At 36.8% G+C, this 55957-nt stretch carries 68 protein-coding genes and 3 pseudogenes (2 of these 71 cut by a window edge); 37 read left to right on the top strand and 34 right to left on the bottom strand.

All coding sequences use genetic code 11. From position 1 onward, the window contains the following. A protein-coding gene (serS, locus tag MLC44_RS10725; protein WP_151899735.1) for a serine--tRNA ligase crosses the window boundary here: on the bottom strand, positions 1 to 508 show its 5' portion. It extends 743 nt beyond the left edge of the window; 508 of the gene's 1251 nt are visible here — the first part of the coding sequence; the start codon lies at positions 506 to 508; its stop codon lies off the left edge, out of view. 8 nt (positions 509 to 516) lie between these two features. Beyond that, the gene (locus tag MLC44_RS10720; protein ID WP_346389848.1) at positions 517 to 1428 is read right to left on the bottom strand and encodes a methylenetetrahydrofolate reductase; all 912 of its coding nucleotides are present in this window, start codon (positions 1426 to 1428) and stop codon (positions 517 to 519) included. A gap of 27 nt (positions 1429 to 1455) precedes the next feature. Between MLC44_RS10720 and serB the strand changes: the two genes are divergently transcribed. The 3 genes from serB (at position 1456) to MLC44_RS10705 (ending at position 2810) form a co-directional block, all read left to right on the top strand. Then, on the top strand, positions 1456 to 2112 hold the full coding sequence (gene serB, locus MLC44_RS10715; RefSeq protein ID WP_346389924.1) for a phosphoserine phosphatase SerB: 657 nt from the start codon (positions 1456 to 1458) through the stop codon (positions 2110 to 2112). Further along, positions 2106 to 2405 carry a hypothetical protein gene (locus MLC44_RS10710; RefSeq protein WP_151899738.1) on the top strand — a complete coding sequence of 100 codons (300 nt, stop codon included), beginning with the start codon at positions 2106 to 2108 and terminating at the stop codon, positions 2403 to 2405. Before serB ends, MLC44_RS10710 begins: the two co-directional genes overlap by 7 nt. 66 nt (positions 2406 to 2471) lie before the next feature. Next, the gene (locus MLC44_RS10705) at positions 2472 to 2810 is read left to right on the top strand and encodes a cytochrome C (RefSeq protein WP_151899739.1); all 339 of its coding nucleotides are present in this window, start codon (positions 2472 to 2474) and stop codon (positions 2808 to 2810) included. Here MLC44_RS10705 and MLC44_RS10700 read toward each other — a convergent pair. The 6 genes from MLC44_RS10700 to rpsF form a co-directional block, all read right to left on the bottom strand. Further along, positions 2807 to 3271, bottom strand: coding sequence for a hypothetical protein (locus MLC44_RS10700; RefSeq protein WP_434657290.1), 465 nt, complete (start codon positions 3269 to 3271; stop codon positions 2807 to 2809). The two genes, MLC44_RS10705 and MLC44_RS10700, sit on opposite strands and share 4 nt — an antisense overlap. Further along, positions 3253 to 4161, bottom strand: coding sequence for a hypothetical protein (locus MLC44_RS10695; protein ID WP_434657288.1), 909 nt, complete (start codon positions 4159 to 4161; stop codon positions 3253 to 3255). The genes MLC44_RS10700 and MLC44_RS10695 overlap by 19 nt, the downstream gene beginning before the upstream one ends. 38 nt (positions 4162 to 4199) lie before the next feature. Further along, a complete protein-coding gene (locus MLC44_RS10690) occupies positions 4200 to 4550 on the bottom strand; it encodes a hypothetical protein (protein ID WP_434657285.1) in 351 nt (116 codons plus the stop codon). 99 nt (positions 4551 to 4649) lie between these two features. Beyond that, complete coding sequence (rpsR, locus tag MLC44_RS10685) at positions 4650 to 4913, bottom strand: 30S ribosomal protein S18 (RefSeq protein ID WP_151899741.1); 264 nt, start codon at positions 4911 to 4913, stop codon at positions 4650 to 4652. Between the two features lie 26 nt (positions 4914 to 4939). Continuing rightward, positions 4940 to 5497 carry a single-stranded DNA-binding protein gene (locus MLC44_RS10680; protein WP_151899742.1) on the bottom strand — a complete coding sequence of 186 codons (558 nt, stop codon included), beginning with the start codon at positions 5495 to 5497 and terminating at the stop codon, positions 4940 to 4942. A gap of 30 nt (positions 5498 to 5527) precedes the next feature. Next, on the bottom strand, positions 5528 to 5974 hold the full coding sequence (gene rpsF / locus MLC44_RS10675; RefSeq protein ID WP_151899743.1) for a 30S ribosomal protein S6: 447 nt from the start codon (positions 5972 to 5974) through the stop codon (positions 5528 to 5530). A gap of 231 nt (positions 5975 to 6205) precedes the next feature. Here rpsF and MLC44_RS10670 point away from each other — a divergent pair. The 7 genes and pseudogenes from MLC44_RS10670 to MLC44_RS10640 all read left to right on the top strand — a co-directional run bounded on the left by MLC44_RS10670 (position 6206) and on the right by MLC44_RS10640 (position 12201). Continuing rightward, positions 6206 to 7245: pseudogene (locus MLC44_RS10670) on the top strand (HD domain-containing phosphohydrolase). A 96-nt stretch (positions 7246 to 7341) separates the two neighbouring features. Then, positions 7342 to 7626 carry a transporter substrate-binding domain-containing protein gene (locus MLC44_RS10665; RefSeq protein ID WP_434657283.1) on the top strand — a complete coding sequence of 95 codons (285 nt, stop codon included), beginning with the start codon at positions 7342 to 7344 and terminating at the stop codon, positions 7624 to 7626. A gap of 5 nt (positions 7627 to 7631) precedes the next feature. Then, positions 7632 to 8525: a transporter substrate-binding domain-containing protein gene (locus MLC44_RS10660; RefSeq protein ID WP_434657281.1), complete on the top strand. Its 894-nt coding sequence runs from the start codon at positions 7632 to 7634 to the stop codon at positions 8523 to 8525. After that, positions 8495 to 10363: an ATP-binding protein gene (locus MLC44_RS10655; RefSeq protein WP_434657279.1), complete on the top strand. Its 1869-nt coding sequence runs from the start codon at positions 8495 to 8497 to the stop codon at positions 10361 to 10363. The genes MLC44_RS10660 and MLC44_RS10655 overlap by 31 nt, the downstream gene beginning before the upstream one ends. A gap of 63 nt (positions 10364 to 10426) precedes the next feature. Continuing rightward, on the top strand, positions 10427 to 10642 hold the full coding sequence (locus MLC44_RS10650; protein WP_434657278.1) for a hypothetical protein: 216 nt from the start codon (positions 10427 to 10429) through the stop codon (positions 10640 to 10642). 226 nt (positions 10643 to 10868) lie between these two features. After that, positions 10869 to 11417 (top strand): divergent polysaccharide deacetylase family protein, encoded by a 549-nt coding sequence (locus MLC44_RS10645; protein WP_434657276.1) that lies wholly within the window; start codon positions 10869 to 10871, stop codon positions 11415 to 11417. 7 nt (positions 11418 to 11424) lie between these two features. Continuing rightward, positions 11425 to 12201 (top strand): DNA-processing protein DprA, encoded by a 777-nt coding sequence (locus tag MLC44_RS10640; RefSeq protein ID WP_434657273.1) that lies wholly within the window; start codon positions 11425 to 11427, stop codon positions 12199 to 12201. Here MLC44_RS10640 and MLC44_RS10635 read toward each other — a convergent pair. Then, complete coding sequence (locus MLC44_RS10635) at positions 12191 to 13066, bottom strand: AraC family transcriptional regulator (protein WP_151899748.1); 876 nt, start codon at positions 13064 to 13066, stop codon at positions 12191 to 12193. The genes MLC44_RS10640 and MLC44_RS10635 overlap by 11 nt on opposite strands. Positions 13067 to 13192: 126 nt before the next feature. Here MLC44_RS10635 and MLC44_RS10630 point away from each other — a divergent pair, with 126 nt between their 5' ends. After that, positions 13193 to 14647, top strand: a complete 1455-nt coding sequence (locus MLC44_RS10630) for an acetyl-CoA carboxylase biotin carboxylase subunit (protein ID WP_151899749.1) — start codon at positions 13193 to 13195, stop codon at positions 14645 to 14647. An 11-nt stretch (positions 14648 to 14658) separates the two neighbouring features. Here MLC44_RS10630 and queA read toward each other — a convergent pair whose 3' ends face one another. Genes queA through MLC44_RS10605 form a run of 5 tightly spaced genes read right to left on the bottom strand, consistent with a single transcriptional unit; the run spans position 14659 to position 17934 of the window. Continuing rightward, a complete protein-coding gene (gene queA, locus MLC44_RS10625; protein WP_434657271.1) occupies positions 14659 to 15687 on the bottom strand; it encodes a tRNA preQ1(34) S-adenosylmethionine ribosyltransferase-isomerase QueA in 1029 nt (342 codons plus the stop codon). Further along, positions 15680 to 16531: a twin-arginine translocase subunit TatC gene (gene tatC, locus MLC44_RS10620; protein ID WP_434657268.1), complete on the bottom strand. Its 852-nt coding sequence runs from the start codon at positions 16529 to 16531 to the stop codon at positions 15680 to 15682. Before tatC ends, queA begins: the two co-directional genes overlap by 8 nt. Beyond that, on the bottom strand, positions 16524 to 16949 hold the full coding sequence (gene tatB / locus MLC44_RS10615) for a Sec-independent protein translocase protein TatB (RefSeq protein ID WP_346389858.1): 426 nt from the start codon (positions 16947 to 16949) through the stop codon (positions 16524 to 16526). Before tatB ends, tatC begins: the two co-directional genes overlap by 8 nt. 59 nt (positions 16950 to 17008) lie before the next feature. Further along, entirely contained in the window at positions 17009 to 17596 is a 588-nt protein-coding gene (locus MLC44_RS10610) for a hypothetical protein (RefSeq protein WP_434657265.1), read from the bottom strand. Beyond that, entirely contained in the window at positions 17593 to 17934 is a 342-nt protein-coding gene (locus MLC44_RS10605; protein ID WP_434657262.1) for a radical SAM protein, read from the bottom strand. The genes MLC44_RS10610 and MLC44_RS10605 overlap by 4 nt, the downstream gene beginning before the upstream one ends. Before the next feature lie 475 nt (positions 17935 to 18409). Between MLC44_RS10605 and MLC44_RS10600 the strand changes: the two genes are divergently transcribed. Genes MLC44_RS10600 through folP form a run of 5 tightly spaced genes read left to right on the top strand, consistent with a single transcriptional unit; the run spans position 18410 to position 22392 of the window. After that, positions 18410 to 18880, top strand: coding sequence for an RNA pyrophosphohydrolase (locus tag MLC44_RS10600; RefSeq protein WP_151899754.1), 471 nt, complete (start codon positions 18410 to 18412; stop codon positions 18878 to 18880). Beyond that, positions 18881 to 20092, top strand: coding sequence for an aspartate kinase (locus MLC44_RS10595; protein ID WP_151899755.1), 1212 nt, complete (start codon positions 18881 to 18883; stop codon positions 20090 to 20092). An 8-nt stretch (positions 20093 to 20100) separates the two neighbouring features. Then, positions 20101 to 20649 (top strand): HobA family DNA replication regulator, encoded by a 549-nt coding sequence (locus MLC44_RS10590; RefSeq protein ID WP_151899756.1) that lies wholly within the window; start codon positions 20101 to 20103, stop codon positions 20647 to 20649. After that, on the top strand, positions 20636 to 21256 hold the full coding sequence (locus tag MLC44_RS10585) for a DNA polymerase III subunit delta' (RefSeq protein ID WP_346389860.1): 621 nt from the start codon (positions 20636 to 20638) through the stop codon (positions 21254 to 21256). The genes MLC44_RS10590 and MLC44_RS10585 overlap by 14 nt, the downstream gene beginning before the upstream one ends. Continuing rightward, positions 21253 to 22392: a dihydropteroate synthase gene (gene folP, locus MLC44_RS10580; RefSeq protein WP_434657259.1), complete on the top strand. Its 1140-nt coding sequence runs from the start codon at positions 21253 to 21255 to the stop codon at positions 22390 to 22392. The genes MLC44_RS10585 and folP overlap by 4 nt, the downstream gene beginning before the upstream one ends. Before the next feature lie 5 nt (positions 22393 to 22397). Here the strand turns inward: folP and MLC44_RS10575 are convergent, their stop codons facing one another. The 8 genes from MLC44_RS10575 to MLC44_RS10540 form a co-directional block, all read right to left on the bottom strand. After that, positions 22398 to 22943: a peptidylprolyl isomerase gene (locus tag MLC44_RS10575; protein WP_434580182.1), complete on the bottom strand. Its 546-nt coding sequence runs from the start codon at positions 22941 to 22943 to the stop codon at positions 22398 to 22400. A gap of 11 nt (positions 22944 to 22954) precedes the next feature. Next, positions 22955 to 23341 (bottom strand): peptide-methionine (R)-S-oxide reductase MsrB, encoded by a 387-nt coding sequence (msrB, locus tag MLC44_RS10570; RefSeq protein ID WP_151899760.1) that lies wholly within the window; start codon positions 23339 to 23341, stop codon positions 22955 to 22957. A 132-nt stretch (positions 23342 to 23473) separates the two neighbouring features. Beyond that, a complete protein-coding gene (locus MLC44_RS10565) occupies positions 23474 to 23758 on the bottom strand; it encodes an HU family DNA-binding protein (RefSeq protein WP_151899761.1) in 285 nt (94 codons plus the stop codon). Positions 23759 to 23817: 59 nt separating this feature from the next. Beyond that, complete coding sequence (locus MLC44_RS10560) at positions 23818 to 24051, bottom strand: hypothetical protein (protein ID WP_151899762.1); 234 nt, start codon at positions 24049 to 24051, stop codon at positions 23818 to 23820. Between the two features lie 4 nt (positions 24052 to 24055). After that, positions 24056 to 24295, bottom strand: a complete 240-nt coding sequence (locus MLC44_RS10555) for a helix-turn-helix transcriptional regulator (RefSeq protein WP_151899763.1) — start codon at positions 24293 to 24295, stop codon at positions 24056 to 24058. A gap of 201 nt (positions 24296 to 24496) precedes the next feature. Beyond that, entirely contained in the window at positions 24497 to 26176 is a 1680-nt protein-coding gene (locus tag MLC44_RS10550; RefSeq protein ID WP_434657256.1) for a flagellar assembly protein A, read from the bottom strand. 3 nt (positions 26177 to 26179) lie between these two features. After that, the gene (locus MLC44_RS10545) at positions 26180 to 26830 is read right to left on the bottom strand and encodes a hypothetical protein (RefSeq protein WP_418640596.1); all 651 of its coding nucleotides are present in this window, start codon (positions 26828 to 26830) and stop codon (positions 26180 to 26182) included. Positions 26831 to 26864: 34 nt separating this feature from the next. After that, positions 26865 to 27506 (bottom strand): hypothetical protein, encoded by a 642-nt coding sequence (locus tag MLC44_RS10540; protein WP_346389864.1) that lies wholly within the window; start codon positions 27504 to 27506, stop codon positions 26865 to 26867. Between the two features lie 95 nt (positions 27507 to 27601). Between MLC44_RS10540 and fbaA the strand changes: the two genes are divergently transcribed. After that, positions 27602 to 28708 carry a class II fructose-bisphosphate aldolase gene (fbaA, locus tag MLC44_RS10535; protein WP_434657254.1) on the top strand — a complete coding sequence of 369 codons (1107 nt, stop codon included), beginning with the start codon at positions 27602 to 27604 and terminating at the stop codon, positions 28706 to 28708. On the opposite strand, the gene MLC44_RS10530 is transcribed toward fbaA, so the two are convergent. Beyond that, entirely contained in the window at positions 28677 to 29024 is a 348-nt protein-coding gene (locus tag MLC44_RS10530; RefSeq protein ID WP_151899768.1) for a hypothetical protein, read from the bottom strand. The genes fbaA and MLC44_RS10530 overlap by 32 nt on opposite strands. 51 nt (positions 29025 to 29075) lie before the next feature. Here MLC44_RS10530 and cmoA point away from each other — a divergent pair, with 51 nt between their 5' ends. Further along, on the top strand, positions 29076 to 29786 hold the full coding sequence (cmoA, locus tag MLC44_RS10525; protein WP_151899769.1) for a carboxy-S-adenosyl-L-methionine synthase CmoA: 711 nt from the start codon (positions 29076 to 29078) through the stop codon (positions 29784 to 29786). Here cmoA and MLC44_RS10520 read toward each other — a convergent pair. Both MLC44_RS10520 and nth read right to left on the bottom strand, forming a co-directional pair. Continuing rightward, positions 29726 to 30043 carry a hypothetical protein gene (locus tag MLC44_RS10520; RefSeq protein ID WP_434657251.1) on the bottom strand — a complete coding sequence of 106 codons (318 nt, stop codon included), beginning with the start codon at positions 30041 to 30043 and terminating at the stop codon, positions 29726 to 29728. The two genes, cmoA and MLC44_RS10520, sit on opposite strands and share 61 nt — an antisense overlap. Positions 30044 to 30068: 25 nt before the next feature. Next, positions 30069 to 30710 carry an endonuclease III gene (nth, locus tag MLC44_RS10515; protein WP_434636657.1) on the bottom strand — a complete coding sequence of 214 codons (642 nt, stop codon included), beginning with the start codon at positions 30708 to 30710 and terminating at the stop codon, positions 30069 to 30071. Between the two features lie 62 nt (positions 30711 to 30772). Here nth and MLC44_RS10510 point away from each other — a divergent pair, with 62 nt between their 5' ends. Genes MLC44_RS10510 through MLC44_RS10500 form a run of 3 tightly spaced genes read left to right on the top strand, consistent with a single transcriptional unit; the run spans position 30773 to position 34492 of the window. Further along, positions 30773 to 32737: a response regulator gene (locus MLC44_RS10510; RefSeq protein WP_346389866.1), complete on the top strand. Its 1965-nt coding sequence runs from the start codon at positions 30773 to 30775 to the stop codon at positions 32735 to 32737. A gap of 58 nt (positions 32738 to 32795) precedes the next feature. Beyond that, entirely contained in the window at positions 32796 to 33629 is an 834-nt protein-coding gene (locus MLC44_RS10505; RefSeq protein ID WP_434657249.1) for a peptidylprolyl isomerase, read from the top strand. A gap of 2 nt (positions 33630 to 33631) precedes the next feature. Beyond that, complete coding sequence (locus tag MLC44_RS10500; protein ID WP_434657246.1) at positions 33632 to 34492, top strand: 1-aminocyclopropane-1-carboxylate deaminase; 861 nt, start codon at positions 33632 to 33634, stop codon at positions 34490 to 34492. 41 nt (positions 34493 to 34533) lie between these two features. On the opposite strand, the gene MLC44_RS10495 is transcribed toward MLC44_RS10500, so the two are convergent. The 4 genes from MLC44_RS10495 to MLC44_RS10480 form a co-directional block, all read right to left on the bottom strand. Further along, on the bottom strand, positions 34534 to 34932 hold the full coding sequence (locus MLC44_RS10495) for a PIN domain-containing protein (protein ID WP_434657244.1): 399 nt from the start codon (positions 34930 to 34932) through the stop codon (positions 34534 to 34536). Further along, entirely contained in the window at positions 34932 to 35180 is a 249-nt protein-coding gene (locus tag MLC44_RS10490) for a hypothetical protein (protein WP_346389869.1), read from the bottom strand. Before MLC44_RS10490 ends, MLC44_RS10495 begins: the two co-directional genes overlap by 1 nt. A 145-nt stretch (positions 35181 to 35325) precedes the next feature. Continuing rightward, positions 35326 to 36582 carry a hypothetical protein gene (locus tag MLC44_RS10485; RefSeq protein WP_346389870.1) on the bottom strand — a complete coding sequence of 419 codons (1257 nt, stop codon included), beginning with the start codon at positions 36580 to 36582 and terminating at the stop codon, positions 35326 to 35328. A 42-nt stretch (positions 36583 to 36624) separates the two neighbouring features. After that, positions 36625 to 37461, bottom strand: coding sequence for a DUF2806 domain-containing protein (locus tag MLC44_RS10480; RefSeq protein WP_346389871.1), 837 nt, complete (start codon positions 37459 to 37461; stop codon positions 36625 to 36627). A gap of 592 nt (positions 37462 to 38053) precedes the next feature. Here MLC44_RS10480 and MLC44_RS10475 point away from each other — a divergent pair. The 9 genes and pseudogenes from MLC44_RS10475 (at position 38054) to MLC44_RS10435 (ending at position 48285) form a co-directional block, all read left to right on the top strand. Then, a pseudogene (locus MLC44_RS10475) lies at positions 38054 to 40629 on the top strand (ATP-dependent Clp protease ATP-binding subunit). 69 nt (positions 40630 to 40698) lie between these two features. Next, complete coding sequence (rpmH, locus tag MLC44_RS10470; protein WP_013327469.1) at positions 40699 to 40833, top strand: 50S ribosomal protein L34; 135 nt, start codon at positions 40699 to 40701, stop codon at positions 40831 to 40833. Continuing rightward, on the top strand, positions 40821 to 41159 hold the full coding sequence (gene rnpA, locus MLC44_RS10465; RefSeq protein WP_418641414.1) for a ribonuclease P protein component: 339 nt from the start codon (positions 40821 to 40823) through the stop codon (positions 41157 to 41159). The genes rpmH and rnpA overlap by 13 nt, the downstream gene beginning before the upstream one ends. Then, complete coding sequence (yidD, locus tag MLC44_RS10460) at positions 41140 to 41463, top strand: membrane protein insertion efficiency factor YidD (RefSeq protein WP_151899779.1); 324 nt, start codon at positions 41140 to 41142, stop codon at positions 41461 to 41463. The genes rnpA and yidD overlap by 20 nt, the downstream gene beginning before the upstream one ends. 3 nt (positions 41464 to 41466) lie before the next feature. Then, complete coding sequence (gene yidC, locus MLC44_RS10455; RefSeq protein WP_346389873.1) at positions 41467 to 43077, top strand: membrane protein insertase YidC; 1611 nt, start codon at positions 41467 to 41469, stop codon at positions 43075 to 43077. Continuing rightward, positions 43077 to 43948: pseudogene (locus MLC44_RS10450) on the top strand (Jag N-terminal domain-containing protein). Before yidC ends, MLC44_RS10450 begins: the two are co-directional and overlap by 1 nt. Before the next feature lie 3 nt (positions 43949 to 43951). Then, entirely contained in the window at positions 43952 to 45289 is a 1338-nt protein-coding gene (mnmE, locus tag MLC44_RS10445; RefSeq protein WP_434657241.1) for a tRNA uridine-5-carboxymethylaminomethyl(34) synthesis GTPase MnmE, read from the top strand. A 2-nt stretch (positions 45290 to 45291) separates the two neighbouring features. Then, the gene (gene ruvX / locus MLC44_RS10440) at positions 45292 to 45699 is read left to right on the top strand and encodes a Holliday junction resolvase RuvX (RefSeq protein ID WP_346389876.1); all 408 of its coding nucleotides are present in this window, start codon (positions 45292 to 45294) and stop codon (positions 45697 to 45699) included. Between the two features lie 132 nt (positions 45700 to 45831). Further along, a complete protein-coding gene (locus MLC44_RS10435) occupies positions 45832 to 48285 on the top strand; it encodes a bifunctional diguanylate cyclase/phosphodiesterase (RefSeq protein ID WP_434657237.1) in 2454 nt (817 codons plus the stop codon). Here the strand turns inward: MLC44_RS10435 and MLC44_RS10430 are convergent. Genes MLC44_RS10430 through MLC44_RS10420 form a run of 3 tightly spaced genes read right to left on the bottom strand, consistent with a single transcriptional unit; the run spans position 48269 to position 49643 of the window. Beyond that, positions 48269 to 49006 (bottom strand): hypothetical protein, encoded by a 738-nt coding sequence (locus MLC44_RS10430; RefSeq protein WP_151899785.1) that lies wholly within the window; start codon positions 49004 to 49006, stop codon positions 48269 to 48271. The two genes, MLC44_RS10435 and MLC44_RS10430, sit on opposite strands and share 17 nt — an antisense overlap. Next, positions 48997 to 49473 carry a hypothetical protein gene (locus MLC44_RS10425; RefSeq protein WP_434657233.1) on the bottom strand — a complete coding sequence of 159 codons (477 nt, stop codon included), beginning with the start codon at positions 49471 to 49473 and terminating at the stop codon, positions 48997 to 48999. Before MLC44_RS10425 ends, MLC44_RS10430 begins: the two co-directional genes overlap by 10 nt. Continuing rightward, positions 49470 to 49643 (bottom strand): hypothetical protein, encoded by a 174-nt coding sequence (locus tag MLC44_RS10420; protein WP_434657231.1) that lies wholly within the window; start codon positions 49641 to 49643, stop codon positions 49470 to 49472. The genes MLC44_RS10425 and MLC44_RS10420 overlap by 4 nt, the downstream gene beginning before the upstream one ends. Positions 49644 to 49799: 156 nt before the next feature. Between MLC44_RS10420 and ilvC the strand changes: the two genes are divergently transcribed. Then, complete coding sequence (ilvC, locus tag MLC44_RS10415; protein WP_151899787.1) at positions 49800 to 50822, top strand: ketol-acid reductoisomerase; 1023 nt, start codon at positions 49800 to 49802, stop codon at positions 50820 to 50822. A 40-nt stretch (positions 50823 to 50862) separates the two neighbouring features. On the opposite strand, the gene MLC44_RS10410 is transcribed toward ilvC, so the two are convergent. Further along, positions 50863 to 51591 (bottom strand): EAL domain-containing protein, encoded by a 729-nt coding sequence (locus MLC44_RS10410; RefSeq protein ID WP_151899788.1) that lies wholly within the window; start codon positions 51589 to 51591, stop codon positions 50863 to 50865. A gap of 1 nt (position 51592) precedes the next feature. Next, positions 51593 to 51754, bottom strand: coding sequence for a hypothetical protein (locus tag MLC44_RS10405; RefSeq protein WP_434657228.1), 162 nt, complete (start codon positions 51752 to 51754; stop codon positions 51593 to 51595). Between the two features lie 136 nt (positions 51755 to 51890). On the opposite strand from MLC44_RS10405, the gene bioD reads away from it, so the two are divergent. The 6 genes from bioD to MLC44_RS10375 all read left to right on the top strand — a co-directional run. Continuing rightward, positions 51891 to 52538, top strand: coding sequence for a dethiobiotin synthase (gene bioD, locus MLC44_RS10400; protein ID WP_418640581.1), 648 nt, complete (start codon positions 51891 to 51893; stop codon positions 52536 to 52538). Positions 52539 to 52559: 21 nt separating this feature from the next. After that, positions 52560 to 53429, top strand: a complete 870-nt coding sequence (locus tag MLC44_RS10395; protein WP_346389881.1) for an aspartate carbamoyltransferase catalytic subunit — start codon at positions 52560 to 52562, stop codon at positions 53427 to 53429. Continuing rightward, positions 53426 to 54364, top strand: coding sequence for an aminodeoxychorismate synthase component I (locus tag MLC44_RS10390; protein ID WP_434657226.1), 939 nt, complete (start codon positions 53426 to 53428; stop codon positions 54362 to 54364). Before MLC44_RS10395 ends, MLC44_RS10390 begins: the two co-directional genes overlap by 4 nt. Further along, positions 54361 to 54666, top strand: a complete 306-nt coding sequence (locus MLC44_RS10385) for a hypothetical protein (protein ID WP_434657224.1) — start codon at positions 54361 to 54363, stop codon at positions 54664 to 54666. Before MLC44_RS10390 ends, MLC44_RS10385 begins: the two co-directional genes overlap by 4 nt. Then, complete coding sequence (locus MLC44_RS10380) at positions 54663 to 55676, top strand: sensor histidine kinase (RefSeq protein WP_434657221.1); 1014 nt, start codon at positions 54663 to 54665, stop codon at positions 55674 to 55676. Before MLC44_RS10385 ends, MLC44_RS10380 begins: the two co-directional genes overlap by 4 nt. A gap of 165 nt (positions 55677 to 55841) precedes the next feature. After that, positions 55842 to 55957, top strand: partial view of a transaldolase gene (locus tag MLC44_RS10375; RefSeq protein WP_151899792.1) — the 5' portion only. It continues 868 nt past the right edge of the window; the window shows 116 of its 984 coding nt (coding positions 1-116); its start codon is at positions 55842 to 55844; the stop codon falls past the right edge of the window.

The following is a 55957-nucleotide window of genomic DNA, read 5'->3' as shown; positions in this document are numbered from 1 at the left end:
CCATGCCAAAGCTGACAGAAAAGCGCGAAGTTGCCAGTTTGACACCGCGTTCAAAGTCTATCCAGCCGTTTTGTTCTGCCAGTTCCCAGTGCTCTTTTGGGGTAAATGAAAATTCCCTTGGTGTGAGCACTTTTTTGATTTCGACATTGTCATCTTCATCTTCACCGTCTGGCACATCATCATCAGGTATATTGGGTATAGCCATTGCAAGCGCTTCGAGTTCTTCTTGACGAAGGCGTTGCACTTCCAAAGCATCAGCAATACGGATTTTATTTTCATCGACTTTTTTCTTCAGCTCTGAGACATCTTTGCCTTCACGTTTGTATACACCGAACTCTTTGCTCATAGCATTTTGCGCAGCCTGAAGGGTTTCAAAGTGGGATTTTGCCTCTTTGAGTTCTTCAAATTTTATTTTCACTTTTTCCAAAAGCTTTGCATCAACGCCTTTGCGCATCAGTTTTTTGCTTATACCGTCAAAATCTTTTTGCAATAGTTTTAAATCAATCATTTTATTCCTTATACTAATATGTCTTTGGCTATTTGAAACTGGTTCGCTGTCATCAGGTGAATCTTAGGATGGAGCTGCTTAAGCTCTTCAAAGAGTTTTTTACTAAGCTCAAATCCCACTTTATACTCCTCCTCTGCACCTTTTGTATTTGCCTCTCGGAGTTTGTCTATCCAGCAGGGAGGGACGTTGATTCCCGGTACATGGGATGACAAAAACTGTGCAGTGCGCAGCTTCGTGATAGGAAAAACTCCTAAAATAAGTTCTGCGTTTTTATTTTCACGGCAACACTCTTTGTTTGCTTTTTCTTTGAGTTCCAAAAGCTGTTTTGCATTTTCAACATCATATACCGGCTGTGTTATGATACCTACTGCTCCATGTTTAATTTTCTTTTGCATCTTTTTTTGGAGTGTTTTTGGGTTTTTTGCATAGGAGTTGACAACTGCAAAGGGGTGTATCTGTTTTGGTGCAACATTAAAAGGTTTTGCTGCATAATCCATACCGGAGTTTAAAGCGGCAATGATGTCCAGAAGCAAAGAGCTGTCACCTTCAAAAACACCTTTTGTATTGGGTTGGTCAGAGATGGTGGCAGGGTCTCCCGTGAGTGCCAGGATGGCTCTGATGTCAACTTCGTTTGCCCCGAGCAAATCAGACTGCAGGGCAATTTTGTTTCTGTCGCGCATACTCATCGTTGCAATAACAGGCTTGTGAAATCTCTCTTGGAGCAGTTTGGCGGCAAAAAGAGCATTGTACTTGAGTTTTGCCAAAGGATTGTCTGTGGTGGAAAATCCATCGACTAAATCTGCAAGCCCGAGTGTTTCTATTTTGTCTATCGTCGGTGTAAAAGTTGCCGAATGCCCGGGTGTAGTTTCAAGAGTAATATATCTGTCGTTTTTTAATTTATGTATCAGTGTGTCAAACAAAAAAAATCCTAATTCGCTATAATTGCGATATTATATACAAAAGAGAGAAAATTTATGCTAAAACTTGCAGTATTTGACTTTGATTCTACATTAATGGACGGTGAAACAATTGATTTTTTTGCGGATGAATTGGGAATAGGCGAAGAGGTCGCCCGCATCACAGAAGAGGCCATGAGCGGAAGACTTGATTTTTTTGAATCTTTACAGCAAAGAGTAGGGCTGCTAAAAGGGCTGGATTATGCAGTTGTTGAAAAAATAGCACATAATCTGCCTTATATGCCAGGAGCACGTGAGACCATAGCAGAATTGAAAAACAGAGGCATGAAAGTTGTCTGTTTCAGCGGCGGTTTTAGAACGGCGACTTCCTATGCAAAAGATATTTTAGGATATGATGCTGATTTTTCCAATGCTTTACATGTAAAGAACGGAAAGCTTACCGGACTTGTGGGCGGCGATATGATGTTTAACTTCTCAAAAGGCGATATGTTGGTAAGACTTCAAAATATTTTGGGTATCAACGAAGAAGAGACATTGGTTTGCGGTGACGGCGCAAATGATCTTTCAATGTTTGCCCATGCAGGGACTCGGATTGCTTTTTGTGCAAGAGACATTTTAAAACGTGAAGCAAATATAATAATACAAACAAAAGATTTAACACAAATATTAAAGGAAATACAATGCTAGAGAGTACAGTGTGGAGACAATATCATAATGACAACAGTTTTAGAGAAAAACTTGCAGAGTTTTGTAGACTTGATACTGTAGATCTGATAGAAGATGACAAAGAACTTTATGCGGCGCTCAAAGCAAAACTGACAAAAAAAGAGCTGAAACTTTTTGCAATGGATACGGCAGGGATTGCTCAAGGGATAATTAAAAAAGAGTTTGCATATACTGATGAAGAGTTGGAAAAAGCAAAATTCAAGCTCTATAAAAAGTTAATTCAGGATAAAACAAGGCTCAGTTTCAGAGTATAGATTAATCTATAATTTATGAAGATGTCAGTAACATATCACAATGTTATAAGATGTAAAGGAAAGTAAATGAAAAAAATGACTTCATTGTTATTGGCTGCTGCAGTGGCCGGGTCTGTTTTTACAACAAGTGCGACAGCTGATGCAAGCAAAGGGCAAAGGTTTTATTTAAAAAAGCTGAAAATCTGTAAGAAAGACGGACTGAAAAATGGAGCTGTATTTGCGATAAAACATGACCGTAAAGGTTGGGCTTCTTTAAAAGAGTCTGGAAAACTTCAAGAAGAATGGATGAAAATTTGTCCTCATGGCGTGAAAAAAATTAAGAAAATGAAAGAAAAAGATGTGAAAAACCTTTATGACTTTGTCTGGAAATATGCAGCAGACGGTGAAGTCCCGACCTGTGGTTAATGACGAGAGTGTTTGTTTAAAATGATTTTTAAACTTACTCTTCTTGATTTTTCTTTATGCTCTGTGTGATTGGTTATAATTCTATTTCTATAGTTAAGACCGCTCCCCTTTAAAATATGCGTTAAATATTTTTGCTTTGTTGGGTTTTGTACCAAGAAAAGCGACTTGAACGCTTCATAGGAGCGTTTCATAGAGAGCTCTTCATTGTTTAAAAATCTCCCTGAAAAGGTACTGTTTTTCCACTCGCTGGAAGTATGTCCATTGATCTCTAAAGTTTTTACCTGCATTCTGTGTGTATATAAAAAATTTACTAATTTTGTAAAAAATTCTCTAAAAAACTTTTTTTGCTGTTTGCCGAGTTTGTATTCTCCTGCCTTAAAATAAAGATTTTTAGCAGTAAATTCAATAGTTAGATCTTTTTTTATGATAACTTTTTTCGTGTCTATTTCTTTTTGAAACAACTGACGCAGCTGCGTGTAGAAATCCAGTGTGTTTCTTGCAATCTGGCAATTGTAGCATCTTTGTTGAGTTTGAGAATCCACATATTGTTTTCATTGGAATTTTTGTCTGTATGTATACCGGCTACACCTACCTGGGAGTTTGCTAAAATGACAGCTTTGTTAAAAACATCATAATTTTCTCCTCCGTAATGTTCCTGTTTTAAAAGTTTCAGATTTTTGCTGATTATCATCGCCAGACCATCAGTATTGAAACTGTCCCGGACAAAGCCAACTCCAATTAATGTGCCGTCACTGAACTCCTTGAGATCGTTGATTTGGCTTGAGTATGTTGTACTGATTTCACTGTCAATCAAGATGTTTTTATATATATCAAATTTTACAAGGCGTATTTGCTTTTTGTGCATGGTATCTGTTTTGGCTAATGATATGACAAAATTATGATCTTTGAGCCTGAGTAAACTTACAGGTTCATTAAAACCATTGTCCGGAATCTCTTTGAGCCATATATTATCGCCGTTTTGGGTTAATCTTGAGATGTTGACAGCTGTTTTCATTTTTGTATGTGTTGTGCTGAGAACTATTATTGAACCGTCATCGGCTTCTGAAGCATCTATCCCCTGATCATCATACTGTGTGCCGTATTTTTTAGTCCACAGCAGATGTGCATCTTTGTCAAACCTGCTTATGCATACATCATCATTGCCCAAACCGCTTTGAAACATGTTGTCTTGCGTTGATCTGGAAGTAAAAGAGGTGCCTATTGCTAATACTCCGCCGTCTTTCAAGCTAACAAGTTTATGGATTGTATTATTGTTTTTAGTACCAAAGGAGACTGATCGCTGCAGGTGCAAAGCAGCGTCGAGTAACACCAAGAGTTGTGACCCACCCATTGTGTATCCGCCTATAATATATCCATTCGCAGGTGTTTTTACAAAGGAGGCCGGTTTTGCAAATTGTGTAAGGGAATGATTTTCGACTGTATGATTTGTGCTTTGTCATTCACTTTAATAAGTTCTATTTTGGCACCGTATTTATTTGAAATGTTCTGCAGGTATGCAAAAGGATCATTATATGTTTTATATGTTTTGTCAGCATGTAAACTTTGTTTTTTGAAGTCATATGTAAAACCAAGAGCACTCAAGGTTCCGTCATAATTTTGGGTGATATCAACCAAAGCTGACTGAAAAGGTTTATGAATAATGAGTGCAAAATCATCAGATGTTTTTGCATGAAGCAAAAAATTATGGAATATCAGTAAAATAAATAAAGTTAGTTTCATAGGACTGCTTTTTTAGATAAACTATAGCAATAAATATTCCTAAGTGGTGTTTGTCGGGAAAGTTTAAGGGATGAAGTGGTGCAAAAGCACCAGGAAAACCTATTTCAGGTTTTCAAATGGTGCAGTTACAACTTGCTTACGGCTTACAGTATAAGGAACTAAAGCTGCTGCACGAGCACGTTTGATTACTACTGTAATCATATCTTGGTGACGTTTACAGTTTCCTGTTAAACGACGTGGCATAATTTTATATCTTTCTGATAATGAAAAACGTAAACTTGCTACTTCTTTGTAATCCATGAAGTCAACTTTTGCTTCACAGTATTTACAATATCTTTTTTTGTATTTTCTTTTTTCTGACATGGTATACCCTTTGTATCTATTTTTTTCTAAAACGGAATTTCATCTTCATCTATATCAATTTCAGGAATAGAGCTGCTGCTTGGCATTTCACGACTCTGAGACGCTGCTTGATTGTTATTGTAACTGTTTTGCTGCTGTGGTGCCTGGTAACTTTGCTGTTGTTGCACAGGCGGCTGTTGGTACCCTTGCGGTTCTCCCTGCGCAGGTGCGTTATATCCACTGTTTTGTGCCGGTGCATTATAACCGCCGCCTTGGTTGTCACCCTTGGAATCAAGCATTTGCATAGTTTCTACAATAACAGAATGTTTCGATCTTTTTTGTCCGTTTTGGTCAACCCACTGTTCAAAGTTTAATCTTCCCTCAACAAGGATTTTACTTCCTTTTCTGAGGTATTGGTTTGCAACTTCTGCACTTCTTCCGAAGAATGTGATATCTACAAAACAGACTTCCTCTTTCTTTTCTCCATTGCTGGTGAATTTACGGCTTGTAGCAATTGCAGTTTTTGCAATTCCCATTCCCCCTTGAGAATATCTAAGTTCGATATCACGCGTCAAGTTACCAACTAAAATTATTTTATTGAACATAAGTTTTCCTTCATTTTATAGCGAATGCTATTACTCAGCTGCTGCTTCTGTTGCCGGAGCTTCTGTTGCTTCTTCTGCTTTTGGAGCTTCTTCTGTTTGTGCTTCAGCTGCAGGAGCTTCTTCTGCTTTTGGAGCTTCAGGTGCTTTGTTTGCTTTTTTTACAAGTTCATTCCATGCTTTTATTTCACGGTTTGAATCATATTTGATCGTTATAAATCTTAAAAGGTCTTCGTTGATACGGAAACGTCTTTCAATTTCAGCGATTGCAGCAGGTGCTACTGAGTAGTAGATTACATAGTAGTAACCACGTTCGTTTTTTTCAATTGGGTATGCTAATTTTCTCATTCCCATAGCGTTTGTCGCTGCAATTTCTCCACCGTTTGAAGTAATAACTTCTTCAACTGCTTTGACGCTGGCCTGGATTTCTTCTGCAGTAAAAGTAGGTTTTACGATTACTAGGTTTTCGTAGTGTCTCATATAGTATGATCTCCTCTTGGTATTGCCTAATTCTAGGCTTTTGTTTCCCTTTCGGATCTGAATATAGTGCCAATTCTGACATTACAAAGAGAAAGGAACTCGAAATTATACATAAGTTTTGCTTAAAAAAAGCAAATTGAATATATTTATCTTCTTTTAAGTGGTTCTTTATTTGTTTTTAGTTTAAATAGATTAATTTAAATTATACAGTATGAAGGGCATGATGAGAGTATGAGTTATAAAGTTTTGATTGTGGATGATGTGATAGAAAATATTCAGGTAGCGATGAATATTCTCAAAGAAGAGGGATATGACTTTTCATATGCCAAAAACGGGGAAGAAGCTTTAGCCCTTCTGGATTTTAATAATTTTGATTTGGTACTGCTTGATATTATGATGCCTGGTATAGACGGATATGAAGTATGCCGACGGATGAAAAACGATCCAAGACTCGTAGATATTCCTGTTGTCTTTTTAACTGCAAAATCAGATATAGACTCTATGACCAGAGCATTTGAAGTAGGTGGGGTGGATTACCTTACAAAGCCTTTTCATGCGAATGAGCTTCTGGCCCGAACAAAAACACATCTTGAACTTTATACTGCAAAAAAAATACTTCAAATTCACAACCTGTCTTTGCAGACAAAATTAAAAGAGGAACAAAAACGTATATACAGTGAACTTGAAGAGAATCAGAAGGAGATGATTTTTATTTTAACAGAACTTGTTGAATCTGTATCGGATGAGACAGGCAGACACATAAAACGTGTGGCGGAGTACAGCAGACTTTTGGCACAGTATCATCCTGCTGTTTCGGAGGGAGATGCTGATGTGATTTATCATGCAAGTCCTATGCATGACATTGGGAAGATGGGCATCCCTGAAAATATTTTGCACAAAAAAGGTTCCCTCACAAAAGAAGAATTTGAAGTGATGAAAACGCATACTGAAATCGCCCATAAATACCTGAAAATCTCAAACAGAAAACTGATGAAAGCGGCAGATATAATTGCTTATGAACATCATGAAAAATACAACGGAGCGGGCTATCCTCGCGGGCTTCAGGCAGAGATATTCACATATTTGCCCGTATTGTAGCCTTAGCGGATGTGTTTGATGCTTTGACACATAAAAGGGTCTACAAAGATGCCTGGAGTATAGATGATGCAGTCAATTATATACAAGAACACAGTGGAGATCATTTTGATCCGGAATTGGTTGCTATTTTTAAAGAACATCTTGATGAATTCATTGCAATTGCACAGGATTAGTTTTCTTTTTTTTGTATTTTTTATACTTCGGCTCTTTTTGGAGTTACATTTTCTTCGCAGGAAAAAGAGTGGATAAAAGAGCATCCCGTCGTTCGTTTGGGAGCAGATTACAGTTGGCCTCCGTATGAATTTGTAGATAAACAGGGAAGACATACAGGGATTGCAGCTGATTTTTTAAAGCTCATAAGCCAAAAAAGCAGTTTGACATTTGCTGTTACATCAGAAGTTTGGGCTGATGTTATTCGCGATATGAAAGCAGGAAAATTTGACGGTCTGAGTTGTGCGGCAAAGACACCAAAAAGAGAAAAATTTTTAAAATTTACAACACCCTATGTTGAGATGCCCTTGGTTATTGTCACACAGCTACGCGGCAAGATATAAAAAACATGGATGCACTGAATAACAAAACGGTTGCGGTAAACAGGGGCTCGTATCTGCATGAATGGTTGCAAAAAAACTATCCGAATATTCATCTTTACCTTACCTCCTCAAACCGAGAGTCTCTCAAAGCACTCTCTTTTTCAAAGGTTGATGCCTACATAGGCAATATTGCAGTGGCTTCTTATATAATGAAGCAGGATTATCTTTCAAATTTAAAAATTGTAAATAATGTTCCGGGAATGGATACAAAAGTTTCTATTGCTATAGACAAAAACAAGCCTGTATTATTTGCAATAATAGAAAAATCATTACAGGATATCAGTGATAAAGAACGGCAAAAAATTACAGATAAATGGTTTGAGGCTTCTCAGACAGATACAAAAGTCTCCCGGAGTTTGCAATGGAGCGAGAAAGAGCAAAGGTGGTTACAACAGCACAAACAGATTACTCTGTGTATAGATCCTGACTGGATGCCTTTTGAAGCTTTTGACAAAGATGGAAAATATATTGGCATCAGTACCGAATATTTTAAAGAGTTCCAAAAAAATATTCCTGTTCCCATAAAAGTGGTCCGGACAAAAACATGGAGCGAATCACTTCTTTTTGTACAAAACGGGAGGTGTGAAATACTCTCTTTGGTTGCAAAAACGCCGCAAAGAGAAAAATATCTGCACTTTACAAAGCCGTATCTGCATACCCCTTTGGTAATTGCCACAAGACCGGATGTTACCTATATCAGCAGTATGGAACAACTCGAAGGTAAAAAGGTGGCAATAGTAAAAGACTACTCTTTTAACGAAAGCTACAGACAAAAATATCCAAAAGTAGATTTTATTGATGTCAAAAGTATAACGGAGGGTTGCAAAAGGTGCAAAATGGAGAGTTGTTCGGTTATATAGGCACGCTTATAGGTGTTGGCTATCAAGTGCAGACAAAATTTCCAAACCAGTTGAAAATATCCGGACAATTGCAGGACACTCTTTCGTTCAGTGTGGGTATAAAAAAAGATTTGCCGGCACTCGCATCTATTTTTGAAAAAGTAATCAGCGCAATAAAAGAAGAAGACAGGCACAGAATAGAGTCACGCTGGATAGCTGTAGAATATGCACATGGCTTTGATTATAAACTTTTATGGAAACTTCTGGCCGGTGTTGTTTTTATCATTGCTGTTTTTGTCTATTGGAACAGAAAACTGGCATTAGAGATTAAAAAAAGAGAAAAAGCACAGGAAGAACTTTTGCAAACACAACACAGGCTGCAAATAGAAAAAGACAAGGCCGAAGCGGCAACAAAGGCAAAATCTGAATTTCTTTCAAATATGAGCCATGAAATCAGAACACCGCTTAATGCTATTATCGGCTTTTCGGATATACTCAGTGAAAAGATACAGGATCCAAAGTTAAAAAGCCATATAAAAACTGTGAAAAATGCAAGTCATACGCTTTTGACACTTATAAATGACATACTTGACCTTTCCAAGATAGAAGCAGGAAAACTGATTATAGAGACAAAACCGACAAATCTCTTTGCATTGGCTGATGAAGTGGGTTCTATCTTTGCAGTTGAGGTGGAGAGGAAAAATTTGGATTTTGTACTACATGTAAACACCAACATTCCTAAAAGTCTGTTACTCGATGAAGTACGCATACGCCAAATTTTACTCAACCTGATAGGAAATGCAATCAAATTTACGCAAAAAGGTTTTGTAAAGTTAAGCGTAAGAGCATTTGATATTGATCAGCATCTCTCAAAATTAAATCTGGAGATTTCTGTCGAGGACAGTGGTATCGGTATACCAAAAGAGCAGTTGGCAAAAATTTTTAATGAGTTTGAGCAGATGGACGGACAGGATTCACGCAAGTTTGGCGGTACAGGACTTGGACTGAGTATATCAAAACGTTTGTGTGAAATGATGGGAGGCAATATTTCTGTAGAGAGCCAAGAGAAAAAAGGAACTGTCTTTAAAGTGCATCTGTATAATGTAAGCATAGCATCAATAGCAGAGAATGATGCACAGGATGATATTCGTATAAAAAATTTAAAAAATATAAAATTTAAAAAAGCAAAAATACTGGTTGTTGATGATATTGAAAGTAATCGTGATTTGATAGTGAAAATTTTTGAAAACACTGCAATTACAGTGATAACGGCAAAAAACGGTTTGGAAGCGATAGCACTTTGTAAAACAGAGCAGCCGGACTTGGTTTTAATGGATATAAAAATGCCTGAGATGGATGGCTATGAAGTGACAACTGCATTGCGAAAAATCTCCAAGTGTCCTGTTATTGCATTAACAGCTTCGCTTATGGAAAATGAGCAGGAATACAAAGATACCCATTTTGACGGTTTTTTACGAAAGCCTGTTTTGAAGTATGATCTTTTTGTGGAATTAAGCAAATTTTTGGCAGTTGATGAGGCGGAAATGCCTGATAAGCCAGATAAAGAGGTATTTGAACTCAGTGAAAAAGCAAAACAAAACAGTGCTGAGATACGAAAAATTATAGAAGAAGAGATACAGACTCTTTATAAAAAAGCACTGCAGACGCATAGCTTTTCTGACACAAAAGATTTTAGCAAAAGACTTTGTACCCTGGCAGCAGAGTATGATATAAAACCTCTTGAGCAGTATGCATTGCAACTTCAAGAGAGTATAGAAGCGTTCGATATCAAAGAGCTTGAAAAACTGCTTGAGCGTTTCGATACCACTGCCGAAGATCTATATGACAAACTGCAATAAAATTAAGATTTTTATTTTTTTAGGATATAGTTTCAATAAATTTAACTTTAAGATGAAGAGTAGATGGCAAAAAGAAAAAAAAGAACAAGAAGAACGAAGAAAAAAACCGGTTCTTCTTTATTAAAATATACAGCATGGTTTTTAGCACTGACAGCCCTTGTTTTAATATCTTTAATTACAGGGTATTATTTTGGAGCAAATGATGGAAAAACGCATAAAAAAGAAAAGTTAACAACAAAGCACAAGTCAGCACAAACAATTCCAAAGCACCAGCTGTAAGTGTAAACAAAAGACTGCAGGAGGTACTGAAAAAAGAGACAAAAACATACGTTTCCGCAGCACATGAAATAGATAATGAAACCCTGGCAAACCCTCCAAAGCAAAAACCGAAAAAAGTACAGGTTTATACATCAAAACCGAAATTGGCTATCATCATAGATGATATGCAGACCGCATCTCAGGTAAGAGCCGTAAAACGTTTGCATCTCAATGTTACTATGTCTTTTTGCCACCACGTGCAGCAAGACCCGACTCTGCGAAACTTGCATCACATGAAAAGTTTTATATGGTTCACTTACCGATGGAAGCAATGCACTTTAGTGCTGAGGAACCGCATACTCTCCGCATACATGATTCTCAGCAAAAAATCTCTGCAAAAATTAAAGATATTAAAAAACTGTTTCCAAAAGTCGCTTATATCAACAATCATACCGGCAGCAAGTTTACATCAAATGAAATAGCAATGAACAGACTGGTTTTTGCGCTAAATGCAAACCATATACGCTTTATAGACAGCAGAACGACTGCTAAAACAATGGCACCAAAAGTACTGAAAAATTTCGGACTGAAATATGTTGCGCGCGATGTTTTTTTGGATCATCACATGGACAAGCCATATATATTAAAGCAGATAAAAAAAGCTATTGCAGTTGCAAAGGCACATGGCAGTGCCATTGCAATAGGCCATCCTCATAAAAATACACTGCAGGCACTCTCTGAATCTAAGGCTTTGTTTAAAGATGTTGAGTTAGTGCAGATAAATAAAATATATTGACTTTGCAATGCAACAAATAAATTTTCATATACCCGAACTCGATGCTATGAAGCACTATCCGGAGAAACTTTTTTACAAAGGAAACAGTGAATTATTGCATAAAAAGAAAATTGCAATTGTAGGAAGCAGAAAACCAAATCAATATGCAAGAGAAGTGACACACCGGCTTTCTCACAAACTTTCTTTAGAGGGTGTCTGCATAGTAAGCGGCGGTGCTTTGGGCGTTGATGCCATTGCACATAAGGCTGCCGGTGCAAAAAACACCATTATGGTTGCAGCAACAGGACTTGACAAGCGCTATCCTGCAATCAACAAAAATATTATTGCAGATATTGAGATAAACGGTTTGGTACTGAGTCAGTTTGAAGAAGGGACTCCTTCTCGTAAGTATCATTTCCCTTTGCGAAATGAAATAGTTGTTGCTTTGGGAGATGTACTTGTAGTGACTTATGCAGATTTTAACTCAGGAACAATGCGCAGTGTTGAGTATGCTTTGAAAATGGGAAAAGAGGTATATGTTTTACCACACCGTATAGGAGAGAGTGAAGCGACAAATAATTTACTTGCAAAAGCAAAAGCAAAAGCTATTTATAATCTAGATGCTTTTGTAGCAGAGTTTGCAGGGTTTACATGTAAAGAAGTGGCTTTAGATGAGTTTTTGCACTATTGTCAAAGTAATCCGACATACGAAGAAGCTTTGCAAAAATATCCGACAAAAATTTTTGAAGCGGAACTGGCCGGAACCGTAGAGATAAAAAATGCAAGAGTCTATCTTAGTAACTGATTGATAAATAAAGACTGATGTCAAACTTATTGTCTTTGGATAAATACTTGTTTTTTTTATAAACGACATAAGGGGGTTTTGTTGTGGTTTCATACTCATTTTGCGGCAGCCAGCTGTGATATACCCAATGAATAAATTTCAAAAAGTCTCCGGATTCTCCCTGCAGATCAAATTTTGCATAGACTCCTCCTGAGATTTTAAAGTTTGGCAATCTGTCATTCACGGTAATATTTGGATCCTCATTGACGATGCAGGCGACATATTGGCACTCGTCAAGCGGTGTAATTGCCGGATTGTCATGCAGAAGTGCAATTTCTTTGTAGTTGGTGAGATTGTTGCTAAACACCCATGTTTGGAGTTTTTGCCAAGTCTGTTTTATGCTGTCGTTATATCCCCTGTGTCTTATGTAGTATGCTGAAAGTTCAGGCATCTTCACAATTTCAGGTGTAATGGTATGAAACTGTGCCTTTGATTTTGTGGCTATTAAAGACTGCTTGAGGATTTTGCTCGAATACTTTTTGTAGCCCCCTTTTCGCCACTCTTTGGGTGTCATGGCAAAGCGGATTTTAAAAGCGCGTATAAAAGAAGTCTGCGAAGAGTATCCACAGGAGTTTGCAACTTCGGATATTGTGGAGTATTTGTTGGTTAAGAGCAGATTGGAAGCTTTTTGCAGGCGTATGGATTTTATACTTTCATATATATTTCGGTTGAATATCTCTTTGAAAATCTTATGCATGTAAAATTTATTGATTTTCAGGTTTTGGGCAAGTTCATCCATATTGATATCTGTATCTATATTGGTATAGATGTAATACATAATATAATTGGAGATTTTTATCTTTTTTTCTAAAGTTGTTTTTTTCATAATTCTTATTATAGCAAAATTAGAAAATAAAAATTACAAAAATAGATAACTTTAATGCCAATTAAAGTATAGAGATAATTTTTTTAAAACTTTATAATACTGCAGTTTAAAATATTGGAGAATCACATGAAGCAAAAAATATCTAAAATGTTGATCGCAAACAGAGGCGAAATAGCGCTGAGAATTATTCGTGCGTGTAAAGAGTTGGAAATAAAAACAGTCGTTGTGTTTTCAGAAGTTGATGTGGAAGGCGTCTGGGTTGCCAAGGCAGATGAATGCTATCCTATAATGGGGAATCCTATTGAAGCATATTTGAACTATGACAGAATAATTTCAATGGCAAAAAAAGCAAACTGCGATGCCATACATCCGGGATACGGATTTTTATCTGAAAGTGCTGAATTCGCCAGAGCCTGTGAAGAGAACGGCATCATATTTATAGGCCCCAAACCAGAGCACATTGAACTTTTTGGTGACAAAATGGCTTCCAAAGTTGCGATGAAAAAAATCGGTGTTCCTGTCTTAGAAGGGACTGACACACCGGTTATAGATGTTAAAGAAGGTGAAAAAATTGCCAAAGAGATAGGATTTCCTGTAATTATCAAAGCTGCATTCGGCGGCGGCGGCAGAGGAATGAGAATTGTCAAGCAGGCAAAAGAGTTTTCTAAAATGTTTGAATCTGCTACAAATGAAGCGGTGAAATATTTTGGAAAAGGGGATGTTTTTATAGAAAAATATGTTGAAAATCCTCGTCATATCGAAGTCCAGATTGTTGCTGACAAATATGGCAATATTGTGCATTTGGGAGAGAGAGACTGCTCGATTCAGCGTCGTCACCAAAAAGTTATTGAAATTGCACCGTCGCCACTGCTTAATGATGCGGTTCGCAAAGAACTCTACAGAGTTTCCATCAAAGCAATGTTTAGGTTGGGGTATGAGAGTGTCGGAACAGTAGAGTTTTTGGTTGACGAACAGGATAATATTTATTTTATAGAAATGAACACCAGAGTGCAGGTGGAACATCCTGTAACTGAAACGATTACAGGTGTGGATATTATACAAAGAATGATAGAGATTGCCGGCGGAGACAAATTGAAATTTTTACAAGAAGAGATACAGTTTCGAGGCTATTCCATTGAATTTAGAATCAATTCTGAAGATCCGCAAAACAACTTTATGCCAACTGCCGGTACGGTTACAAAATATCTGACACCTGGAGGACCGGGCGTGCGTCTTGATACAAGCCTTTATGCGGGCTATGAATTGCCTACATGTTATGATTCTATGCTTGGAAAACTCATAGTCTGGTCTCTGGACTGGGAGGGTGCTGTGAGAAAAGCCAAAAGAGCACTGGATGAGTTCTATATTGAAGGATTCAAAACAAATATTGTTCTTCACAGAGAAATTGTACGGGATAAAGAGTTTAGAGCAGGAAAATTTAATACAGGCTATCTGGATTCCAAAATGGAAAAATTCAATCTTGGTGCAGTCTCTCTTCTTGCCGATGAAGAGAAGAAAGTCTCTTTTTTAAGCAGTATTATCAAAAAAATCAAAGAGAATAATTTAATTACAAGAAGCTGAAACAGCAGTGCTTAGAGAATAAGCATTGCATCGCCGTAGGAGTAAAACCTGTATTTTTCTTGTATCGCTTCAGCGTAAAGCTGATGCGTTTTATCAAGCCCGACAAAAGATGCAACCAGCATAAGCAGTGTTGATTTTGGCAGATGAAAATTTGTCAAAAGATGATTCACGCGTAAGGGTTTGTTGTTTGGATGTAAAAATAGATTTGCTTCACCCCTCATTTGTCCTTTGTGTCTTGCATAAAATTCTATAGTTCTTGTTGATGTTGTTCCAACACTCAAGACAGGAATATCAGAATCCAAAATCTCTTTTGCTTCCTTTGAAATATCATAGTACTCCGAATGCATTGGATGGTTTGTAATCACTTCAGCTTCCACAGGTTTAAAAGTACCGCTTCCTACATGTAAAGTAATATAGGCATGCTTGTGTTTTTGACAAATTCTTTTATGCTGCTCGGAGGTAAAATGCAGCGAAGCGGTAGGTGCGGCAACGGCTCCTTCCTGCGAAGCAAATACGCTTTGGTATTCATCAGCATCTTCATCCTCATCTGGTCTTTGAATATAGGGAGGAAGAGGGATATGCCCTATTTTGTCTATCACAGGAAGCAAATCTTCAAACCGTAAGAGTATGTTATTTTGGTAAAAATTGACTTCACGACTGCCGTCATCATTTAATTGTGTCACTTTTGCCATGAGATTGTCATCAAAAAATATCTCTGTGTCTCTCTTCACTTTTCCTCGAATATATACATTGATATTGTGTGCAGTAATGGCTCTGTTTATGAGAAGTTCTATTTTCCCGCCACTCTGTTTTTTTCCAAAAAGTCTTGCTTTTATAACTTTTGTATCATTAAAAATGAGAGCACACTCCGGAGAAAGAAAGTTTTCAAGATTATAAAAAAAGGTGTGTGTAATTGTGTCCGTGGCTCTGTCGTAGACTAAAAGTTTTGCATGATCACGGGGAGAAGCAGGATAGTTTGCTATAAGTTCATCAGGAAGAGTGAAGTCATAGCTTGCAGTGAGTAACTCCTGGTTACTCATCTTTGTCCTTTTTGTCTGTAAGCTCATCATATTCATCATGATGCTTAACACTTAAACTGCTTTCATCTTCTTCCTCTTCGTCCTCCTCCTCTTCTTCTTCTTCCAAAGGCGGGGCAGGGTTTACCATTTTCACTATCAAAATAGAAAGCAGATAGAGTATCACAAGCGGACCGGCCATAAGCAGCTGTGTCAACACATCCGGTGGAGTCAGCAGGGCTGCAACTATAAAAATAATAATGATTGCATATTTGAAAAATGCCGTCATCTGTCTGTCATCAACAAGTCCAAGAAGTGCCAAAAAGTAGGCAAACACAGGCAGTTCAAAAGCAAGACCGAAACCAAACATGATTTTTGTAAAAAATCCGACATAATCCTCGATGTTAATAAGCGGAGTAAATTTAAATGAACCGAAGGTAATGAGGAAGTCAAATCCAAAAGGTGTCACAATATAGTAGGCAAAAAGAACACCCACAAGAAACATAACTGTACCACCGACAATAAAAGGAATGATCATCTTTTTTTCGTGGGCATAGAGTCCAGGCGCGATAAAAAGCCAAATTTGCGAAAGTATAATAGGCAAGGCTCCGACAATCGCTGCAAAAAAGGAAACTTTCAATGCGACAAAGAATGCGCCGCCAACCTGTGATGTGGTAATCATACCGTTTGCCGCATTGACAGAGACTTTGCCGACTTCTGTCAGAGCATCATTGAGTGGCTGTACCATCCATGTAAGTATAGGTTCATGGAAGTAAAACATGACAAAAAACATAACTATTAAACTTGCTGCTGAAATAGCCAGCCTCTTTCGGAGTTCTACAAGGTGCGGTCTTAATTCATCAAACATTTTTATTTTCTTCTTCTTTCTCTGTATTTTCTTTTTCTTTCTCTTTCTCTTTCTTCTTTTTCTTAAAAGTCACTTCCTGCGTCTCTTTAGGTGCTTTTTCGATTGTATCTTCATCATCTTCTAAAAGATTGTCTGTGAGGTTTGTAAGTTTTGCACCGGCCTGCGCAGGAATGTCTGTAACTTTGTTCAGGCTTTCGCTGGCATTGAGAAGCTCTTGTTTATAAGCAAGTGCTTCCTGTTTTATCTGACTTAAATTCATCTCTTCTTCAAGGGAGTCTTTTACTGTTCCTATCGTGTTTTTAACGTTTCTAAAAAATTTAGCAATTTCGACCATTGTACTAGGCAGTTTGTCCGGACCTAGAAATAAAATAGCGACAACTGCTATGAGTAGCATCTCTGTAAAACCCATACCAAACATATTCAGCCTTCATAGTTTATTGATAGTGAGATTTTATCCAAAGAATCATTAAAAAATCTTCAAGAGGTCAAAAAGAGCGCAATTTCATCTGCCAAAAGGTAATCTGTGTTGTATAAAATATTATTTTTTAACACGATTTTGTTTTCATTGAGCAAAATTTCTGCTTTTTGCCGTTCCTGTGCATTTAATATATCCTGATCTACGCCGACAACAGAGCGCAGACCCAAAAAGATCTGTTCGAGTCTTTTGTCTTCTCGTGTGAGTATCTCTTGTCTGATTGACAGAGGATCGCTGATATATGCTTCTATATCAGTTAAGGGATAAAATCTTGTTAGTCCAAGTTTGCCGACAGCTCCGGCCCCGGCACCGATATAGTCTTTATATTGCCAATAGCCAAGATTGTGAAGAGATTGATAGCTTCCAAAATTGCTTATTTCATACTGTGAAAACCCATGCTTTTGAATCTCTTTGAAAATCCATTTTGTAAGGGAGAGCTGTTCACTTGACATTTGAGGACGGTTTTCAAAGGCCGTACCCTCTTCAATCATTAAGGCATAGGCACTGATGTGATTGATTGGCAGAGACAGCGCTGTTTGTATGTCATGTGAAAGAAGTTCTTTTGTATCACCCAGGGTAGCATAAATCAAATCAATGAGATGTTTTTAAAGCCGACAGCAGAGGCATTGTGAACAGCATCTGAAGACATCTGCGGGGTATGTGCTCTGTTTAAAATTTTGAGTTTTTCCTTATCAAAAGTCTGCGTTCCGAAGCTGATACGGTTCACTCCGAGAGTATACATGCCCTCAAGCCACTCTTTTGTTGCAGAGTTGGGATTTGCTTCACTGGTTATTTCTGCGTTTTTCACAAGATAGGGATTAAGCAGGTCGAAAATTTCTTCATAAAGCTGCGGGGCAACGGTTGAAGGCGTGCCTCCTCCTATAAAAACAGTTTCTATAGTCTCTTTTTCTGCCTGAAATCTTTGCAATTCATACTGCAGCTGTTTTTTAAGGCATACATGTAATTCTCTTTGAGGTGAAACTTGTCAACATAAGAGTTGAAAGCGCAGTAAGAGCATTTGGAATCGCAAAAAGGAATATGAATATAAACTAACATAGTGAAATTATAGCCGGATAAACTTATTTTAATTGCTATTGCTGTATAATCGCGATAATAGACTTCTTACATAACTCCTATATGTTTCAGCATTTTATAGAGAGTTTTAATCAAGGCAGATGTTCTCAAGCGTAGCCATAGCTACGGTTTGGGTTGTCTAACGCAGAGTAAAGTTCTCTATAAAGTGTCCTGTGGAAGGATAAAGAAGTAGCAATCTTGCACAAAAAAATATTTTATTCTTAGCTAATGCTAGGTATAAAAATTTATTTTGCACAATCTTACCACTTCTTTATCCTCTGAGGCATATAGGAATTATGTAAGAAGTCTAATTAACTACAGGTGCTTATATGAGTAAAGAAGAAATATACCGTCCCAATGTTGCTATGATAATCGTCTCAAATGAGTATCCGCAAAAAAAAGATGTTTTTATTGCACAAAGAAATGATTTGACTGACATTTGGCAATTTCCACAGGGTGGCATTGATGAAGGCGAAGAGGTCAAAGAGGCTCTTTTCCGTGAAATGGAAGAAGAGATAGGGACAGACTCTGCTGAAATAATAGCAGAATATCCAGAGTGGATTTCTTATGATTTTCCTCCTAAAATTGCGAGTAAAATGAAGCCGTATAAGGGACAGACACAAAAATATTTTTTACTCAAACTCGCAAAAGATGCCAAAATAAACCTAGATACAAAGCATCCCGAGTTTATAAACTATAAATTTGTGGCAATAGAGGATGTTTTAGACTTTACACCGCATTTTAAGCAGTCTGTATATGAAAAAGTTATAAATCATTTTAAAAGAGAGGGGCTGTTGTAAATGCTAATAGTTCAAAAATTCGGTGGGACCAGTGTTGGTGATTTGGAACGCATACAAAATGTAGCGAATCGTGTGGCAAAAACAAAAGAAGCCGGGCATGATGTAGTAGTTGTTGTTTCGGCAATGAGCGGAGAAACAAACAAACTTGTTGGATATGCCGAACATTTTTCAAAAAATCCTGCCCGTGCAGAGATGGATATGCTCTTGAGCTCAGGTGAAAGAGTGACATCGGCACTCCTCTCTATTGCACTGCAGGAGATGGGAATTGATGCTGTTGCAATGACGGGGAGAAAAGCAGGTATTGTAACCGACAAGCAGCATACCAAAGCGCGTATTGAAGAGATTGATCCCAAAGCTATGAAAAGTGCGTTGCAAAGTGGCAAAGTTGTTGTAGTTGCCGGTTTTCAGGGAGTAAACACAGACGGAGATGTCACAACACTCGGACGTGGAGGAAGCGATCTCTCAGCTGTTGCTATCGCAGGTGCATTAGAAGCTGACTTGTGTGAAATTTATACGGATGTGACAGGTATTTTTACAACAGATCCGCGAATTGAACCAAAAGCAAAAAAACTTGATAAAATCTCTTATGAAGAGATGCTTGAACTTGCATCATTAGGTGCAAAAGTATTACAAAACCGCTCTGTAGAACTGGCAAAAAAACTCAATGTCAATCTCGTAACACGAAGCAGCTTTTGCGATGATGAGGGAACATTAATTACAAAGGAAGAAAATATTATGGAAAAACCACTAGTAAGCGGAATTGCGTTAGACAGAAACCAGGCACGCATCTCTTTAATGGGTGTCAAAGACAGACCGGGCATTGCTTCTGATATTTTTAATGCATTGGCAGATGCCGAGGTAAATGTGGATATGATCATTCAGAACAAAGCGGTTGATGATACAACAAATATTGACTTTACTGTACCTGTGAGTGATCTGCATGATGCAAAATCTGTTGTAGACACCTTTGTACAAAGTGGTGAAATCAAAGATGATTCTTATAATGAAGATATCTGCAAGGTTTCTGTAGTGGGTGTTGGTATGAAATCGCATGCCGGTGTTGCTGCCAAAGCCTTCTCGACGATGGCAAAAGAAAATATCAATATCAATATGATTTCAACATCAGAAATAAAAGTATCCATGGTTATAGACGAAAAGTATGCAGAACTTGCGGTGCGATCTCTGCACAATACCTATGAGCTAGACAAATAAGTACTTACATGCCGGATTTTGCACAATGGAGCCTGGATGCCATAAGAGAAAAGGGCGGCAGTCTCAGCTGGCTTGAAGAACACCGGTTTGAGTGGTCTAAAACAACTGCATACGCATTGGAACAGATTCTTAATGGCAAAACAATTATTCTAATTACTGACGAAAAAAGAAAGTGGTTTGAAAATTACATTTTGAGTTCTTTAAACGGAGTATTGCTTGAACGCCCTATGATACCTATCATCAGCATTGACAACATTTATACCCATTACAACAGTGTAGGCAGTGGTGAAATGATAGATATTATAGACGATATGATTTCACTCTCTTTTAAGGGCGATTACTTTTTTTGGTACATCGGCAAAGGAGATGATAAACGCAGCGATATCGCCAAAAGAAAAGATGAAAGTTATTTTTGGATCTTTGATGAAGATTTCAACAATGCGTTTACACTCAAATCCTATGATACGGATTTGGATATCAAACTGTTACAGCTCTACAAACTTTTTGATGCTTCGTTGAATGCTGCAATGTTTGGAGAGGTTGATGCAAGTTCCTGATGCAATAAAAGGGCATATCCTCATTGCAAATGATGTGGAGGAAGCTGCTGAAAAACTGGAAAATGAACTGCAGGGCTTCCGGGTTGTAAAGTTTATAGAAGAAAATTTTAAAATTGAACATGCAAAACTTGTAACGGCTGAAGCGTACATCAGCGAAGCACAGACAAAGTATATCATCATCGCAGCTTTTGAGTTTACTGATGTGGCACAAAACTCTCTGCTAAAACTTTTGGAAGAACCGCCGACAAATATAGAATTTATTATAATCTCCCCGACGAAATCCAACTTGCTGCCTACTGTACGCTCACGACTGCCGATTTTAAAGAACCAGCTCCATCACAGTGTTATGGAGTTGGATATTACACTTGCACGACTTGACTATAAAGAGGTTTTTGCATTTTTAAAACAGCATGCCAGAGTCTCTAAAACAGAAGCCAAAGCTTTGGTTGAAGCGCTTTTTTACAGAGCAACTGTTATAGACAGGCTCATACTTTCTCCATTGCAGCTGGATAATTTTGACAAGGCCTACAGATTGCTTGATCTGAATTCACGGCCTCAAAGTGTTTTGGCAATGCTGCTTATGAGCTTTGCACAGGAGAGACCGTGAGAGTAGAAAAACTGTCAAATGAAATAAATATAAAAGATACATTGCAAAAGCTTGGTGTTGATTCGGGCGGTATTACAATTTTGGCGTCAAAAGCAACAATGCATATTTTATATATATATGATTTGCATGTAGGGGCTGCCAATATTTTGAAACAGGATGCTCTCTCCATCGGGGCTGATTTGGCTGTTCCCCGGGGGACAGTTATCGCAGCAAAGCCAAAAGTTGACTGCATACTCATTGCGAATACAAAACAGCTGAAAGTTTTGGCAAAAAAAGAGTTGGCACAACCTTTTGGACTCAAAGAGTTAGCAAAAAAACTCAAAGAGTTTGCGCAGGTTCGTCAGCCGGATGCAGTAGAAATTATGGGTATTGTTAATGCGAATGATGACAGTTTTTACGCACAAAGCAGGCTCAAAGAAAAAGAAGCAATACAAACCATAGAGACTATGATTCAAGAGGGTGCAGATATAATAGATATCGGTGCTGTCTCTTCTCGCCCAAATGCTCCATATGTGAGTGTAGAAGAGGAATTGGCAAGAATAGAACCGCTTTTGAGACTTATAAAAGAAGAAAAACTGTATGAAAAGGTAAAATTCAGTTGTGACAGTTATGAACCAAAAGTTTTACAAAGGGCACTGGAGAGCGGTTTTAGTATTGTAAATGACATAACCGGTTTGCAAAACGATGAGGTATGCAGGCTTTGTGCGGCTTATAATGCAACAGCGGTAATCATGCATATGAAAGGAACGCCCCAAACGATGCAGAAAAACCCCCATTATGAAAATGTCATAGAGGATGTATATGATTTCTTTAGCAAAAGAGTAGAAAAAGCTGAGAGTTTTGGAGTGAAAAAAATTGTGCTTGATGTAGGCATAGGTTTCGGAAAAAGAGTAGAAGACAATATAAGACTTTTAAATAGCCTTGAGCACTTTTTAACGCTGGGCAAGCCATTGCTGGTCGGAGCTTCCAGAAAATCCATGATAGATAAAATTTCACCTTCTTCTGTTGAAGAAAGGCTTCCCGGCACACTGACTCTTCATCTTGAAGCAGTGAAAAACGGTGCATCCATTTTACGGGTGCATGATGTCGCCCAGCACCTGCAAGCGCTTAAAGTTTTTAAGGCCTTGCATACATAAAGTATCTATTTTATGTATGCTTTGATTATTTCCTGACGTTCCAGCGGTCTGTCTCCGCCAGAACGTCCGGAAGTAGCGACATTGTTTAGTTTTTGCAAAGTTTGCATGGATTTTTGATCTGCAACCTTTCCAAAAATTGTATAGCCGCCGTTAAGCCATGGTGTCGGAGCTGTTGTGATGAAAAACTGACTGCCGTTTGTATTTGGACCTCTGTTTGCCATTGCCAAAATACCGGGTTTGTCAAAAACAAGATTTGCTTTGAATTCATCCTTAAACTCTTTATGCCAGATGCTTTCACCGCCTCTGCCGCTTTCAGTCGGATCACCGCCTTGAATCATAAAATTGTGAATGATTCGGTGAAAAGCAACACCGTTGTAATAGCCTTCCTTTACATGTGTAAGAAAGTTCTCAACCGCCAAAGGTGCCGCATCCGGAAAAAGTTCAAGTTCTATATTTCCCTGTGTTGTTTGCAGGACAACATGCGGATTATTCTCAGTTGAAAACAAAAGAGTCGTATAGAGTAATACCAGTGCCAGTAAAATTCGTTTCATTAAAAAGCTCCTTATTCTTCTTCAAAGTCTAAACATACAGAGTTGATGCAGTATCGCAATCCCGTAGGCTCAGGACCATCAGGAAAAAGATGGCCTAAGTGAGCATCACAACTGCTGCATCTGACTTCTGTACGAATCATACCGTGTGACATATCCTTTATTTCAGTGACAGCCCCTTCAACAGCTTCATAATAACTTGGCCAGCCTGTTCCTGAATCAAATTTTGTACCTGATTCAAAAAGCGGTGCACCACAACAGATACATTTGTAAATACCATCACTTTTGTTATCATAATATTTTCCGGAAAAAGGGGCTTCTGTGCCGTTTTTTCGGCATACCGAAAAAGCTTCAGGACTCAGAATTTTTTTCCATTCATCTTCACTCTTTGTTATTTTCATTGAATTTCCTTATGCTTTTTGCGTAGTATAGCAAGTCTGTTTTGTATTTTATATAAAAGGAGGGTTTTGTTCAAAAATTATAGGGGAAAAGAAAGAATAGTACTGCTTCTCAAAAGCAATACTATTAAATAGTTATTTACCAGCTGCAACGCGGTCTTTAAGACCTTTACCTGCTTTAAACTTAGGAACCATTTTATCTTGAGTCGTATAAGTTTTATCTGTACCCGGAACTTTACCGGTTTTACCTTTTTGAAGTACTGCCGCAAAACTACCAAAACCAACGAGAGAAACATCTTCCCCTTTTACTAAGGCTTCTATTACTGCTTCAGTGAAAGCTTTAATTGCATTTTCAGCTTCAACTTTAGTTTTGTAGTTTCCGTGTTCTTGTACTAACTCAACGAATTGTGCTTTATTCATAAATTTACCCTTGGATTAAGATTTGCCCTGAAATAATTCAGCTACAGATACTTTATAGTTTATTTGCTTAAATTTTTCTTCTTTTTGGTGTATTTAAGAAGAAAATCTGAAATTTTTGTTTCTTTTAGTCCACATTTAGCCTGTTTTAAGAGCTTTTTGAAATTTAGAGTCGTTTTAGGCATCATAATTAAAGCTGATAAATCTTTGATTTTTTTGTATTTATTTGTTGATGTATGTATTGATAAAAACACATCTTCAAGACCATCTCTTTCATTTTTAGTCAGTATCCCCATTCCGCTACTCCTCTAATCTGTTGATTTTTCTTACAGCCCTGATAATTTCATCATCATCTAATTTACCTAACATTTTTATAACAGTTGCCGCAGCCTGTGGTTTGGCACGTCCCAGTTTCCAGTCCTGATATGTACGCATAGAAATCCCCAGACTTTTAGCCATATCTTTAAGGGAAATCTTTTTCCCATTGTATTGAGACTCTATTGAGTTATGGAGGATGTTAAATAAATCATTTATTTGCATAAAAAATATTATACGGAATAAATACTTAAATATACATTTTTTATAATATAAATTGATAATTATCGTATGATAAATATTGATTAATGTATATTATATAATTTATATATATTATAATGATGTATTTAATGTATTTTGTATACGGATTACCGTATGTAAAGAGTATGGAGTTTTGAAGAATAAACAAAGAAAATTAAAAAAATACTATTTTTCTTCGATAACTATGGATTTTGCGACAGGGTGAAGGGTGATGATGTTTTCTTGTATTTCAAGATAAAAGGGAGGATAGAATTTTGCATCTGTTTTGTAGGCTATTTCATGGGCATTGTCAATAGTAAAGACAATGTTGTTTAAACCTTTGAAAGGTTCTTTGACAGTAATTTTTGCATTTTTGTAGGCGTTGTGTATTGCCTCTTTTTCTTTTTTAAGGCGTGTAATCTCTTTTTCCAGCTCTTCAACTTTACTTAAGTTGTGTCTTTTTGCTCCTTCTAATTTATGCCTGAGTTCCTTGATATCTTTGTCTATAAATTGCAGTTTGCTTTGCACTATCGGGACATCACGGTAGTTTATTTTAAAGAGATTGTCTTCACCGGATACAAGCCGGACGGTAATAGAATTCGAAGCATAAACTTTTAGATTGTTTTTCACGTGCTTGATGGTAACATCCTGGGCGTAAACAGCACCCCCTATGGAAGCCTCAATTTCTACAGTGGTTGCATGTACCACACCGCCTTCAAGCAGAGAAATTTTCCCCTCATGGCATCGTAATGTACCTTTATGTCTGTTAATGGTTGCATATTTTGCATACTGGAGTGAGTCCTGGTGGGTAGCTCCCTCAATTTCAAGGGTTATCGCTTCAAGACGGCTTTTTGCTCCCACAAAACCGTTTACATGTATTCTCTCTGAAACAAGTGTCACCCCTTCTTTTATGGTATCCCTTGCTGTATCATGCTGTGTCACTACTATTTCAATATTATTGTCTTCGAGGTCTTCTACAAGGTCTTTGTGCTTTGTGATTTCACTGACTTTTATGCGATTGTCAACAAGAAGTTCTTTGCCGTCATAATGTACATATCCGCGTATTTTGCTTATATATTTTTTTGATGTTGCATTTTCCTCTATTCTAATAGATTTTTCATCAACATCTGCCTGCAGGTCATCCATGTTGTTGGCAAAATTTGCGTCTATATATTCACCAAAAGCATTGAGTCCGTTTTGTCCGTATACAGGCTTTTTATATTCAACAAGAAGTTCATTTTCATCTACTTCAATAACTTCGCCTGTATGTGCTTTTTCTTTAAACCAAAAAATAAGTTTACCCGGACGTGTGAGAACAGGCTCTATCCCTTCAAACAGAGGAATTTTGACACGTTTGACAAATTTTCCTGCATATATGTACTTCACTAAAATTTTCAGAGATTTTTTCATCTCTTCATCAAAGATGTTCACAAGTATTTTATGATACGCTTTGATTTTGTTGCATTCTCTAAAGAGTATTTTTAACAACTCAACAGGCTGATGTGATTTATAGGGAATTTTTGAATCCGGTGACAGTATCAAAAAAGGATGTGTGAAAAATTTTGAAAAATCTATAGTATATTCAAGTTCAAGATCTCTTTTTTCTTTTTTCATCAGCGTGACAGTATAGCGCTGTTGAAATTCCACATGCTCATTGAGTATTTTTTCTTTATCTTTGTATTTTTCCTGTATCTCTTTGCTGTAAAGTTCAAAAGAAGCGCTGGCATTGCTTTTTATATATGTTTCTGTCTTGTTTATAACAAAGTCACATTCTGACGGAAGAATAAAATTTTCTTGCGCAAATGTCTGCAATGCTTCTTTGATATGACGGGTTTTTATAATTTTATGTTCTGTTTTTTTTGGCATTCATTAATACTCTAACAAATCACTGTAATCATACTTCGCAAAATCGAGGTAGAGTTTACCGTTTTGTTTAATGACTCTGATATCGCTGTCATACACGGCTAAAAATCTTTTTTTGATGATTTTTCTCTGGTAGGGCTCCAGATCAAGTGTTTTCAAATAGGTTTTGAGTTCAACAATCTGGTTGTCTTTTTCCACCTCTATGGTTTTTTGTGTTTGCGGCAAAGGTTCGACATCATGTACCGTGTTGCTGTTTTGGGCAAGAAGTTTTGTGTTGAGCAGTTCCAAAACCTGCTTTAACTGCTCGTCTTTTGTGGCATAAACTCTTTCTATTTTACTCATCTCATCACGGAGCATCTGTTCTTTGTCATTGATGAGTTTGTCTATTTTCTCTTCGAGTTGGACAATTTTAGCTTTGAGCTGCAGGTTCTCTTTTTGGTACAATGACAAAACCATGGCAACCGTTGTCCGTGGTTTTGCAGGCGGAGTGTTTTGCTGAGGTCTTTGTTGTGGTTGCGGTGAGGCTTCCTCGGGAACAATTATGTAAACAGTGTCATCTTCAACGATATAATTTAACTTTTTGCTGCGAAGTTTTGAACTGATCATCTCTTTTGACATTTTAAATTTTTTTGAATATTCATCGAGTGTAAATTTCATATACTGTCCTTTTTGAAACACCGGGTGTTAAAATTTAGAGGTGCCCTTTATAAATTGGAGGAATAATTATACCTGATTTTCTCAGCCATACACGGTATCCCTTTTTTTCATTGCCATGCTTGTCCTGAAAAGCAAAGAGGGTGGACTTTTTAAATTCTCTTTCCTGAAGAAGTTGGTTGTACTCTTTATGCACAGAAATGAAACGTTTAAAATTGTAATATGCTTCATGAGAGATCATTACCGTTGAAATACTGAAGTCTTTAATTTCCAAGTATCGGGCACAGTCATTGAGTCCTGTGCCTATAAAATTCTGATGCCCTAAAATGTCTGTAAATTTATTGATTTTCCCCGTATGCACTGCTATACGCAAGCCATGAAAATAGGAAAATTTCTTTGAAAGCTGCTCCGAAAAGTGATGAAAGCTCAGCCCTAAAATTGTTCCGTAGCCTCTGAACTTTGGTGTGAGTATGCAGTAAAATCCGTCTCCTGTCGGGATATAACCCAAAATAAGTTCTTCTACAGGAAGTTTTGCACTTTCAAGCAGACGTTGTATGATTTTTTTGTAACTGCGTGTCAAAAAATTGATGATTTCAAACTGTTGCTGTATGGTAAGCATTGAAAAATTAATGATATCTATTAAAACTATATCAGTATTGATTTCTTCACAAGCACTCATCTTTATGTATCCTTTGGGATTCTGATTTTAGCATAAAGTTCTTTTAAATGAACTATATATTATAATTGTAAAATTAAATTTTTTAGGGAATTATTATGAGTAATGGTGTATTGGATATTGTTAAACCCGGGGTCCTTTTTGGTGATGATGTTTTAAAAGTCTATGAATATGCAAAAGAAAATGGTTTTGCTATACCTGCTGTCAATGTTGTAAATACTGACTCTGTCAACGGTGTATTGGAAGCTGCTGCAAAAGCCGACTCTCCTGTGATTATACAATTCAGTAACGGGGGTGCTTCCTACTATGCAGGCAAAGGTTTAAGCAATGATGGTGAAAAAGCGGCAATTATTGGTGCGGTGGCCGGTGCGATTCATACACATATGATGGCAGAGGCTTACGGTGTTGCGGTGATTCTGCATACTGACCATGCCTCAAAAAAGCTGCTTCCGTGGATAAATGCTCTGCTTGAAGCAGGTGAGAGTTATTATAAAACACAGGGAAAACCACTGTTTTCTTCCCATATGCTTGATCTTTCAGAAGAGTCTTTAAATGAAAACATCGGTACATGTAAAGCCTATTTTGAAAGAATGAACAAAATCGGTATGAGCATCGAAATAGAGCTAGGCTGTACAGGCGGAGAAGAAGACGGTGTGGACAACACAAACATTGACAATGCACTTTTATATACCCAACCCGAAGAGGTGGCTCTTGCCTATAAAGAGTTGAGTGAAATTTCTCCAAATTTTACAATAGCCGCTTCCTTTGGAAATGTACACGGTGTTTACAAGCCGGGAAATGTACAGTTGACACCTAAGATACTAGACAATTCACAAAAATATATTCAGGAAAAACTGCATACAAAAGAGAAACCTGTCAACTTTGTATTTCACGGCGGTTCAGGATCTTTGCCTTCAGAAATCAGTGAAGCGATCAGTTACGGTGTTGTAAAAATGAATATCGATACCGATACTCAGTGGGCAACATGGAACGGCGTTCGTCAGTATATAGAAAAGTATCATGATTATCTTCAGAGTCAAATCGGAAATCCGGAAGGTGAAGACAAACCGAACAAAAAATACTATGATCCAAGAAAATGGCTGCGTGCCGGACAGGAAGGTCTGGTTGAGCGTGTTATTCAGGCCTATAAAGACTTGAATGCCATGACAGAAACTAAGAGTGTAGTTTTTTGTGAATATCCCTGATACTTTTTGTATCAGGATTTTTTGTATAGTGTATATGTAACAGCTGTCTCAGTTTGTTTTCATTAAATCTCCAAAAATGCTCTTTGTCAAAATCTTCGTGTTTTGTGACCATTTCATGCAACTCTTTTTCTGTGAGTTCTCCATGACTGCCTTTTATGATTTTTAAAATCAAATCCATTAACTCTGTCTGTGCCTGAGGGGTTGTGTCATCATCTTTGAGTTGTTTTGTCGGCATAAATTTATACATTTTCCATGCACTCAGACCGAGACCGAGTAAAAAAGCAATCATCATCCAAGAAGAGAGTGAAAGTTCCATTAATATCCTTTTTTTGCTCAATTATAGGCTTATTTTGATAAAATTCCAGTTATGAATGATAAAGTATTTACAAAACCGATAAAAAAACAGTTTGAATTTGATGAAGAAGTGGCAGCTGTCTTTGATGATATGCTTGAGCGGAGTGTTCCTTTTTACAAAGAGGCGCAAAAAATTACAGAATTTTTTGCACTGAAAAACCTGAATGAAAATGGGAGAGTCTATGATCTTGGCTGTTCAACCGCATCAACACTGCTGAGTATTCACAGAAAACTCTCAAACAAGGCAGAGCTTATAGGTCTTGACAACTCTGAAGCAATGCTCACGCGTGCAAGAAAGAAATGCGAAGCGTATGGTGCCGACATAAAAGTTTGCAATGCGGATATACTGAGCTATGATTATAAAGAGGCAGATGTTTTTATCAGTAACTATACTCTGCAGTTTATTCGTCCTCTTGTTCGTGAAGAGCTGGTAAAAAAAATAGCCGTTTCATTAAAAAAAGAGGGTGTATTTATATTTAGCGAAAAAGTCATCTCTCATCATCCCAAACTCAACAAAGAATTGATTGAATGTTATTATGATTTTAAAAAAGCGCAGGGCTATTCCGAGTATGAAATCATGCAAAAACGCGAAGCTCTGGAAAATGTACTGGTGCCTTACAGTGAAGAAGAAAATATAAAAATGGCATTAAATGCAGGTTTCTCTCATTGTGAAGTACTTTTGCGCTGGGCAAATTTTGCTACTTTTATTGCTGTAAAAGAGTAGAACCTACCAGACGTTTTTTTCTGCTTTTGGCTGCTCTTTTTCACCAAAAAAACTTTTGACTTTTGCGCTGCTTTTTTTATTTCTTTGCCCATTGTCTCATAGGTAATGATGTCATCATCTCCGCACTCTTTGTGATAATATCCCTGAAAATCGTAGTACTCTTTGCAGTCACTGTAGTATTTTGCAGAAATCCCGTGTTTGTTTAGACAGCCGTTAAAAAAAAGCATGAATAAAACTAATAAATATATGCGTATCATAATAATCTCCAAGCACTTTGCATACCTAAACTTTGAAACTCTCTTTTGTTCTGCAAAACTCTGTTAAAAAACATTCATCGCATTTAGGATTTTTGGCAGTGCAGATGTACCTTCCAAACAAAACCATTGCCTGATGGAGTACATGCAGGTCGGTTTTGAATTTTTTTACCAAAGTGGCTTCTGTTGCCTTGGCTGTTTTGTCATCGCTCAGACCAAGTCTGTGTGCGACACGAAATACATGGGTATCCACTGCCATTAGGTTCGCACCGGTATACTCTATCATCACAACATGGGCTGTTTTTTGTCCGACGCCTGCCAGGGTCTGCAGGTCTTTTTCATTCATTGGTATTTCACCGTCATACACTTCAACAACACGTTTTGCCATGGTTATGAGGTTTTTTGCTTTGTTGTTAAAGAAGGAGCAGGTGTTAATAAGCTTTTTCACCTCTTCTATATCAGCATCTGCCAAATCTTGAGGCGTCGGATACTTTGCAAACAGGGCAGGAGTAATAAGGTTGACTCTTTTGTCGGTACATTGCGCTGAGAGTGCTACGGCAATTACCAGTTCATAGGCATTTTTATAATGCAGTTCTGTGACCGCATCACTGTAGCGCTCCATAAAGCGTTTTTGGATCTCTTGGATCTCTTTTTTCGTTGCTTTTTTCATAAATGTATTTTAGCAACTTATATGTTATAATCAAAGCAATGACTTTTAAAAAGGGGTAAAATATGGGCATATTTTCACTGTTTTCGAAACAAAAAAACACGCATGTGTATGATACAGGCAAAAAAAAGGAGACACTTTTTTCACAATTGGACAAAGATTTCTTTATTGAAGTGGCAGACAGCAGTGATACAATGATGCTCTATTTTTTACAAGGTGAAGGATGGATTGGTGCAAATAAAACTTTTTTCACTACAATGAATTATTTTGATATAAAAGATTTTAAAAGAGCCAATGAAAGCATTCGTGATATGTTTTTGAGTGAGAGTGAAGAGATTTTTACCGAGTCTGACAAAAGTTGGCTGGATTATATCAAAAAGTACAAAAGCGATGGTTACAGGGTAAATATGACTGATGCTAAGGGGCAACTTCTCAGTATTGAAGCAAAGTGTCACAGGTATTCAAAAAACATGAAGCTGTATATTTTGGAATTAAAAGATGTTACAGAGTTGGAAAAAGCACGTTTGCAGGTGAAAGAGGTTGAAAAGCTGAAAACAAAATTTTTGGCCAATATAGGGCATGAATTTAGAACTCCGATGAATGGTATTCTCGGATTTATAGAGCTGCTCAAAGAAACCAGTCTCAACGAACATCAAAATGAATACCTTGATATGATTGATTATTCTTCTAAAAATCTGATGAATAATATTGAAAGTCTCTTGGATTTGGCGCAGTTGCAAAGTGGGCGTCTTACAGTGGAGTCAGAACCTTTTAATCTTCTTGTCGCAATGGAAAAACTCATATATACATGTTTTGACAAGGCAAGCAACAACGGGGTACAGGTTATGAGTTTTATAGACCCGAAATTGCCACAGGAACTCGAAGGTGATGCAAACAAAATTTTGCAGGTTATGCGTTCTATCATTCAAAATGCAATTAAATTTACACCGCATGGCGGCAAGGTTATTATAGAAGTAAAACTTTTAAAACGACTCCAAAACGGAGCCTGTTCTGTCGGTTTTAGTGTCAAAGACAATGGTCAGGGGATGTCTCAAGAACAGATATCTCTTATGGATGAACCTTTTACCGCAGGCAGTCATGCAGATGAGAGACTCGGCATAGGATTGAGCCTCTCAAGCGGTCTGGTACGGTTGATGGGATCAGAATTACGTATAAAAAGTGAATTAGACAACGGTACCTACGTGAATTTTGTTCTTGATTTTAAAGCTTCAAGAGGGCAAAACTACAAAATGATGCCAAATAAAAAAGCAAAAGTGCTTTTACTGGATAAAGAAAAAGTTGATGATGCCAATTTCTTAACGACCTATTTGCGTTCTTTTGCTATTGATGTGACAAAATCTTCCGAACTCAATGCTGATATTTATACAGATATAGATGAGCTTTATGTGGTAGGTGACCAGGGTGATTCATCATGGATACTGGATCTGGCGACATATAAAAAGCAGGCACCTGTTGTTTTTCTTTTGGATGAAGATGAAAAACTGCAAACAAAGATGACACACATTATTGATGAAGTGATAGAAAAACCATTGCTGGCCAGTGTGATAGCCAAACATCTGTATATGGCAAACAGCTACAAATATACCAATGAAGATAAAAATGAACTTACTCTCAAAGATAAAACCGAGGCTTTGGTTGTGGAAGACAATCTTATCAATCAGCGTCTGATAAAAATACTCCTGGAAGAGTATAACATAGATGTTTCTACCGCCTCTAACGGACTTGAAGCGGTAAAAATGTATAAAGAGAAAAAATATGACATTATATTTATGGATATAGATATGCCGTATATGAACGGGATTGTTGCAACCAAAGAGATTAAAGATATGATGCTCCTAAAATCACAGGCGCCGATTGTTGCCCTGACAGCAATGGCAATGGAAGGGGACAAGGAGATGCTTTTGGAAGAGGGGCTTGATGATTATCTTTCAAAGCCGCTAACAAGAGACAAACTGGAGTATATTTTAGACAAATACCTTAAAATAAGCTATGAAAATGAATCTGTTTAATAACTATTAATATATTGTTATTAAACTTCTCTTTATCAATTTAGTAAGGAACTCTATAATGAATAAAATTACAATGCTATTATCTGCCCTGTTGTTGACAGGTTCAGTCGTCTGTGCAAAAACATTAGTGACAGTAAACGGAAAACCAATTACCCAAGAAGAAGTTGACCAGGAGCTGATGCAGGCGACACAGGGGCGATTTAACCAGGTGCCGGCTGATCGTCAGGCTGCATTCAGACAACAGGTTTTACAACAGCTTATAGGCAAAGAGTTGATTTATGATGATGCAAAAAAATCCGGTATCATCAACTCTGCGGAGTATAAGAATGAATACAATAAGCTTGAACAAAGAATGAAAAAAGAGCTTGCTATTCAGGTTTGGCAGAAGAAACTGCTTGACGGCATTAAAATTTCAACAAAAGAGTTAAAAGACTACTATAACAAAAACAAAGAAGAATTTAATGAAAAAGAGAGCGTGCATGCCCGCCATATTTTAGTAAAAACCAAAGAGGAAGCAGAAAAAATCATTGCGCAGTTGAAACATTTAAGCGGAGAAAAACTCAAAGAAAAGTTTATAGAGCTTGCGAAAAAAGAGTCAACAGGACCTAGCGGATCAAAAGGCGGAGATCTTGGATATTTCAGTAAAGGGCAAATGGTACCTGCTTTTAATGATAAAGTTTTTTCTATGAAAAAAGGCGAAGTGACATCAGAGCCGGTTAAAACACAGTTTGGATACCATGTTATTTATGTGGAAGACAAAAAACCTTCATTGACACGAAGTTTTGATGAGGTAAAAGCATTTATAGAACAGCGTCTGAAAATGGAAAAATTTAAAGCTGTTATGAAGAAAAAAATGGATGAACTGCAAAAAAAGCATCTATTAAGTAGTTAGACATGCAAAACTCTCCTCTTTCTAAAATTATTTTAGAAGAGAGAGAGTTTTTTGTCAAACGCGATGACCTCATTGACCCCTGTTTGGCAGGGAACAAATACAGAAAACTCTACACGCTCTTAAATACTCCAGACAACATTTATGATACGCTGATATCCTACGGCGGAACACAGTCTAATGCTATGCTGGCGTTGGCCGCCTTGTGTCAGAAAAAAAAATGGAAATTTCTTTACTATACAAAAAAACTCTCTGCAACACAAAAAGAGCAAGGCAGCGGAAACTATGCGCATGCGCTGAAATTAGGTATGCAGCATAGAGAGATAGAAAATGATTTTTATAAAGAGTTTATTGCTTCTTTGCGCTTACATGTAAATGCAAAAACCTGTTTTGTTGATCAGGGCGGTGCAGTACAGGAAGCAAAAACAGGATTGGAAGTTTTAGCGCAGGAGATACAGGAACAAAGCAGAGACTTACATGTAAAGGCAGTTTCAACACCTTCCGGTACAGGGACAACAGCACTTTTTTTAGCACTTGCTTTACCTGAGTACAGAGTTTATACAACACCCTGCATAGGGGACAGCAGCTATCTCAAAAAGCAAATGCGTGCTTTGGCAGAAATTCCGGACAATCTTGTTATCCTGGAACCAAAGAGAAAATACCATTTTGCAAAACCCTATAAGGAGTTTTATGAGATATACAAGGCTTTACATGTAAAGGGAATTGAGTTTGATTTACTTTATGCTCCGGCAATGTGGCAGGCACTTTTGGAACAAACTGATGAAACCATTATGTATATACATAGCGGCGGAGTGAGCGGTAACAAAAGTATGCTTGCTCGTTATGAGAAAAAAGGACTCATATAAACGGCGAAGCTGAGCGGCACGTTTAGGGATCCTCGTACTTGTTATAGCTTTGGTTTAAGTTCTAGGTTTTGTATTCTGTCAAAGTGCTTAATATTATTACTAATGAGAGTACAATCATTAGCAATAGCTATACTTGCTATCATTAAATCCATGTCAGCAATTAAATTACCATTTTTTTTCAATCTAGCTTTTTCTTTTGCAAAAATTAAACTTGATGCTTGAGTGAATTCTAATATTTTAAAACTTTCTAAAAAGGACTCTATAACTTTTAAATTTTGATTGATTTTTGGAGAGTTGTATGCAGCATAAATCAATTCAGTATAATTTATTCTCGAAATATATAAATCATCTATTGGAATTTGAGATAGCATTTGAACAACTTCTTGTTTCCCTTTTAAAAAATATATTAATATATCACTATCAATTAAATATTTTTTCATTAAAGGTTTAACTCAAAGTCTTTAGAATTCTTATCTTCAGTAATACTTTGCAACATAGTATCAGCATCATTACTTTTTAATTTACCTGCAAACTGTAATAATTGATTATGCTTTAAATTATTTTGTTTTGAAAAAAAGATTATGGCTTTTTCTATTACTTCTGTTTTGGTTGTATCTAATTCTTCTGTTAATTGATTCAGTGTCATAATCACACTTTCTTCTAATCTTAAGTTAACTGCTCTTTTCATAGTCAATCCTTTATCTTTACAATATTGTACAATAATAATATAAATTTGTAAAGATAAAAATATTTAATTCCATTAACGGTTGAAGATAGCCGATAAATTGCCGCTAGGTAATTTATTGGTTACGAGGTTTTGTTGGGTATTTCGACTATAATCCATATGGCTTTATCTCATCTAAATGTACATCAGTTTTAGATAAACTATCCCATTTTAATTCTCGTAATAAAACTCGTTCAATTAAGATTTGCCATTCATCAGATAGTTGAAATAATTTATCTGTTTTTACATCATCACCATGTGCAATAGTATTTCTTATATCAATTAAATCTTGTATTGGTGATAAATCAAATACAAATATATTCATCTGCTTGATAAGTTCCTCTTTTAATGCATCTTTCTTCTTTTGAAAATTATTTTTTAATACTTTTTCAAGAATTGAATTCCAGAGAATTATTTTTGCATTAACTGAGTAGTCTATGCCTGAAAGATATGATAGTAACAGCTTTGTAATATATTTAATATTTTTCAATTCAATATTTTGTAAACTATTTTTCAAAAATCTTTCAAAAGCAGGTTTACTAATCAACCTTACTGTTCTTTCATCTTTATAAAAAGAAATTCTAGTATGATAATTTTCAATATAATTTGTACCTATTGAACCTTCACATTTATACCAATTTAATCTACGTCTTTCAGCAAATGATGTTAAAACTAATATCAAATCAGCGATAGGTTGAATATTTTTATAAAATGCCATCAATGAGTTAATAGGTGAATTAGGAATTATTTCTAGTATATTTGAGCTTTTTAATCCAATATATTTATCAGTAATTATAGACTCTATACCTAAATGCAATACTTCTTCTCTAATTTGGATACTAGAATTTATACTTCTTTGAACTTCACCTGTAAAATGTTTTATTGTAGAGACATTTGAGGATAATAATTTACTTTCTGATATAAAAAAACAAAATTTGCTTTCCTGTAATTCATCTTGTGTAGTTTGGGTTAATGCATATTTTGGAAAATTATATTTAACAAAAGCTTCATACCAATCTTCTGCGATAATTGTCATTTGTGAATTTGAAAAAGATGCTTTTTTTATTATATGACATTGATAAGGTGTACCTTCTAAGGTTGTTATATTGATTTTTATATTTATAGTATTAAGATGTTTTTTAAGTAATTGCTGAAAATACTTATACTCTTTGTAATCTTCAATAAGTAAATAAAAATGTGGCTCTTCGCCAATATCTTTTGGAAACCATAAAAGACATTTCATTTTTGTTTTTTTTACTGACTTTGTTCCAACAAATATTTCAGCAAAATGTCTTGTATACTCTTCAAAAGGCTTTTCTAAATAATTAATAATTACTCCTTTGTACCCAACGGTTTTCGTGAGCAATAATTTTTCCGCTAGGGTAAATTATTGGTCTCCTCGTACTTGTTATGTTTGTACTTCTTTAATTTCTAAACCTTCTTCTGATTTTTCTTTTATCATTTCTTCTGTATATTGAGTATTCTTTTTTATATTTAAAAGCCTACACAATTCTTCACCTGCAACTGTTAATTTTATTTGTTCAAATCTATATTCTTCTCTGTTTGGATTTTTACTATCTGTAATTTGGTATATCTTATCTCCCAAATGCCATATGGTAATGTTGATTTGAGGAATCTTTTTTAATATGCTAACCAAATTATCATTATCATAAATTAGCCCAGCATCTCTTAACAAAATAATTTGACTATATGTTAAACCAAATTTATCAAATGCAGTTTGATTTTTAAATTTGTATATTGAAGTATTATTACTTGTTAATGAACATGCTGTTTGAAAAATTTCTGCTTCATTTTTTGAAATATTAGAAACAACTTCCAATGTTCTTAAGCTAATTCTTCCTGGTTTTGATACTTCATTTGCAAGAATTTGAGACCAAATTTCTTGCATCTCATCACTAGATACATCTTGTGCTTTTTGAAAAAATCTCATTCTCCAATCATCATCAACTTCTTCATCTGTAACATTTTCATCTAAATGAGGAATTGATTTTTCTATAATTTCTTCAAGATTAATTTGGCGATTTATTTCCTGATTAACAACTCTATTTTGAACTCTTGAAAGTAATTCTAATTTTGCTTCACCTTCAATAAGAATTTTTTTTGCTTCAGCATCTGCTTCTTTCCTAATAGCACGAGGTTTGTATAGTGTCCCAATTCCTTTACTTGCAACTTCTACAAGTTTCGTAAGTGGTTTACTTAATCCTGTTAAATCTTTTATTTCCAAAATATATTACCTTTTATTTACTTCGTATAACGGGGGCGCGGGTGAATGACGGCGACATCTGAAAATTTATTTTCTGATGTTGTTGCTCATTCCTCCCGCTTGTTATCTGGCGCTGTGCGACAGATGACTAGCGGGTGTTCAACCCGTGCCCCCGTTATCCGGTCACGCAGTGAGCGGATAACTATTCTATCAACGAACATTATAACACAAATGACTCGTATATTAAAAAATAAATGAACACCAATAATGTTAGTTTATTGGAAAATTTATTGTGGTTTGTCATGTTTTTGATGATTTATAAAAATAATGACTGTTATGCTTAAAAATAAAGTGTGCTTTTATTGCTGAGTTGACTAATAGTTGAACAAAGTGGTTGTTTATTTGTCTTAAATCGTAATAAAAACACATTTTGTTCCTTTGGGTAGGAGAGATTATTATGAGTGCTAAAAAAATCTAATGAATGATTTTGTTTAACTTCCTTGACAAATAAAGACTCAGGTCGGTATAATTGTAACGCTTTGCAACTAAAGTAGCAAAATGATATTTTGCAAAAAGGTATACTTTCAGCATAAATAAAAAAAAGGATTGAGAGATGAATAACATTTTTGAGAAACTAACACATAATATGACAGAGGCGATTGAGAGTGCGTTGTCTTTAGCTTTACATAACAAAAATCAGGAAGTGACGCCGGTACACTTTTTGTGGGCACTTTTAACAAATTCGGATTCTGTACTGAACCAAATGTTTAACAAGTTGGGTATAGATAAAGTCGCAATGGAATTAGATATTAAAAGTATGGCAGAAAAACTGCCAAAATCTTCAAGTGTGACAAAAGAAAATATCAAACTTTCCCAGGATTTTGTACGAACACTTGAAAACGGTATAGGTCTTATGACAAAAAACGGAGATTCTTATCTTGCTGTAGATACATATATATTAGCAAATTTAAATACAGAGCCGTTTTCAACAATACTGCCAAAATATGTTGATGTCATGCAGTTGAGCAAAGAGCTTGAAGCAGCTCGCGGCGGTGCGAAAATTGATTCGCAAACAGCGGATGAAACATTAGAGGCACTTTCCAAGTATGGTATTGACTTGACAAAAGAAGCAGCGGAGGGAAAACTCGCACCGGTTATCGGACGTGATGAAGAGATAGCGCGAACAATGCAGATTCTGATCCGTAAAACGAAAAACAACCCAATGCTTCTAGGAGAGCCTGGGGTTGGTAAAACAGCACTGGTTGAAGGACTTGCACAGAGAATTCAAAGTGGCAATGTTCCAACTTCTTTACAGAACAAGCGTGTGGTTGCGCTTGATATGTCGGCATTGATAGCCGGTGCAAAATACCGTGGTGAGTTTGAAGACAGACTCAAAGCGGTTATAGATGAAGTCAAAGAAAACGGGAATATTATTCTGTTTATTGATGAAATTCATACTATAGTCGGTGCAGGCGCATCGGAAGGTTCTATGGATGCGGCAAACATCCTGAAACCTGCTTTGCGCGTGGAGAATTACATACAATCGGTGCAACGACGCTCAAAGAGTACAGGAAATATTTTGAAAAAGATGCTGCATTGCAACGCCGTTTCCTGCCGATCGCTGTGGATGAACCGAGTGTGAACCAGTCACTGCAGATTCTTCGCGGAATCAAAGAGAGATTGGAAGCTCACCATAATGTGAGTATTGCAGACAGTGCATTGGTCGCTGCGGCAAAACTCTCTGACAGATATATAGCAGACAGATTCTTGCCGGATAAAGCGATCGATCTGATCGATGAAGCAGCAGCGGAACTCAAAATGCAAATAGAGTCTGAACCAAATGAACTGAGTGCTGCAAAACGCAAGCTCTCAGAGCTTATGGTTGAAAAAGAAGCACTGAAGATGGAAGAGACACCTGCGAATAAAAAGCGACTTGAAGAGATAGAAAAAGAGTTGGCTGATATTGAAGAAAAAGTAAGAAAACTTGAGTCTCAGTTCCAAACAGAAAAAGAGGTGTTTGAAAAAATCTCAGCTATTAAAGCTGAAATAGAAGCAAAACGCCGTGAAGCAGAGCTTGCAAAAAGCCGTTCTGAATTTAACCGTGCTGCAGAAATTGAGTATGGAGAAATTCCAAAACTCATTGAAGAAGAAAAAGCCTTAAATGAGCAGTGGAACAGAATGCAGGCAGAGGGAACTCTCTTGAAAAATTCGGTTGATGAAGAATCAATTGCTTCTATTGTCAGCAGATGGACAGGTATTCCTGTAAATAAAATGCTGCAAAGCGAGAAAGACAAGATCCTGCATGTCGAAGATGTGCTGAATGAAACAGTTGTAGGACAGTCACAGGCGACGCATGCTGTTGCTCGTGCTATTAAACGCAACAAAGCAGGTCTGAGTGATAAGAACAGACCTATAGGCAGTTTTATGTTCCTTGGGCCTACAGGTGTCGGTAAAACACAGACTGCAAAAACTTTGGCAAAGTTCTTGTTTGACTCTGAGGATGCGCTCATTAGAATTGATATGAGTGAATATATGGAAAAACATGCTGTGTCACGCTTGGTGGGTGCAGCTCCTGGATATGTCGGCTATGAAGAGGGAGGACAGCTTACAGAGGCTGTAAGAAGAAAACCTTATTCTGTTGTACTTTTTGATGAAGTGGAAAAGGCACATCCTGATGTGTTCAATATGCTTCTTCAGGTGCTTGATGACGGGCGTTTGACAGACAACAAAGGTGTTACGGTTGATTTTAGCAATACTATTATCATCTTGACATCAAATATTGCAAGTGACAAAATTATCACTCATTCAGGAAGTCCTGAACTTGAAGGCATGGTTATGGCCGAACTCAAAAAAGCCTTTAAACCTGAATTTTTGAACAGACTTGATGAAGTGGTAATCTTTAATGCGCTTGGCAAAGAACAAATTAAAGGGATTGTCGATATATTCTTTAACGAGATTGTCAACAAAGTTAAAGAGAGAAATATTGAACTTTCTTTAAGTGAAGAGGCAAAAGAGTATATTGCAGAAGCCGGATTTGATCCTGTATACGGAGCACGTCCGCTCAAACGAGCATTGTACGAAATTGTGGAAGACCGTTTGGCTGACTTGATTCTTGAAGGGACAGTGAAAGAGGGCTCTCATGTTGAATTTACCGTTGTAAACGGTGAGGTGGAAGTTAAGGTTTCTTAAGAATCTTAACCACGCTTTAAGTAAAGTTTTTGTAAACTTCCGAACTTAAATCAGATAAGGATATGTCGAATGAAAAGAACATACCAGCCACACAATACACCTAGAAAGCGAACACACGGTTTTAGAGCCAGAATGGCTACTAAAAATGGTCGTAACATCATTAATCGTCGTCGTGCCAAAGGTCGTAAAAAATTGACAGTATAGGCGGATTCAACACACTGAAACTCCATAAAGAGTTTCAATATGTTTACAACAAAGGAAAAAACCAACATTCTCAGAGTGTTGTCCTCTTTTTCCTTCCTCAACCAGGAGTACGCAAAGTAGGTTTTACCGCCACCAAAAAACTTGGCAATGCGGTAAAGCGTAATCGGGCGAAGCGCCGTCTTCGTGCGCTTTTTTGTGAGTACTCCTATTCACTAAAAGATGGTATCTATGTATTTGTTGCAAAAGCGGCAATCTTTGACGCACCATTTGAAAAACTCACCAATGATTTCCATAAAGTATTAACCCGTGCGAAAACTTTTACTTAAGCTTTTATGGCTCTATCAGAAATTTTTTACACTTATCGGCTATGGATCATGCCGCTATTATCCTACATGTAGCGAATATGCACGTATAAATTTCGAAAATAATTCAATTTCAAGTGCTTTTTACCACTCTTTTACTAGAATACTACGTTGCAATCAATTTTTTGACGGCGGAATAGAGTATCCACTCCTGGACAAACTCTCTTTAGAGCCCGCTAAACTTGAGATTGATACTGTAAAATATTGGTTGGTTCCAAATAAAAAAAACCGCTATTACATCATAAAAAATTTTTTATATAAAGGGTAATTTGTGTTAGACAAAATGTCACCAAACCAAAGACTGATAGTCGCCGTACTATTGTCAATAATTTTTTTCGTAGGCTATACTGCGATATTTCCGCCAAAAGAACAAAAGGTAGCAGAGAATGCTAAAACAGAAAATGCTGCGTCTTTAACAGATACACAGAACAAAGATGTTGCATCACGAGTAGAAGAGGCGTCAGGACATGCTGTATCTGAATTGGAAAAAGCAGATAAAAGCATATCCAATACCATCGTTACAATTACAAACAAGAATTTTATCTTAAAAATTGACACGCTCGGACGTATCTCTTCAAAAGAGTTGCTTGAAGAAAAGTTCAGAAATGATGATAATCTGCATGCGCAGGTTATTCCGGAATTTGGAACGAAACCGCTTTATATCCGTTTCAGTGATGATGCTGTTAATGATGAAGCTACAAAAGTGGCATATAGTGCAAATGTAAGCAGTGTAGAGCTATCCGACAAGCCGGTTACTGTTACGCTGACACAAAAGTTGTCAAATCTTACCGTTACAAAAGTACTGACATTTTATGCAGATGGGCATTATGATGCAAAAATATCTACATCGCAGGATGTCAGACATTATGTTTATCTGGGAGACAGACCGCAGGTTTCCAAAAAGCTTATGGCAGTTGCCGGTGCACTCATCTATACAGATGATGATGTTGTGCATATTATTGAAGACGGTGATGCCGAGGGCAGAAAAGTATTTCAGGGTGTAAAACTTGCATCATCATTTGACCAGTATACTGCGATTATACTGTACGGATTTAAAAAAGATACGAATGTTATTGTTGAGCGCGGAAAAGATGACAACCCGGTTGTCTACTTTGAAGCAGGCAAAGAAGAGAACATACACGGATATATCGGACCAAAAGAGCATAAAGTCCTTAAAGCGATTGATCCGATGCTGACAAATGCTATAGAGTACGGCTGGTTTACTTTTGCTGCCAAACCTCTTTTTGCACTGCTTTCCTGGTTACACGGAATTTTTGGAAACTGGGGATGGGCTATTATTGCATTGACGGCAATTATCAGAATTGTACTTTATCCTTTGACATACAAAGGTATGGTTTCTATGCAAAAAATGAAAGAACTGGCACCGAAACTCAAAGAGCTCAAAGAAAAGTACAAAAAAGATCCGCAACGTCTCAATGCGGCTACGATGGAGATGTATAAAAAACACGGTGCCAACCCATTGGGCGGATGTCTCCCTATGATATTGCAGATTCCTGTGTTTTTCGCGCTTTACAGAACACTTTTGAATGCTGTTGAACTGCAGGGTGCGCCATGGATTCTGTGGATTAACGATCTGTCTCGTATGGATCCGTACTATGTGCTGCCGATTTTAATGGGTGCGTCTATGTTTTTACAGCAACGTATGACACCAAACAACTTTACAGACCCTATGCAGGAAAAAGTATTCAAATATCTTCCTGTCATATTTACATTTTTCTTTGTAACTTTTCCTTCGGGATTGGTGCTGTACTGGTTTACAAACAACCTGTTCTCAATTGCACAGCAGTATATTGTAAATCAGCAGTTCAAAAATGCCAAAGATGCAAAAGCGGCAATTGAAAAAAGCAGTGAGAAAAAATAATGATTAAGATTGAGGCAGTAACCCTGGAAGGTGCATTCAAAGATGCAGCCACTGCACTGGACTGCTCTGTAACGCAGCTGGCTGTTGAAGTTGTACAGGCTCCAAGCAGTGGCTTTTTAGGCTTTTTTAAAAAGAAAGCCATAATAGTTGCAACAATAAAAAATGAGATTTCCAAAGAAGAAAAAGAACCGCAAAAGACTCCTCAAAAGGCTCCGGAAATTTTGCCGGATACAAATGATGATATACAACAGCACACAATGCTCAACGATACAATTATGCCTACGTCATTTGTAAGTGATCAGGATGAAGATGAACTCGAAGAAGATTTGGCGAGCGGGCTTGCATATACAGCAGACTATGATGATGAATATGATGACATAGCAATAGAAGAAGTGAGCGATACTCCAAATATAGAAACAATTGTTACAGAGGTTGAAAAAGACATTAACCAACTTTTGCTCTTATCTGTTTTGACATAGAAAAAGTTGAAGTTTCAGCCTATGACAAAGAAACACTGTTGGTTGAGTTTAAGGGTGAAGATGCAGCACTTCTTATAGGAAAAGAGGGCTATAGATACAAGGCTCTCTCTTATATGCTGTTTAATTGGATTAATACAAAATATGGTTTGCAAATACGTCTTGAGATAGCAGAGTTTTTAAAAAACCAGGAAGAGTCGGTTGGGAGATACCTAACAAATGTTTATGAAAATATTGACAGAGACGGACGGGCACAGACAAAAATACTTGACGGTGTACTGGTACAAATTGCACTCAAAGAGTTGCGTGAACGGTATCCGGACAAATACGTAGTTATCCGTTCTACAAAAGACGGTCTGAAATACATAATCATTAATGATTATCACAACAACTAGACTATGAATGAAACTATAGCTGCCATTGCAACAGCAAATGGCATTGGCTCTATTGCTATTATTCGTCTGAGTGGTGAAAAAGCTCTGACAATAGCAAAACAGCTTACATGTAAAGAAAATTTCATCCCCAGACATGCCACACTCACAAATATTTACAATAATGAAAATGAGCTTATTGATGAAGCGATAGTTATTTACTTTCAGGGACCATACTCTTTTACTGCTGAGGATGTTGTAGAGATACAGTGTCACGGCGGTTTTATAGTTGCACAGAGTATTCTCAGAGCAACACTCAAAGCAGGGGCACGTCTTGCCAATGCCGGTGAATTTTCAAAACGGGCTTTTCTAAACGGAAGAATTGACTTGAGTGAAGCAGAAGCCATAGCACAGCTTATAGAAGCCAAAAGTGAAGATGCGGCAAAAATTTTGGCTTCTCAGATGAAAGGTTCTTTGAAAGAATTTATAGAGCAGGTCAGAGATGAGATTATTCATATTCTGGCATACAGTGAGGTTACTATAGATTATGCAGAAGAAGACTTGCCTCAGGATTTGGTAGCACAGATAGAGTCAAAACTTGAGGAACTCTATGCACTGCTCGAAAAAACCCTTATTGCTTCAAAGTCAAGAGAGGGATTGATGCAAGGGTTTAAGGTGGCTATTATCGGAAAGCCAAATGTTGGTAAAAGTTCACTCTTGAATGCCCTGCTTAATTATAACCGTGCGATAGTCAGTGATATAGCCGGCACAACACGGGATACAATAGAAGAACAGGTCAGAATAGGCACACATCTTATACGGATTGTAGATACTGCCGGTATTCGTGAATCAAACGATGAAATAGAGCGTATTGGAATACAGCGTAGCCTTGAGGCAATCCGTGAAAGTGATATTGTTATAGCTTTGTTTGATGCTTCGCGCGTTGCAGATGCACAAGACAAAGAAATAGTAAAACTTATTGCCTCAAACAAAGAAAAAAAAGAGATACTTGTTGTTAAAAATAAAATAGACCTGGAAGAAAAATTTGACTTGCCGGGTTTGGCTTTTGATTTGGCATTGAATTCCAAGAGTGATGTGACGGCTTTGGTTAAAAAGCTTGAAGAAATTATGGACTCAAACAATGTAAGTGATGAGATTATGCTTATCTCTGAGCGTCAAATTTCTGCAGTTGAAGCGACAATGCAAAATATACAAGAGGCTTTTGAGCCGCTCAAGGATCAGGAATTGGAAATATTTTCTTTTCATCTCAATGAAGCTGTAAAGGCAATGGCAGGCATTACCCGTCCGTTTGAAAATGATGAAATGCTTGATAAAATGTTCGGCTCTTTTTGTCTGGGTAAATAGTTTTGAAATATATTGCAATAGATTTGGGGCTCAAACGTATCGGATTGGCATATTCAGCACATAAAGAGATCGTTACACCTCTTCCCGCCATTATAAGAAAAAACCGCAACCAGGCTTCACTGGAAGTAAAAAAAGCCATAAAAGAGTGGGAAGCTGATGCGGTTGTCATAGGCATTCCTCTGGGCGGAAGCAGTGAAGATGAGATGCGCAGACGTATTGAACATTTTATGAATCTGGTTGCTTTTGAGGGAGAAATCTTTTATCAGGATGAAGCCGGCAGCTCACTTGAAGCGGAGCAGATGATGAAAGGTAAAATAAAATATATCCGCGATGGTCGAGTGGACTCACTTTCAGCAATGATTATTTTACAAAGATTTTTACAACTTAAAGGCACCTCTAAAAACCCCTGAGATATATTAACATTCACAGCAATATTCCTACTGCTTTGCTATGGTATCAATGATATTAAAGCTTCAGTTTACTACAATATAACTATGTTAAATAAAACTATAACGTTTCAAAATATATCAGAATTAAAAAAAATGAAGCCTTTTGCTTCAGACTCTAAAACACTTATACAAATATTTTGTGCAAATAATAATCTTCAAGAGATAAAAGAGATACAAAACTATTTTGCAACAACTTATCCCCAGACTACGATTATCGGGACAACAACAGATGGTGCCTTGCACAATACAGATATTTATATTGCATCAAAGCATGTTGTAACCTTTACGAAATTTGAAAAGACAGAGTTGAAGGCTATCCTTGTCGAGCATACCGATTCTACACAAATGAGCTATATCTGCGGTAAAAAATTATTAAGAAAAATTCTGCGTCCCAATACAAAAGCACTCATCAGTTTTGCTGACGGACTCCACACAAACGGGGAAGAGTTCCTAAAGGGCATTAACAGTATTAATCCAAACATCGTAGTTTCAGGCGGGTTGGCCGGTGACAACGGAGAACTCAAAAAAACTTTTGTATTTAACAATAAGCATATTACTGAGAATGGAGCAGTCGGTGTTACTTTGAATTCTGATGCATTGAATGTTTTTACACACTACAGTTTTGACTGGACACCTATAGGCAAGAAGCTTACAATTACAAAAGCAGTTAAAAACAGAGTATATGAAATAGACGGTATAAGCGCCGTAGATATGTATGCAAAATATATGGGCAAAGAACTGGCTCAAAATCTTCCTAAAATCGGTATAGAATTTCCACTTATATTTGAAAAAGACGGGGTGAACATAGGCAGGGCAGTACTGTTTAAACACGAAGACGGTTCGTTGACCTTTGCCGGCAATCTTGACGAGGGTGAGAAAGTCCGTTTTGGTGTAGGCAATGTTGATAATCTGCTAAAAAGCGGTGAATATCAGCTGGATAAAATATTTGACAGACTTCAGTTTCAACCCGAAGCCGTATTTGTTTACTCCTGTATGGCAAGAAGACGTTTTATGGAAAAATATATAGAGTATGAATTAGAAGGACTCTCTACGCTTGGCGACATAAGTGGTTTTTTTACTTATGGAGAATTTTTTTCTAATCAGAAAAGTGATTTGCTTAATGAATCCATTACTCTGCTTGGTCTAAGCGAAAGCAATAAAACACTCGAGAGTGTTCACAGAAAAAGTGTTATACACAAAAAAGATTTCGCAGTGAGTACAGAATATGCCCTTGCAAACCTTGCAAACAGCGTATCGCAGGAGTTGGCTGAGTTAAATGCCGAACTTGAAAAAAGAGTGCAAAGAAGTGCGGAGTTTATCTACAAACAGGCATATTTTGATAAATTGACAGAGATGCCAAACAGATTGAGTCTGCTTGACAGGATAGATGAGTGTGTGGGTGAAACAGTTTTTTTGGTAAATATTGATGATTTTACTACTATAAATGATTTTTACGGGCATGCGGTAGGCGATACTGTGTTGGTGAAAATGTCGCAATATTTACATGAATTTACAAAACGTGAGGGAATGGAGTTATTTAAGTTACCTTCGGATGAGTTTGCTATTATTTCAAATAAAGAACAAACCTATACTGTTATTGAAAATACCATTCAACAGCTTATAAGTACTATAGAACAAAAAGAGTTTTTGGTAAAAGATCAGGTTATTCATGTTTCGGTGACTGTTTCAGCAGCATATATCAATGAGAAAAAAACCGGTCTGGCTAATGCCGATATGGTGCTTAAAGCTGCGAAAAAAGCGCACAAACCCTATTTGATTTTCAATAAATCTTTAGAACTTGCAAAAAAATATGAGTCAAATCTGCAAATGGCAAATGAGATTAAAAGAGCGATAGAGAATGATGACATTATTCCGTACTATCAGCCTATTTTTAGTATAAAAACAGGAAAAATTGAAAAATATGAAGCACTTGTACGCCTGAGAAAAGCTGATGGAAAAATTCTTTCTCCCTATTTTTTTCTTGAAATCAGTGAAAAAATAAGGCTCTACCCTCGAATAACCGAAATTATGATAGAAAAAACATTTTCTTTTTTTGCCGGCAACGGTTTGGACTTTAGCATCAATCTCTCTTTCAGTGACATATTCAGCGAAAAAATGCGAAATTTTCTTTTTGAAAAAATCAAAGAGTATAATATTGCAAAGCAGTTAACAATAGAAATTCTGGAAACACAGGAGTATACGAACGAAAATATCGTAAACGATTTTACAAAAGAAGTCTATGCATCAGGCGCATCCATTGCCATTGATGATTTTGGAAGCGGATTTGCCAATTTTCAATATATGACAAGTATTTCATGTGATTATATGAAAATAGACGGTTCGCTGATTAAAAATATTCATCAGGATCAAAATTCGCGCTTGATTGTCGAAACAATTGTGGTATTTGCAAAAAAACTTGGGAAAAAAGTCATAGCAGAGTTTGTGCACTCTGCCGAGGTGTTGGATGTTGTCAGAGAAATTGGTATAGAATATGCGCAAGGGTATTACCTTGGCGAACCACAGGAAAAGCTTATTGAGCCATTATGAAAAGATTATTGCTTGGATGGGTTATTTCGCTGAAACGTTCTTTTAATTCTCTGTCAAAAGTCAAAATAAAGACATTTGTATTTTTTAATCCGGCATCTTGAAAATTCTGCAGTAAAACATCATCTGCCACATTTTTTCCATGATCACACTTCATAAAATTAAATGAGTTGAGTGTTTTGCCGTAATCATATAAATTTGCCTCCCATTCCGCTCGTTTAAGATAGAGGGAATCAGGGTTTGCTGCTAAAAAAATATTGGTATCAGAAATTTTGTAAGGCTCGATAATATCATTGAAAATCGAGGCAATACTTGAAAAATTTTCTATATCCCAAAAAAGATAACTTTGTTTGGCCTGTGATTTTTGTTTTTTGTTGATAAGTTTGAGCCTTTTTGTAATATTGAAACTTGAATGTGCCGTGTCGTTGATAATTTGAATACGCTTTTTTAACTGTTGGGCGTCATTTGTGGGAAAACCCAGAATTTCACCCAGGTTTATATAAAAATCCAGGTTCAGCAGCTCTTTTTCTGCGCCGCCTTTTTGATACTTTTTTAATTTTGCCAGCTTTGCATCACAAAACAGAAGGTTTATGCTCATTTTTTCATGATTCGCATAGGCCTGTTTTGTTTTAAAAAAAATATCTTTCGCTTCAGGAGTATCGGGGAACTCTATTGATCCTCTGTATTTATACTCTATAGTAATTTTTTGTTTGTTTAAAGACATTTGAAATACTCAGCTGCTTCTTTTTCATCGTCAGTAAGTTTCTCTGTTGTATATAAAGGATCTTCGCTCATTAATTTTTTAATCTCATTTTGACAGTAGGAAAAAAGAATTTTTGCATGTGTGTTATCATCCAAAAAACCCAGTCCGCTGAATTTATACGGATCTTCCTGTTCTATGCACAGCAGTGTTCCCTCACACTCTTTTTCAAGGATATCAACAAGCGTTCTGTAGTTTATGTCAAATTCTGTTGCATTCCAGCCTATCTCTTCAAGTGTTTCATCGGCAAATTTGTCAACACCGTCGCCTGTTGTATCATCATAGGAGGCACGGGGTGTATTCACTCTAATCAACTCCTGCCAATTGGAAAATGCTTTTATAAGCACCTGCTGTTCATTTTCGGTGATTTGATAATTGTTACCAAATATTTCTGCAAGAGAAGGTGTTTTTGCCGATGAGAGTGCATTCATCGGCAGAGGTGTATGCCTGCCCTGATAATGAGGATTTCTGTTTCGTCAAAAGGCGCATATTTTATTGCTCCGTCTATATTGATGCCGTACTCTTTTGCAGAGTTTATTGCTTTAAGCAGTTCCGATTTATCAACTCTAACAACTTCATTAAAAAGGTTGAATTTTTTCATTTTTTCTCCAAATTTTTTCATATTATACAGAGTATGAGATTAACTCAGATAATTTAACAGAAGTTATAAGCTTAGTCTAATAAAAGTTTTACCATATATAGAGTATAATGCGACAAATTTTTCAAGGGATATACCCATGAAGCTCAAGGAAATGTAATGGCATTAAATGTTTACTATGATAAAGATTGTGATATTAATATAATCAGAAGCAAAAAAGTTGCAATGATAGGATTTGGTTCTCAGGGGCACGCACACGCTGAAAACCTTAGAGACAGCGGTGTAGATGTTGTTGTCGGTCTTCGTAAAGGCGGCGCAAGCTGGGCAAAAGCCGAGGCAAAAGGATTTGAGGTCTTAACAGTTGCTGAAGCTACTGCAAAAGCAGATGTTGTTATGATTCTTCTTCCTGATGAAGATCAGGCAAGAATTTACAAAGAAGAGATTGAACCAAATTTAAAAGCGGGCGATACGATCGCTTTTGGTCATGGTTTTAACATTCACTACAAGAGTATTATTCCTGCTGCAGATATTAATGTTACTATGATTGCACCAAAGGCTCCGGGACATACCGTACGTTCTGAATTTGTACGCGGCGGTGGTATTCCGGATCTTATTGCTATTGAAAATGATCCTTCAGGAACTACAAAAGAGTTGGCACTCTCTTACGCTTCTGCAATCGGTGGCGGGCGTACTGCGATTATTGAAACAACTTTCAAAGATGAAACAGAAACTGACCTTTTTGGAGAGCAGGCTGTGCTTTGCGGCGGTGTTACTTCTTTGGTTCAAGCCGGTTTTGAAACATTGACAGAAGCCGGATATGCTCCTGAAATGGCTTACTTTGAGTGTCTTCACGAACTCAAGCTTATCGTTGACCTGATGTTTGAGGGCGGAATCGCTGATATGAGATACTCTATCTCAAACACTGCTGAGTATGGTGACTATGTTTCTGGCAAACGTGTTATCAACAAAGAATCAAAAGAGGCAATGAAAGAGATTCTCAAAGAGATTCAAGACGGCAGATTTGCAAAAGACTTTATACTTGAAGGTCAGGCAGGGTATCCTCGTATGAATGCAGAAAGAGCAAATGCCCGTGCTTCATTGATTGAACAGACTGGTGTAAAGTTACGTGAAATGATGCCTTGGATTTCAGCAAATAAAATTGTCAACCAAGATACAAACTAATTTTATTCTCAGCACTTGCCATTTGGCAGTGTGCTGATGATCATCTGCATATATTTTCATCATTTTTCCAAATATTTATAAACTTCTCTTTAAAAAGATACCCCTGTATATAGTCAACACCCATCTCTTGTGCTATTTTTAAATCATTGCTGTTTTCAATACCTTCCAAAATCGTTTTTTTGGATGAGATTTTTGCATAGTTGACAACACCTTTCATCACTTCTATATATGCGGGATGCTGTTTGATTCTCTTTAAAACATCTATATCCAGTTTAATAACATCCGCTCTGCATAACAGAGAGGTAAAATAGATACTGTTTGGTTTGGCAAAGTCATCATAGGCATAGGATATTTCATATTCATTCATCCAGTCCATAAAATTTTCAACATCCTGAGCATTTTCTTCATCAGAATTTTCTATAATTTCCACAACAACATTATCGGTATTTTGGAAAAAGTCGATCCAAAAAGCAACATGATGATCACTGATAGCGACATCAGGGTCAAGATTTAAAAATAATTTTTTGCCGGGAGGCTGATGGTGCAACTGAAATTTTTTCAAAACAGTTTCAACATAAAAAAAGAGTTCAATATTTTGATGGATACTCTTAAAAAATTCATAAGGAGATATGATAGTATTTCCGTATTTAAATCGGCTTAATGCCTCATAGGCAAATATTTCCATATTTTTTAACTCAATTATCGGCTCATAACAGACGCCATACCCTTCATTCGCTATAATAGAACCGATATATTCTTTTATCTTCATGCTATACAAGAGACTTTGTGAGTGTATAAATTTTATTTTTTGAAAGATATGGATATCTCATAGAAAGTATTTTAACAATAGGACAAATGAGTTTAACACTTTTGTCATAAGCAGATTGCTGCAGCAGGGCCTGTATTTTTGATTTTAGTATTGTATCTGACATAAGAATCCTTTTTAATGATAATAAGTATCAATTTTTGAAATTGTAGCATGCTCTTTCTTAAGCATATATTAATATCGATAGTGGTTATCAATATAGTTTGGTTTTCTATGATATAATTTGAAAAAAGGAAATAGATTTGGCAAAACGTATTTTTGTAACAGCCACCAATACCGATATAGGCAAAACATATACTACAAAACTTTTATTGGAGTCATTTGCTTCACGAGGTTTGCGTGTAGGTGTGATGAAACCGATAGAAACAGGTGTTGTTGATGGTTTTTATCCTGATGGAAGTGAACTTTTGACATTGGTGCAAAAATTAAATCCGGAGTTTTTGGGTTTACATGTAGAAGATATAGTTCCTGTATCATATGAACTTCCTGCCGCTCCTTTTGTCGCATCAGGCGGTACGGCACTTGATAAGAGCAGATTACATGTAACTGTGCAAAAGCTTGAGAAACTGTGTGATGTATTGATAATCGAAGGGGCGGGCGGATTATATGTGCCTGTGGATGAAAAGTATATGATTATTGACCTGATAGCAGAGTTTGAAGCACCCGCACTCCTGGTAACACACTGCTCTTTGGGCTGCATTAATGATACTCTGTTGAGTAAAAAAGCTTTGGAAGATAAAAATATTGCGCATGTAGTTGGATTTAACTGCCGGGATCAAGAGGCTGGTTTTGATAAAATCAGTCGGCCTTATTTTGACAAAAGCGGATTTGGTGTGTTGAAAATTCAAGAGGATATTGACACTATAAGCCAACTCCTGTATAATTTGTAAATTATATAATTTAGGATAAAAATGCAGCATTTAATACGTACTGATGATTTTACAAAAGAAGAGATACAAAGGTTGTTGGCAGATGCAAAAAAATTCAGTGACGGCCGTTTTGAAAGAATTTTAGAAGACAAGATTATTATTACACTTTTTTTTGAAAATTCGACACGAACAAAAAGTTCGTTTGAAATAGCCGCAAAAAGACTCGGTGCTGAAATAGTGCATCTTGATGTTGCAAAAAGTTCTACAAAAAAAGGTGAAACACTTGTAGATACGGCAATGAATCTTGATGCTATGGGACCACATGCCATCATAGTCCGTCATGAAAATGCGGGTGTGCCCCAGATTCTTTCAAAGCATACCAAGGCTAGCATTGTCAATGCCGGCGACGGTGCCCATGCCCATCCTTCTCAGGCGCTTTTGGATTTGTATACACTCAAGGAGCACTTTGGCTCACTTGAAGGAAAAAAAATCGCTATTGTCGGAGATATTAAAAACTCCCGTGTTGCAAACTCAAATATAGAACTTTTAACACGTTTTGGAATGGAGGTGATTTTGGTGGCACCACCGCATTTTCTGCCAAAAACCCGTCTAAGAACAACTCATTATTTGTCAGAGATTATTGACGAGGTGGATGCTATTATGAGTCTTCGTACACAGACAGAGCGACACTCTTCGCAAAGTTACGCTTCGTTAAAAGACTATGCAAGCGATTTTTGTATAACGGAGGAACTCATTGGAGACAGAGAGATTATACTCCTGCACCCGGGACCAGTTCATCGAAATATCGATATCAGTGATGCAATGCTCGAAGATAAGCGTTGCAAGGTCTTGGAGCAGGTGAGTAACGGGGTTAATATACGAATGGCTATACTCAAAAAACTGATTGCATGAGTTTTGAGAAAATAAATGTTTTGGCAAAACAGAAAAAGCCGTTTTTGTTTATAAGTGACTTTAAAGGGGAAGATGTTGAGGTAATTCTTCTTGAAGACCTGGAAAAAGAAGATATAGAGTTTTGTATTAACGAAAAATACAGTTTCAAAAAACATTTGCATATTCTTCAGACTGATCCCATAAAATTTTCAGAGTATAAAAAAAAATTTGATGCTGTTATTGAAAAGATTAAATCAGGTGAGACCTATATCCTCAATCTTACCCAACAAACACCTGTAAAAACAGACCTTACTTTAAAAGAGATGTTCAGGGTGGCAAATGCGCATTATAAACTGCGTTATAAAGATGAGTTTCTCTGCTTTTCTCCTGAAAAATTTATACAGATTGCTGACAATACGATTCATACCTTTCCTATGAAAGGCACTATTGATGCTACCAAAGTCAATGCCGAGAAAAAAATATTAGCCGATGAAAAAGAGATGGCTGAGCATATTATGATAGTAGATTTGCTCAGAAATGATCTTTCCATGGTCGCTTCTGATGTTACAGTAGAGAGATTTCGTTATATACAGACAATAGAAGCCGGAGAGAAGAAACTTTTACAGATAAGCTCCCATATACGCGGTTCTTTACATGTAAACTGGCAGGAAGAACTCGGTACAATATTGCAAACACTTCTTCCGGCGGGGAGTATAAGCGGTGCACCCAAAAAAAGTACCGTCAATATTATTGAAGATATTGAAGGCTATGCCCGCGGATTTTTCAGTGGAGTATTTGGTGTGTTTGACGGGAACAGCCTGGACAGCGGTGTGATGATACGTTTTATACAAAAGAGTGCCAAGGGGTACTTCTATAAAAGCGGCGGTGGAATTACTTTGGACAGTGATGTACAAAGTGAGTATAAAGAACTGCAGGATAAGATATATTTACCATGAAAAACAAATTGTTAGAGAACTTTTTTACCAGTGGCTGGGATTTTAAAGAAGATGAAAGTGAATTAAAAAATAAATTTCAAATGGTGAATATTGTTTTTTTACTCTCTTTTGCCGGATTGATTTTTGGGATCAGTGCAAATATTCTCAGAGCAACGCCGGCGCTTATTCCTGTAGAAACTGTTTTATTGTTAAGTGCTGTTGGACTCATGTTGGCTTTACGTATCAATAAAAAGTATTTTAAAGTCATATCTTTTTTGATGACTCTGCAGTACAGTATACTGTTTTTACTCTGGTTTATATGAGCAAGCCTGAAGAATTAAAACATATATGGATTTTTACCTACCCTATTATTCTTCTCTACTTTGGAAGTGACAGGTATGTGTTTTTTTGGGTTGCGGCAATGGTGTTTTTCTTGCTCATTGCACCGCTACAGCCTTTTGTACATGTATCGTATTCTCTGTTTCAGGTGACGTATATCTCTTTTGTGCTTATTCTTGTAAGTATCATTATCTATTTTTATCAAAAGCGTATGAATGAAGCGGCAAGTTTAATCATTGAACAGAAAAATATGCTCAAAAAGCAGCTGGATGAACTGACGAAAAAAGATAAAATATTGTCTGTACAGTCCAAACAGGCGGTTATGGGCGAGATGATAAGCATGATAGCCCACCAATGGCGTCAGCCTCTTTCAACTGTCACCCTCAATATATCAAATTTACAGATAAAACGCCTGTTGGGAAAAGAGATCAGAGAAAAAGAATATGAAACCGCTTTTGAAGAGATAAACAATACTATTGCCTACCTTTCGGCCACGATTGATGATTTTCAAACCTATTTTCATCCCAAAAAAGAGATAAACTCCATAGAGATAAACGAGTTGATACAAAAAGCGATTAATTTTACTAAACCGAGACTCAAAGAAACATATATAAAAATTTTATATATGCAAAAAAACAGTGCAGTTATCAATACATATACCAATGAACTTATTCAGGTACTGTTGAATATTTTAAATAACGCCGTTGATGAACTGATTGCAAGAGAGATTAAAGATCCGAAAATAATTATTCGTGTACAGAACCGGGGAGATGCCTTGCAGTTAGAAATTGAAGATAATGCGGGAGGGATAAAAAAAGAGCATATTGATTCTATTTTTGAACCTTATTTCAGTACAAAAGGCAAGAATGGAACAGGACTTGGCCTTTACATGTCACAAATGATAATGCAAAAACAGTTTCATACAACAATAGAGGTTGAGAGTGAAAAAAACAGTACTGTATTTCATTTTACAGTACCAAAGAAACTAGCTTAATTTTAGATTGATTGGGTTATAATAGATGAATGGCACCTTTACTGCCATTAAGTTAAGAAAATTAATGCTTTCTCGGAACCGGTACTTCAGTGCCGGCTCCAATAAATACTTAACCTAATGGCAGTGAAGGTGTTCTTAAATAAATTACAAAAGAGCGGAGATAAAATGTATATAGAAGATTTGAAGTTTTCATTATGGGCTGATTTTATAGAAAGAGATTACCTGGACAAAGAATTTAAAGAACTTATAGACAAAAAAATAATCAATGGAGCCACTTCAAA

The sequence above is a fragment of the Sulfurimonas sp. NW9 genome (assembly GCF_051132275.1).
GTDB lineage: Bacteria > Campylobacterota > Campylobacteria > Campylobacterales > Sulfurimonadaceae > Sulfurimonas > Sulfurimonas hydrogeniphila.
This window is presented reverse-complemented; position numbering and strand designations above follow the sequence as displayed.

Bases quoted from the DNA above. Each gene is read 5' to 3' on its own strand.
- MLC44_RS10710 (WP_151899738.1), top strand. From the start codon at position 2,106: ATGCTAGAGAGTACAGTGTGGAGACAATATCATAATGACAACAGTTTT.
- MLC44_RS10705 (WP_151899739.1), top strand. From the start codon at position 2,472: ATGAAAAAAATGACTTCATTGTTATTGGCTGCTGCAGTGGCCGGGTCT.
- MLC44_RS10695 (WP_434657288.1), bottom strand. From the start codon at position 4,161: ATGGGTGGGTCACAACTCTTGGTGTTACTCGACGCTGCTTTGCACCTG.
- MLC44_RS10690 (WP_434657285.1), bottom strand. From the start codon at position 4,550: ATGAAACTAACTTTATTTATTTTACTGATATTCCATAATTTTTTGCTT.
- rpsR (WP_151899741.1), bottom strand. From the start codon at position 4,913: ATGTCAGAAAAAAGAAAATACAAAAAAAGATATTGTAAATACTGTGAA.
- MLC44_RS10680 (WP_151899742.1), bottom strand. From the start codon at position 5,497: ATGTTCAATAAAATAATTTTAGTTGGTAACTTGACGCGTGATATCGAA.
- rpsF (WP_151899743.1), bottom strand. From the start codon at position 5,974: ATGAGACACTACGAAAACCTAGTAATCGTAAAACCTACTTTTACTGCA.
- MLC44_RS10660 (WP_434657281.1), top strand. From the start codon at position 7,632: ATGGATGCACTGAATAACAAAACGGTTGCGGTAAACAGGGGCTCGTAT.
- MLC44_RS10650 (WP_434657278.1), top strand. From the start codon at position 10,427: ATGGCAAAAAGAAAAAAAAGAACAAGAAGAACGAAGAAAAAAACCGGT.
- MLC44_RS10640 (WP_434657273.1), top strand. From the start codon at position 11,425: ATGCAACAAATAAATTTTCATATACCCGAACTCGATGCTATGAAGCAC.
- MLC44_RS10635 (WP_151899748.1), bottom strand. From the start codon at position 13,066: ATGAAAAAAACAACTTTAGAAAAAAAGATAAAAATCTCCAATTATATT.
- MLC44_RS10630 (WP_151899749.1), top strand. From the start codon at position 13,193: ATGAAGCAAAAAATATCTAAAATGTTGATCGCAAACAGAGGCGAAATA.
- queA (WP_434657271.1), bottom strand. From the start codon at position 15,687: ATGAGTAACCAGGAGTTACTCACTGCAAGCTATGACTTCACTCTTCCT.
- tatC (WP_434657268.1), bottom strand. From the start codon at position 16,531: ATGTTTGATGAATTAAGACCGCACCTTGTAGAACTCCGAAAGAGGCTG.
- tatB (WP_346389858.1), bottom strand. From the start codon at position 16,949: ATGTTTGGTATGGGTTTTACAGAGATGCTACTCATAGCAGTTGTCGCT.
- MLC44_RS10600 (WP_151899754.1), top strand. From the start codon at position 18,410: ATGAGTAAAGAAGAAATATACCGTCCCAATGTTGCTATGATAATCGTC.
- MLC44_RS10595 (WP_151899755.1), top strand. From the start codon at position 18,881: ATGCTAATAGTTCAAAAATTCGGTGGGACCAGTGTTGGTGATTTGGAA.
- MLC44_RS10590 (WP_151899756.1), top strand. From the start codon at position 20,101: ATGCCGGATTTTGCACAATGGAGCCTGGATGCCATAAGAGAAAAGGGC.
- MLC44_RS10585 (WP_346389860.1), top strand. From the start codon at position 20,636: ATGCAAGTTCCTGATGCAATAAAAGGGCATATCCTCATTGCAAATGAT.
- MLC44_RS10575 (WP_434580182.1), bottom strand. From the start codon at position 22,943: ATGAAACGAATTTTACTGGCACTGGTATTACTCTATACGACTCTTTTG.
- msrB (WP_151899760.1), bottom strand. From the start codon at position 23,341: ATGAAAATAACAAAGAGTGAAGATGAATGGAAAAAAATTCTGAGTCCT.
- MLC44_RS10565 (WP_151899761.1), bottom strand. From the start codon at position 23,758: ATGAATAAAGCACAATTCGTTGAGTTAGTACAAGAACACGGAAACTAC.
- MLC44_RS10560 (WP_151899762.1), bottom strand. From the start codon at position 24,051: ATGGGGATACTGACTAAAAATGAAAGAGATGGTCTTGAAGATGTGTTT.
- MLC44_RS10555 (WP_151899763.1), bottom strand. From the start codon at position 24,295: ATGCAAATAAATGATTTATTTAACATCCTCCATAACTCAATAGAGTCT.
- MLC44_RS10550 (WP_434657256.1), bottom strand. From the start codon at position 26,176: ATGCCAAAAAAAACAGAACATAAAATTATAAAAACCCGTCATATCAAA.
- MLC44_RS10545 (WP_418640596.1), bottom strand. From the start codon at position 26,830: ATGAAATTTACACTCGATGAATATTCAAAAAAATTTAAAATGTCAAAA.
- MLC44_RS10540 (WP_346389864.1), bottom strand. From the start codon at position 27,506: ATGAGTGCTTGTGAAGAAATCAATACTGATATAGTTTTAATAGATATC.
- fbaA (WP_434657254.1), top strand. From the start codon at position 27,602: ATGAGTAATGGTGTATTGGATATTGTTAAACCCGGGGTCCTTTTTGGT.
- MLC44_RS10530 (WP_151899768.1), bottom strand. From the start codon at position 29,024: ATGGAACTTTCACTCTCTTCTTGGATGATGATTGCTTTTTTACTCGGT.
- cmoA (WP_151899769.1), top strand. From the start codon at position 29,076: ATGAATGATAAAGTATTTACAAAACCGATAAAAAAACAGTTTGAATTT.
- MLC44_RS10520 (WP_434657251.1), bottom strand. From the start codon at position 30,043: ATGATACGCATATATTTATTAGTTTTATTCATGCTTTTTTTTAACGGC.
- nth (WP_434636657.1), bottom strand. From the start codon at position 30,710: ATGAAAAAAGCAACGAAAAAAGAGATCCAAGAGATCCAAAAACGCTTT.
- MLC44_RS10510 (WP_346389866.1), top strand. From the start codon at position 30,773: ATGGGCATATTTTCACTGTTTTCGAAACAAAAAAACACGCATGTGTAT.
- MLC44_RS10505 (WP_434657249.1), top strand. From the start codon at position 32,796: ATGAATAAAATTACAATGCTATTATCTGCCCTGTTGTTGACAGGTTCA.
- MLC44_RS10500 (WP_434657246.1), top strand. From the start codon at position 33,632: ATGCAAAACTCTCCTCTTTCTAAAATTATTTTAGAAGAGAGAGAGTTT.
- MLC44_RS10495 (WP_434657244.1), bottom strand. From the start codon at position 34,932: ATGAAAAAATATTTAATTGATAGTGATATATTAATATATTTTTTAAAA.
- MLC44_RS10490 (WP_346389869.1), bottom strand. From the start codon at position 35,180: ATGAAAAGAGCAGTTAACTTAAGATTAGAAGAAAGTGTGATTATGACA.
- rpmH (WP_013327469.1), top strand. From the start codon at position 40,699: ATGAAAAGAACATACCAGCCACACAATACACCTAGAAAGCGAACACAC.
- mnmE (WP_434657241.1), top strand. From the start codon at position 43,952: ATGAATGAAACTATAGCTGCCATTGCAACAGCAAATGGCATTGGCTCT.
- MLC44_RS10435 (WP_434657237.1), top strand. From the start codon at position 45,832: ATGAAGCCTTTTGCTTCAGACTCTAAAACACTTATACAAATATTTTGT.
- MLC44_RS10430 (WP_151899785.1), bottom strand. From the start codon at position 49,006: ATGTCTTTAAACAAACAAAAAATTACTATAGAGTATAAATACAGAGGA.
- MLC44_RS10425 (WP_434657233.1), bottom strand. From the start codon at position 49,473: ATGAATGCACTCTCATCGGCAAAAACACCTTCTCTTGCAGAAATATTT.
- MLC44_RS10420 (WP_434657231.1), bottom strand. From the start codon at position 49,643: ATGAAAAAATTCAACCTTTTTAATGAAGTTGTTAGAGTTGATAAATCG.
- ilvC (WP_151899787.1), top strand. From the start codon at position 49,800: ATGGCATTAAATGTTTACTATGATAAAGATTGTGATATTAATATAATC.
- MLC44_RS10410 (WP_151899788.1), bottom strand. From the start codon at position 51,591: ATGAAGATAAAAGAATATATCGGTTCTATTATAGCGAATGAAGGGTAT.
- MLC44_RS10405 (WP_434657228.1), bottom strand. From the start codon at position 51,754: ATGTCAGATACAATACTAAAATCAAAAATACAGGCCCTGCTGCAGCAA.
- MLC44_RS10395 (WP_346389881.1), top strand. From the start codon at position 52,560: ATGCAGCATTTAATACGTACTGATGATTTTACAAAAGAAGAGATACAA.
- MLC44_RS10390 (WP_434657226.1), top strand. From the start codon at position 53,426: ATGAGTTTTGAGAAAATAAATGTTTTGGCAAAACAGAAAAAGCCGTTT.
- MLC44_RS10385 (WP_434657224.1), top strand. From the start codon at position 54,361: ATGAAAAACAAATTGTTAGAGAACTTTTTTACCAGTGGCTGGGATTTT.
- MLC44_RS10380 (WP_434657221.1), top strand. From the start codon at position 54,663: ATGAGCAAGCCTGAAGAATTAAAACATATATGGATTTTTACCTACCCT.